The organism is Oribacterium sp. HCP28S3_H8, assembly GCF_052064775.1.
Taxonomy (GTDB): domain Bacteria; phylum Bacillota; class Clostridia; order Lachnospirales; family Lachnospiraceae; genus Oribacterium.
In genome coordinates this window covers 230687-288357 of sequence record NZ_JBQHUZ010000003.1, presented here as the reverse complement: position 1 = coordinate 288357, position 57671 = coordinate 230687, and the positions used below count along the sequence as shown (strand labels likewise).

The following is a 57671-nucleotide window of genomic DNA, read 5'->3' as shown; positions in this document are numbered from 1 at the left end:
GGCGCATGCTGCCGGCTGTCCAGAGCTTGGCAGAAGCGCGCTGGACAGTCTCGAGCTTATGAATGTCGGTGTGCAGTTCCTGCGGGAGCATATGATTGAGCAGGCAAGGATCCATTATGCTATTGTGGATGCAGGAGGATATTCGCCTAATGTGGTACAGCCGACTGCCAAGGCAATTTACCTTGTGCGCGCGCCAAAGCAGCAGGATGCGGCAGAGCTCCTCGCAAGAGTGGACAACATTGCCAAAGGAGCGGCGCTTATGACTGATACCAAGGTGACTCGCCGCTTCATAAAATCCTGTGCCAATTTCGTTTCCAACCGGACTCTTGAGAAGCTTTTGTACCAGTCCATGCAGGAGGTGGGGGTCCCCACTTATACGGAGGAAGAGTACGCGCTTGCGGCGAAATATACAGCGACTGCGCCGGCAGGTTCAGACCGTGGTTATGATGAGCTTGTTTCGGATATGCTGATTCCCGGGGATATCAAGTTTATGAAGGCGCATAAAAAGGACCGGCTCTGGGACTTTATCGTGCCCTATGAGGAAATCCATATTGTGAAGGCAACAGGTGGCTCTACGGATGTCGGGGATGTGAGCTTCCAGTGCCCGACCGCGCAGATCACCTGCATGACACTGGCACCCTTGACGCCGGGACACAGCTGGCAGATCGTATCACAGGGGAAGTCCACGACGGCGCATAAGGGCATGCGATTTGCAGGTAAGAGCATGGCGCTTGCGGTGATGAAGCTGATGGAGAGTCCGGATACACTCAAGACCGCAAGAGCTGAATTTGATGAGGTGATGGCGGATCAGAAGTATATCCCGATTCCAAAGGACGCTCATCCGGTTGCCATGAGCAGCCTGTACTGAGGTAAGCCCGGCTTTTCCAGTGTAACAGGCGCAGTATAGCACAATGTGGCGATTGGCACAGTCTATTTTTCAGAAGGCTCCAGAGTGAACATCTCGAGGATGCCGCGCTGTGCTTCCCGGGTATAGTAGACATCGAGATACTCCTGTCCCTTCTGCCCGACCCGGGTGTCAAGCTCCAGACCGAAGTCCGCTCCGGCGGCAGTGACCTTGCGCTCGATAAAACGTCCATTATTGATCGTCCTCAGATACCCGAGGGCGATCATTTTGTTTTGTATGGTTGTCCCGAAAATCTTTTTTACATGCTGTGCATCCCGTAGTGTATTTAAGACTCTGGCAAGCTCTGCGACAAGATAGCGCTTCTGATACGGAAACGAAGCGGCTTCCTCCGGAGTAAGATAAAATTCGCATTGCGGACCCCTGGCAGGGAACTCTCTGCCGCCGGCCTTGACTGCATCCGCGACCAATCTTTCTGTGCCACCGGAGTTCTCCGCTGCCCGGAAGCGCTGGATCGCATCCAGAAACGATGCCCCATACCGCGCCGCCTTGGCATCCCCTACACCGGAAACATTCATAAAAGCGTCCATCGTGCAGGGCTCCTTGAGTGCCATGTCCACAAGGGTCCGGTCGGAGAATATAATAAACGGCGGACGACCTTCCTGTCGCGCCCAGTCTGTACGCACCGCTTTTAAAATCGTGAAAAGCTGCAGTTGGCGGGGATCCAGATCCTCCCGACTCGCACCGGCATGCGCATGCTTGGCACGCTGCCGGGCGGCTTCTCTGCGACGCTCCCGCGCACGTTCGCCGGAGCCCTCGACCGCCTCGTCCGTTTCTGCTTCTCCGAGACATACCGAACAGTTCCCACAGTCCTCGGGGGCATCTTCCCCAAAATAATTCAGAATATATTTCCTGAGACACTGCTGTGTCATACAGTACTTCCGCATCATTTCGAGCCGGTAGAGGTTCTGCCGATGCACAATCTGCCGGTCTTCCGGTGTCATGCCTTCTACAGGTGCGGCATGGTCAATGAGGTATCTTGCAAGGATCACATCCTGACCACTGTACAAAAGGATGCAGTCCGCAGGCTCTCCATCCCGCCCGGCACGTCCTGCCTCCTGATAGTAATTTTCAAGGCTTGCAGGCATATTGTAGTGGATCACAAAGCGGACACTGGATTTGTCGATCCCCATCCCAAAGGCATTGGTCGCGATGATGACAGGCACCCGGTCAAAAATGAAATCCTCCTGACTCTTAAGGCGCTCTGCATTGGAAAGTCCGGCGTGATAGCGCGCAGCACGGATTCCCGCATCCATTACATACTGATAGAGCTGATCCACAGCCTTTCTTGTGGCGCAGTAAATAATCCCGGACTCGTCCGGATGCTCCGAGAGGAAGTTAAGGACATAACCCCGCTTGTTGTGCTGCTTCTTAACAGCAAAATAGAGATTTTTCCGATCAAATCCCGTAATCAGCTTTTTGGGAGTCTCCAGATCGAGACTTGTCACAATGTCATACTGCACCCGTTCAGTGGCGGTTGCAGTGAATGCAGCCAGCACGGGGCGTTCCCTAAGCGTCCCTGCGAAATCGGCGATCCTCCGGTAGCTTGGGCGGAAATCTTGTCCCCACTGAGAGATGCAGTGCGCCTCATCCACCGCAATCAGGGAAATCTGCTGTGTGGCGGTGAAGCTCAGAAAATTGTCAGTCATAAGCCGTTCCGGTGCCACATAGATGATCTTGTAGCGCCCTTCTGAAGCATACAAAAGAGCCTTCCGCGTCTGGGATTCCGTAAGAGAACTATTGATAAATGCAGCGTGCACGCCGGACGCATTGAGCGCCTGCACCTGATCACGCATCAGAGATATAAGAGGTGAAATCACAAGAGTGATTCCGGGCAGAAGCAGCGCCGGTACCTGATAGCAGATGGATTTGCCGCCGCCCGTCGGGAGGACGCCAAGGACATCCCGTCCCCGAAGGATCGCGTCGATCAGTTCCTTCTGCCCGGGACGGAACTCGTCATAGCCAAAATACTGTTTTAAAACTTCATGCGGTTTATCTTTCTTTTCGTTATCCACGTTATCCAAATTTTCACCTGCGGACTAAGAGTGATGCAAAGAATCTGATGCTTCCTATCATACCGTAAAGTCCATGCGCATGCAAACCCTGCATTATTATCTCTGGCTTATATATATGTAAATTACATTAATTGGAATTTATATATAATTTCTGCTAACCTATGTGCGTAGTTGAGAAACAGATACAGATTTAAAAATTACTTATATCAGAAGATTCGCTAGGAGGTAAGCATGGATATCAATGCGTTAATGATGGATGACACCGATAACGTTGTTACCTGTGTCACGGAAGTCAAGGCAGGAGACAATGTGGTTTTTAAACAGGCTGGAGAAGTTAAGACGATCTGCGCGGAGGAAGATATCCCCTATTGCCATAAAATCGCGCTTACCGATCTTGCAGTCGGTGATGAGGTCTTCAAATACGGAGAGAGCCTTGGAAAGATGATCGAGGCAGTTGCCAAGGGACATCTTGTGAATGAAAACAACCTTAAGAGTGTCCCGAGAAACTATGATCAGGAGCTTGCCGGAGATGATTTTGTCATGAGCGCAAAGCAGTCCGCCGGAGATCCAAATCCAAAGAAGCGTACCTTCTGGGGATATAGAAGAGCCGAGGGACGCCCGGGAATCCGCAATCATATCCTGATCCTGCCGACATGTGCCTGCGGCAGCGAGAGCAGCAGAATCGTTGCAAGCCAGGTTCGTGGCGCGGTAAATATCGTATTTAATACCGGATGCTCCGATGTTGCTGCCAACACCGCCATGTCCCAGAAGGTGCTGACAGGGTTTGCCTGCAATCCCAATGTATATGGTGTTGTGATCATCGGACTTGGCTGTGAGACCGTTGGGCATGCACAGCTCGCCGAGAAGATCCGGAGCATGACCAGCAAGCCCGTTGCACACTTCGGCATCCAGGATGAGGGTGGTACGCTTAAAACCATCGAGAAGGCAGTGCGTGCCGCAAGAGATATGGCAGCGGAAGCAGGCATGCAGCAGAAAGAGGAGTTTGATATCTCCGAGCTTTTGTTAGGCATCGAATGCGGTGGTTCCGATGCAACCTCCGGTATTGCCAGCAATCCGGCAGTCGGAGAATTGTCAGATGCGCTGGTAGATCTTGGCGCAACAACCGTAATGTCCGAGTCCATCGAGTGGATCGGCGGAGAGCATGTACTTGCCAAAAGAGCAGCCAATAAGGAAATTCACGATCAGATCATTGAAGTCTGCCGTGCCTATGAGGCACATCTCAATGCGGCCGGGCAGGATTGCCGTGCCGGTCAGCCAACTCCGGGCAATAAAGCCGGTGGCCTCTCCACACTGGAAGAAAAGAGCCTTGGATGCATCCGTAAGGGCGGCACACGTCCGATCGTTGAGGTGCTGGAGCAGGCAGTGCGCCCGAGCAAAAAGGGAGCGGTTGTCATGGATACTGCCGGATATGATATTGCATCCGTTACCTCGATGGTAGCTGCCGGATGCCAGGCTGTGATCTTTACCACAGGTCGAGGAACACCGACCGGCAACGCCATTGCGCCGGTATTAAAGGTAACGGCAAACGGCAGAACCTATGCCAGGATGGAAGACAACATGGATGTGGATCTCTCAGGCATCATTGCCGGCACGATCAGCTACCAGGAGGAAGGTCATCGCCTGGTAGACAAGATCAATGCGATCTGCAATGGACAGTTAACCAAAGCAGAAGCCTATGGATTCTCGGATATTGCCGTGGATCATGTGTGCAGATACGTCTAAACCAATAAAAAATAAAAATTTAATAGACAAGAGACAGGTCCTGCGGCATGTGGCAGGGCCTGCAAAAGGGGGAAAACATGAGTACACAGTTGACGATTTGTCTCGTGATATCTTTACTTGCAGTGATTGGTTTTATCCATGGCAAGCTACCGCTTGGGACAGTAGGATGCGCAGCTATGCTGGCATACCTTTTTACAGGCTGTATTGATGAAAAAACCGCGCTTGGAACGATAGGAAACTCCAATATCGTGATGGTTTCCGGTATGTTTGTAATCTCTGCCGGACTAAGGAAAACGCAGTTTGTTCATCTCATTGGTAAGTCTGTAAAAGCCATCTCCAAGGGCAGCATGGCTAAGGTTATGCTAGGCTTTATCCTGGCATCGATCCTTGCGGCAACACTGACAGGCTCCGCGCTTGCTGCATTTGCCATTGTCATCCCAATTGTTAGTGCAACATGTGAGGAAATGAACATCAGCATCAGCCGTGCTGCATTCTGTGTAGGACTTGCCTGCATCGCTTCCTGCGGTATTGTACCGGTCGGCGGCACACTTGCCATGCTGGCGGAAATCAACGGATACATCGATGCCAATGAATACAGCCAGTATCAGCTCGCGCTTACAGACCTGTTTGTAGGACGCTGGCCGGTACTTGTAATGCTGACACTCTACAGCATGTTCCTTGGCTGGAAGATCGCACCGGAGAAACCGGTCATTGAAACCTCTGAATTTAGTCTCGGCAGTAAAGGACCGGCGGCACCTCTTGCACCGTTCCAGGAGAAATGCGGATATACTATTTTCTTTGGCGTAACTTTGTTGCTTGCTTTTTCCGGACCCATCAATAGCTTCTTTAAGAGCGTTGGCATCCCCGCGGTCTCTGCCTGGGAAATCGTTCTGCTTGGATGTCTCCTCCTGGTGCTTACCAAGGTTCTGTCCCCAAAGGAGTGCTTTGGCGCGGTAAACTGGGATATGGCATTTCTGATCATCGGCTGCTTATGTATGGGTGCTGCACTTAACAACACCGGTGCCGGTACGCTCATCGGTAATGCCATCGCATCGGTTGCAGGCAGAATGAGAAATAACTATATGATCGGTGCAATGTTCTTTATCATTCCGTTCCTACTTACACAGATCATGCAGAATCGAAGCGTTATGGCGATCTTCCAGCCGATCGCGATCCTTGCCTGCAAGAGCATGGGGGTAAGCTGTGTTGGTCCTTGCATCCTTGTAGCTGCTGCCTGCACAACCTCCTTTATGACACCGATGGCGACTGCCTGCATTCCCTATATCATGGAAGTCGGAGGATATGATGTTAAGTCACAGTTCGTACAGTCTCTCTTACCTGCGGTGCTCCTATCTGTTATCAATGTTTTCTATGTCATGACAGTTTTTCCACTTTAATAAAACGCTGCATATGTAAATATAACTGTTTTAAATGCCAGGCTGATGTGAGGAAGCGCATCAGCCTGACTACATATACACCGGATTTATTTATGTAAAAATCAGCTTCTTTTCATGCCGTTTGATATAAATATCGGCTTTACACATTAAAGCAGTACCTGTTATAAAATCAGTTTGCACAACTGTAAAGAAAATACAAAGGAAAGGATAAAATTATGGAAATCAAAAATATGCCGGAAGTAATGGCAGACATCGCTGTTGACTTACAGGATCCTAACAGAATGCTGATCAGCGGACTTTTCCGTGAAACCGCAAAGGATGGCAGCAGGGAGCGAGAGTTCCTGACCTATATTCCGGAAAACACGCATAACGGACAGCCGTGCATTGTTGTGGCGATGCCATCCGGCAGTAATCCAGGGGAGGTTCTGGAAAAGACCGGTTTAAAGGCTTTTGCAGACGAGAGGAAGTATCTCATTCATCTGGTACCGGCAGCAGACAATGGCTGGCGTCTGGACGGTAGAGATGCAATGTTCCTTAACACGGTCTATGTAGCTGTCAACAGCCGCCGCTATTATGTAGCTCTTCAGGATAATATGTTTCTGCTTGGTCTTGGCGACGGAGCAGATGCAGCACAGCAGGCAGCAAAAAACATGGCAAGTGAATGGAGCGGACTCATTACCATCGGGGATTTGACGCTTGATCTGAGAGAGGATCATTCCACTGCGATGCAGGAGCAGGATCAGGGAAGTGGAGAGCTTAAAATCCAGGCAATGCGTGCCCAGCTTCCGGTATGGATGTTTGTTTCGGAACTGTCCGGTGCCAATGCAGGTACCGCCGAGTACTGGCGCGGAGAAAACAAGAATCTTCCGGAGCCCCTATCCGGACAAGGCGTGGATTATATCTGGATGCCATCCCCTGTCAGAGCACAGAGCGAAATCAATGAAGAGCATATTGCCGAGGTACGTGTGACCACAGGTACGACCGAGTGCATTCGCCAGACTCTGGAAACAGCGTGGTCCTACATTGGTCTTGCCAGACGCCACAGAGGCATTGGTAAGAAATTCCTGAGATACAATAAGGATCCGCTTGCGCTCGGGGCGACATTGCATACCCTTGAGGTGAATGGGATGATGCGCAAGTGGTACGAGTATGTACCGGAGACCTGCACCCCGGATCAGTCATGGCCGCTGGTTGTCGTAATGCATGGTCGTGGCGGTACTGCCGAAACCTTTTTTGAGATAAGCTGCATGTCTGTTGTCGCAAGAGAACGCCGCTTTATCGCGGTATTTCCGGAGGCAGGCATTTACCAGCAGTTCCAGGGCGGCTTGAGAAACATTCTCCTCTGGAGCGGTGAATATCAGGGAAAGCCCATTGATGATATCCAGTTTATCCGCGCAATGGTGGATGATGTCCGGGCAAGGAATCAAGTGGATAACGGACGCATTTATGCCTGCGGTCAGTCCAGCGGCGGCATGATGACGGATCTCCTCAATAACTGTGCAAGTGATCTTTTTACGGCGACAGCCAGCTGGTCGGCACTGCGGGCGCCGAAGCGCATGAATGCAGAATTTCCGGAGACAAAGGACCCATGCCCAACTATGTATATCTTTGGAGAGCTGGATCCGTTGAATGCTTCTAAAACGCCTGATCCGGAATTTCCGTTTAATCTTACCGCGGAAATGAAAGAGCAGGTGCTTGGCAAGATGAAGCGTTATGGCTTAAAGCTTGAGGATGTGCAGATCTGGGATGATTATCCAATTCACTGGGCAGCCTTCCCCAATGCGCAGGGTGTGCCTATGCTCGTCATCGGTATGGTGCATAACATGGCGCATGCCAATTATCCGGAGGAAAGCGGCATCAGCTACGACCAGTATCTGTGCGGTTTCCATAAGGACGCAGATGGAGCTCTCTACTGGAGAGGCAAAAAGGTGATTGTACCGGAGCTGTAAATTATAGCAGCAAAGCGGCAGGAGGATAGTTCTGATTACAGACTATCCTCCTGCCGCTGTTACGTGTAAGACATACGATGACATGCAGAGACTGCGATAGGGATGCTTGGGCGATTTTACCTGGAAATAATCTGTATCTTTAACGGATCTTTGGCTTTTATTAATCTGAAGAATCACAGGGATGCAGCTTTTGCTGCCGGAGCCCAATGCTGTGCAACTGCTGTTATGAAGCTGAAGATGTATAAGGATGCAGATCGCCTGAATATACTATCGGCATATCGTCTGTCTTTTAAAAACAGGGTGGCAGGAAAGCAGATTTAAGTGTAAAGTAGAGACAGGGTCATCCACCAGAATTTGCAGAAGCAGGTATGCTGAACTTGCATGTTTCGGATGGATCGCCAGAAGTATCATAAGGTTCATGTAATACATGAAAGATCACAGAAAGGAAACATTATGAGCGTTATTTCTACAGAAAAAGCACCGGCAGCTATCGGACCATATTCACAGGCCATTAAGGTTGGGAATTTTGTTTTTGCATCCGGCCAGATCCCGGTAGATCCGGCAACTGGTACGGTTCCAGAGGGAATCGCAGCACAGGCGGAGCAGAGCTGCAAAAATGTAAAGGCTATCATGGAGGCTGCAGGCACCGATCTTGAGCATGTGGTTAAGACCACCTGCTTCCTTGCAGATATCAAGGATTTTGCAGCATTCAATGAGGTTTACGGCAAGTACTTCACCGGCAATCCTGCAAGAAGCTGCGTAGCTGTCAAGGACATCCCAAAGGGCGTACTCTGCGAGATCGAGGCTATTGCCGCGCTGTAATACAATTATCAAAAGACCTGGTAGGTCGACCAGGAAATAGCTAAATTCATAATTTTCGGTGACTCATCCGAAACTGGTAGACTAGAGCGCAAGGGATGAAACTGCCTCATTGAAATTCAAATTGATTGTGGGATAGGGACTGCTTTGCTTCTGGATTTATCCATATGGGCAACATCCAACTCAAATAGATAAAAGGGGCTGTTACGATTCCACTAAAAAGTGGAATTGCAACAGCCTCTTCTGAGTGGATGCTATTACCAATTCAATTTGCAACAGCCCTTGTCACATTAAAATTTAAATTCCCGAGAGATCATATCCGGCAAGTGCAGACCTCGACCTGAAATCAGCTTCATCCTTGATGCCAAATTCAGATGCTTTTCGGACCGCATCCGAAATCGGGAGCTGCCGTTCATGTGCAAGCTCAAACAGCATTAGAAGCCTACCTTCCAGTTTGCCTTCAGCTAATCCTTTGGCAGTACCTTCAGCTAATCCTTTGGCAGTACCTTCAGCTAATCCTTTGGCAGTGCCTTCGGCTAAACCTTTTTTCAGTCCGTTTTCATAGATTCCTTCACTGAGATTACACATTGTATTCACCCCTTTCGATATGTTCCCTAAAACAGGAAATGCATATTTTTCTTCAAGTGTCTGGCATTTTTCTGCCGCCGACAACAGATTTGAAATCAGTGTGGACAGCATTCCGATAAGATAGTTCTTGGAGTTGATGCTTTTTTCCGATAAGTTGATCATGACCACGTCAATCATAGTTTACCATAAAAGTCACTTCTAAATGTTAAACAATGATAAAACTATCCGTCACCGTTCGCCACGGTTCTGTCTGGAAATATAAAACAAATATGCACGGGGAATGCTGGCTCGCCGAGGGTGGTACCGGTGCGTTGCGGGGAGGAAATCATCCGAAACGGGTGGGTTAAATTTTCAGGTTTTTCTCTTACGGCTTGATGAATCCCCCTTGCACTCAGATCAGTAAGGACGTAGAATATCCGGCAGTCTGATAAGGAGGAATTTTTATTATGTCAGCACAAGATTATGTCAGCACCTATGCCGGACATTATTTCGATTTTTCAGAGGCTGTGCCTTTTTTTCTTATTTCACTTGCAGGGCTGTGTGTCGTAATCGGAATCATCCTGATTATGGCGCGTGTGCGTGCCGAATTTGACCGGAGTCATCCATCCGGCGGGCAGAATTTTGATGCCGATGAAGATAAGGGAATTTCCGCGGAATATGACCTTAATATAGATTCGGATTATTATGCTAAAGATCGGGAGAGAGCAGCGGCTGCAAAGATAGATCAGGATTACTATACGGAGCCCTATGAAGATGAGGACGATACAGTAAAATATCCGAAGCCGTCAAATTTAACCAGCCGAAACGACCGCGCAAACGCAGGAAGCATTCGCACGAGAAACACAGAGACAAGATCCCGTAGCCGCGGACGGGCTCCCCAGGACATAAGAGCGCTCCGTTTTATGGAAAGCTTTTTTGAAATGGCATTTGCAAGCACCTCGGTGCTTCTGCTGCTTGCTCTTTACTACATCATCAATGACCGGATCTCCGGTCCCGTGGCGTCTCTGTGGCGAAGCTACAAGGACTGGATGCTGATCGGCTTTCTGCTGCTCTCGATGATCGTGAACCGCATTTTTGATCGTGTCTTGGTTCATCTCCGCAATCTGGACTCGAAACAGCGCGGCTCCATGCGGCTCATAAGCTCGCTCTATGTCGTACTGATCCTTATGTACATCCGATTTATTTATGACGATCTCAACTATGAAAATCTCATTATTTATTTTGTTACCCTGATCATCGGTCGCTTCGTTTACTTTGATGTCACATGGGAAGGCTTCCGGGGCGATATCTCCGGCATCGCGCGGAATTTTCCGTTCCTCATGCTTATGGTCGCCTATTCCGGCTTTGTCATCTGGTACGGATTTCATTCTGGCTTCCTTTTAAAGGCGAATGGTGTCATCGTCAGTACGCTCATTGCCCACTTGTTTATGGACGTCGCGATTTTCCTGATCGACAAGACCCGTATCCTGAGACTCCTGTGCCGGTGAGGAGACAATAGAGAGCCTGGAGCCGGTATGCGAGATCGAGACCAAACTCCTGTGCAGGTGAGAGGAGAATCAGAACTCTGCCATGAGACCAATTCATCCGGAAGAGTGATGCAAGCTTTAATAGAGATGAGCTTAATTTGCATTTTGGTTTTATAAAATACGTCAAATTTTAACATTCTGTAGAAAATAAAAATGCATAGAAACATTAAATTAATAGTAAATTATTAAATTTTTAATTTCTATTGACAATAAAAATAAGAATCGTTATTATGTTGAATATTTCGTTTACTATTGCTTGCCATCATGGAGGATAAATACATGCATTTAAGTTTTAAAGCCGGGCGTTTTTTGCCTGCGGTGCTGAGCGTGGCACTTCTTCTGTCTACTGCCAGTGCCGGAGTCGGATATGCGGAGGGTTCTACTGCTACCGGTGAGGAGGTATCAAGGATCATTGCAGGTGATCTTACTGATGAATATAAGCTGAAGATTACCCGGGGATCGGAGGATTATACCATAGAGCTTTATTGTATGAACAATGACCTGCACTGGCCGGATGTTAATGATAAATATAAGGTCGGTTACCTGGACTTTTCAAAGTATCCTGGTCTTGAGGATAAGCTGATCAAGGCATTGTATGCCGGATATCCGTATAATGGCATGAAGCTATATAGCGATGCTACGACACCGATGGATGAGGAGACATATAATAGCTTCCTAGCGGTGCCGGAGGCATTTAAAAATGATACCGATTTGTACAATATTCTTGGTGATGAGACATATGCCTATGATGATTATAAAAATAACTCGGATCATATGGAAAGGCTCAACAAGCTGAACACCGAGGTATTTCACCTGCAGTTTACGGGAGGCACCACAAGTAGTAAGCTAAGCGCATCGGATATCACCAGTACTGCCTTTTATCTTGCAGCATTTACTATGGTTAATGCAAATGACAATGGTATGGACCCGGTAGATTACTGGAATCAGGTTATGCTTAAGGGAAATGACTGGAAAGAGGTTGCACATTCTGCCACGCAAAATGCGATTTGGATGATTCTTCAAAATGCACACGTTGAAAACAATAAAAAGGGCATACGATATGATAAGTTGGCACAGGATATTTATGATGCTGCTAACTCGGATAAACTGAAGTATTTAACCGTAAAGCCAACTAGGGATGATGTCACGGTGGCGCCGGAAGCTCAGAACATGACTTACGATGAAGAGCTTGGAAAGTGGATTGCGGGACCTTTCCGAATCACGGAAAATCTCACCATGTACGGCGGATATACAGTAGAAAGCGACAAGTTTACGGTAATAGTAAAGGATGCAAGCGGAAACTGGGAAAATGTGCCAAGCATTCCGGTAGATCAGAATTTCTACCTTGCATCAGAGGATGAGATCACTTCGACAGTTAAAGTAGAGTTCAAAAAGACGGTTGCCTGGATTGAAAAAAATGGTCTGAGGCAGTTTACCCCGGAGAGGGAGAATTCAGTAGCATATCAGCACATGATTGGCGCAATCATCCATAATACAACAATAAACAAATCCATCAAGGTAAAACCCGCTCCAGATGATCCATCGACACCATCGGATATCCCGTCGACACCGTCGAATATTCCGTCGACACCGTCGGTCATCCCATCAACGCCATCGGATCTCCCGTCGACGCCATCGGACATTCCATCGACGCCATCGGACATTCCATCGACACCATCGGACATTCCGTCAACGCCATCAGATATTCCCGTAACACCGGAAACACCAAATATTCCGAAGGAAACGCCGGATAATAGTGGTGATTCCGAAAACGGTTCTAGTGGCAGTTCAAGCGGAGGATCCGGCAGTGGCTCGGGTGGAGGATCCGGTTCATCCGGATCTACCGGTATACATTCTGTCTTTGGAGATTCGAGAAACACCACGACAGAAAGCAAGGCAGGGAGTACGACTGAAAGCGCTGCAGGCACTCCACCGGACGATAGTAATCCGGCAGAAACAATAGGTGGCTCCGTTCAAGGTATGAACCGTAATCGTCCCGGTCAACAAGGAGATGTGGATGGTGAGACAGCAGGCGCAAGCCGAAGCGTGCAGACCGGAGATCATGCGCATATGATTCTGTATCTTGCAGTTTCTCTGATCGCGTTGATCGGACTGCTTGGATGGAAGCGTAAGGCAGATAAGCAGGGATAATACAGTATTCTGCGGGGGTCTGCATTCGCAATAGATAAAATGATAAGAGGTGCATCTGATCATCGTAAACCGAGACAGATGCACTTCTTTTTTATATGAGCAAAAGGACTTTACCGGAATAGAAATTTTATCGCGTAAGTTAAAAACTACCACCTTAGAACAAATCCAAATGGCTTCTGAGCAATATAAACTTAAATTCCCGAGAGATCATATCCGGCAAGTGCAGACCTCGACCTGAAATCAGCTTCATCCTTGATGCCAAATTCAGAGGCTTTTCTGACCGCATCCGGAATTGGGAGCTGCCGTTCATGTGCAAGCTCAAACAGCATTAGAAGCTTACCTTCCAGTTTGCCTTCCGCTTTACCTTCCGCCTTACCTTCCGCCTTACCTTTGGCAGTGCCCTCAGCTAAACCAGCGGCTTTACCTTCCGCTAATCCTTCCAATTTACCCTTTTTCAGTCCGTTTTCATAGATTCCTTCACTGAGATTACACATTGTATTCACCCCTTCCGATATGTTCCCTAAAACAGGAAATGCATATTTTTCTTCAAGCGTCTGGCATTTTTCTGCCGCCGACAACTGATTTGAAATCAGTGTGGACAGCATTCCAATAAGATAGTTCTTGGAGTTGATGCTTTTTTCCGATAAGTTGATCATGACCACGTCAATCAGGTCATACCGCCCGTATCGTACAGGACGGTCGCTGCCGGAATACAGCACTTTTGGTTCGATACTGTACTCGATCATACAGTCAGAAATCATATTCTTATCACGGTCAGATTCCGGAGTTTCCATGCAGATCCATATCGAGTATGTCTTACAGACTCCATCATAGTTTTCCGGAGTGTACTCAACATCCATTTGCTGTGAGATCAGCCTGGATGCATACACAATTCCCCGGGTTGTAAGATCATATCCCGGATTCCACTGCTTCTGGGCTTCCAGATTAATATAAATCCTGGTATGTTCCCCGGAACGTGTGGCTGCAATAAAAACGATATCAAATTTTGCTTCGCCTTCATCCGGAAGCTTGCTTTCCGAATTGATTCCGGTAATTTTTCCGGGACGGATTTGTCGTCCGATCTCCGGAGTGCCTTCGATTGCGGCAATCGCTTCCTCCACAGTATAAGCCTGAAATTCTCTGACCGCATAGATAAGGATCCTTGCAAGAATTTCCTTATCGGCAAGCAGTTCCTTGACATAGGCATCATATTTTGCTTTAGCTTCTGTCACGGAAAGTGTGTGCTGTAAATGAGTTTCCATTTCGGGTCCTCTCCCTTCTAAGTAAGTATAATCAGAGAGAGCTTGATGCCGTCACTGATTATCAGGGCAGCATCTGCCCGATAAAAACATTATACCATAAAAGTCACTTCCAAATGTTAAACAATGATAAAACCATCAGGAAACTATCAGCCAATGTTTTGCCTGGAAATATAAAAACAAAATTTGCAGGGGGGGAGGATCATCCGATTTGGCAGAAAATGAACTTTTTCGGATGACTTATTTCCGGCACGACCTATGTTAAAATCATCCGATCCGATTGGACATCACCAATAGCACTTTCCCTGCAGGCCGCGGAGTGATATACTCGTGAAATTAAGATTCAAAATTCTTTGCGGTAATATCCTTTACCGGAGTATTTAAAACGAGGTAGAAAGTAGCATGGTAATTTCGTGGATGACGTATCTCATTGTATGCCCGATGGTGTTTCTTGCCGGCTTGATTGATGCGATCGGCGGCGGTGGAGGACTGATTTCCCTGCCGGCATATCTTTTTGCAGGACTTCCGGCGCATCATGCCATTGCGACCAACAAGCTTAGCTCCACTTGTGGCACTGCGGTGGCGACCATTCGCTTTATAAAAGAGGGACTCGTCAACTGGAAACTGGCGCTGCCTTCCATCCTTGCGGCGATTCTCGGCTCTAGCATCGGGGCGCATATGTCGCTGATTGTACCGGAACGGATCCTCGTCATGGTACTCGCCGGAGTACTCCCGGTATCTGCATTCATCGTATTAAACAAAAAGCTCTTTGGAACGATTGAGGATGAAACGGTCGTGCTGACTCCCAAAATCTATCTGACCGCAGTGATCGCGGCGCTGATTATCGGCTTTTATGACGGCTTTTATGGTCCCGGAACCGGAACATTTCTGATTATTGCATTTACCGTCTTTGCAAAACTCGGGATCAAAACCGCCAATGCACAGACCAAGGTCATCAACCTCACCACCAACATTACTTCGCTTACCATCTTTATCCTTAACGGGCAGACCCTCTTTCAGCTCGGCATCCCGGCGGCACTTTGCAATATGCTGGGAAATTATATCGGTGCAGGACTTGTAATGAAAAATGGTGCCAAAATTGTGCGCCCAAGTATTATAATTGTATTGGTTTTACTCGCAATTAAGGTCGGTACAGATTATTTCGCTTAGAGACAGCCGTAGCCTGCGAGATGAAATCCATTCGGGTAAGGTAACAGCAGAAGTAACATATCATATGAATGCTTTTAGTTCATAAGACACAGATGATGAAGAAGGAGGAAACACCATGGCAAAATTGTATTATCAGGGACACGCCAGCATTCGCATTACAACCAACAGCGGCGTAGTAATTTACTATGACCCGTATGCAGGTGACGGTTATGAGCTTCCGGCGGATCTTATCCTCGTAACGCACCAGCACCAAGACCATAACAAGATTGAGCTTCCGGCGAGGGCAGCGGACTGCGTTGTTTATCAGAACACAGACGCGCTGAAGGACGGGATCTATCAGAAAACCACAATTCACGGTGTCGAAATTGAGGCGACCGAGGCATACAATAAAAACCACCCACGGGAGAGCTGTGTCGGATATCTGCTCCGGGTGGATGGTGTACTTCTGTATCTCGCAGGCGATACCAGCATGACCGACCAGATGCGTTCGGGAGATCTCGCGGCAAGACACATTGACTACGCGTTTCTGCCGATTGACGGTCAGTATAACATGGATGTGAATGAAGCCATCGCGTGTGCTGATCTCATTAAGGCGCGGCATACCGTCCCCATGCATATGACATTTGATGGAATTTTTGACCGGAAGATTGCGGAGAAGCTCAGGGTTCCGGGACAGCTCATCATTGCTGCGGGGGAAGAGATCGACCTTTCTGCTCCATCAACCTGCGCGTAAGCTTCTGCACTTCAAAAAATTTATCAACCTTCCGGCTCATTTCCTTGAAATCAATTGAGAACTCCGGGTTGATGACCGGGACAGCGACCGTTTCGTCAAAGCTATGGATCCGGGGAAGCTGCGCATTGGAGAAATCATACACCGCAAGCTGTTTATGCTCCGGGTCCAGGATCCAGTACTGCTGCACCCCGGAGGAGGCGTACTTCGGCAGCTTAAGATACAGATCCCGCTCCCGGTCCGCAGGATCATTGGCGAGCATTTCCACCACCATCTCCGGGGCACCGTAGACGAATGTTCCATTCGCAAGCTTCTCCGGATCCTTGACGATTGCGATGTCCGGCACGATCAGTGTCGCCTCGTCCCGATCCAGCTGGACGCCGACAAATTCAAAGGCGCGGATTTCCGGTTGATGCTCTTTAAGATAATTGCGGATGCAGAAATAAAACTCCCGGAGCCAGGTGGCGTAAAGCGGGAAATAGAGCTTCATCGGATAAATGTTTCCGTCAATGAGCTCGGTGCGGTCTTTCCGCTCCTGATTGTCTTTAATTGTATAAGGGCCAAGCTGTGGCATAGATCTACCTCTTTTCTGCAAACTTTTCCGTTGATGTGGTCTCCCGGGACTAACGCTGTGCGCATTTCCGGAAACCATATGTATGCATGTATTGTATCATCAAATCCAAGGAGCGCCAATTGCTGATGGAATTTTCGTTTTATGCGCAGAGCAGATGGGGAGATGGTCTTTGTCATGCTGGGAGACTTGGTCGCTTTTTCGCTTCATGCGCAGAGCAGTTGCGGATAAAGCCTTTATTATGCCAGAGACCTGGGAGATTTTTTATTGCATGCGCGGAACGGACGCGTACTAAGTCGGTGAGGGGACGGATTGGCGTGCAACAATGATGGTATTTTCCATAATTGGGCAGTTTTCGGCCTATAGAAAAATAAGCGTAAAACGTACCCGAATTTTTGTGGATTCGCTTGGCAAATTGTCCCTATTACGGATGGTGATAAGGAGCGTTTCGGCATATAATGAAAAAATTTTCAAACGTACCCGAAAATGAAGTGGTCATTCGGGTACGTTTGAAATAAAATTTTGATATAGACCGAAAGGACAGGCAGAACAGCTTCCTGCAGTACAGTTTTGGCAGAAGATTCGGGTATGAATTTGCATCAAAGGTCCTATAGGTCGAATGTCTCAGTCCGCATATTTTGCCAAAGCACTCCAAAGCACTAAGTTAACTTCCATTTACCTTGGATTTGACTTAGAAGGCGAATGTATGTGAATGTAAAAAATATCAATGCCAGTTATTCTACAGATGATCAGTCAAATGACATAGAAGAGGCTGGAGCCGGTGAACAGTATCTACTGCAGGAGAACATTCACTGGACATACATCGTCTTCTTGCGTAATGGGTGTACTACGGTTAAAATAAAAAAGTGAATTATGGAGAGGAGATGGGCGGAAAACATGACAGAAAAAACTCACAACAAGCGGAAAGTCATTGTCATGGACTTTTCCGGCATTTATAAAGAGGAGAGCTTTGATGTGGCAGAGCAGACCGTCGAGGTACTGGACTGTTCCGACATTAAGGGTACGGATGGCTTCTGTGATGAGGAGGCCGAGGAGAAGCTCCGGACGTTGCTGAAAGAATATGATGCGACCGGAGTGCATTTTATTGATAACGGCAACTACCATTATCTTACGACACTCTGGACAGAAAAAATCCATGAGGACTTTAATCTCATTATCTATGACCATCACATGGATCTGAGACGACCGCAGTTTGACCGGATGCTTAGCTGCGGCTCCTGGATCCGTGAGGAAATGGTCTTTAATCCGCATGTCCGCGGGATTATTGTGATCGGACCTTCGGGGGAGCAGAAGGCGGGCATCAATGCGGAGCTCATGAGTCTTGGAGAGGAATATCTCCCTGAGGAAATGAAGCAAAACATCAGTGGCAGAAAGGCAGCTGCGCTTAAAAACGGCATCCCGCAGGATCCACTCATGAAGGTAGGTCTGTACTGCTTCACTGACGAGGATGTGCAGTCCGGTAGAGCGAGGAGTCATATCTCCTCGATCTTAAGGATGATGCACCTGCCGATTTACATTTCCGTAGATAAGGATGTGCTGAACCAGAAGGAGCTTAATACCAACTGGGATCAGGGCACGATGTCGGAGGCAGAGTTTTTTAAGGAGATACGGCATCTGGTGAATGCTCCTGAGCTCAGGATCATCGGTATGGATGTATGCGGGGAACCGCCGTTTAAAGGGGTCGATACGAGTCATGAGGATGAGATCGACATCCGCGCGAGCGATGAATTTAATCAGAAACTGATAGATCTTTACTATACTAAAAATTAAAAAGAAAATAGAAAACGAGGATACGAGATGAAGCAGAAACTTGCAAATTACATTTCCGAAACACTGGTAAAGCATGGAATCACGCAGAACTTCTCCGTGACTGGCGGTGGAGCCATGCATTTAAATGATGCATTTGGACATCAGGAAGGTATGTACACCCTTTACCAGCATCATGAGCAGGCGTGCGCCATGGCTGCCGAGAGCTATGCCAGAATCTATAACCGTCCGGCGCTGGTATGTGTCACCTCTGGTCCCGGCGGAACCAATGCCATCACCGGTGTTGTAGGCGCATGGCTTGACTCTATCCCGATGATCGTCATTTCCGGACAGGTACGCTATGACAATACCGCCCGCTGGTCCGGCGTCGGCATCCGTTCCATGGGAGATCAGGAGTTTGACATCACAAAGTCCATCGCCTGTATGACCAAGTACTGCGAAATGCTGATTGACCCGTATCGTGTCCGTTTTGTAATCGAGAAATGCCTTTACCTCTCCCAGACCGGACGTCCGGGTCCATGCTGGATCGACATCCCGGTCAACATTCAGGGAACCTATATCGAGACGGACGACCTTGTCGGATTTGATCCGGAGGACTATGAAAACGGCGGCACCGGCTGGGCTAAGTATCAAGATGGTCAGAACCGGCACCCGGAAACCGCCGAGGAGCTGCAGGATTCAGATTTAAGCTATGAGGATCCGGCGAGAAATATCCTCACCGAGGCAGATGTCCGGGAGGACAAAAAGACCATGCTCGAGTCTTTCCGCATGATGGAAAATCCGCATGTGATTCCGGCGGATTCTGACCCGACCTTTAACGGAAACGGTCCGAGAGAGGAACTTCCGGAGCAGAATCTTGAGCAGCTCGAGCAGGCAGCAGGGGAGATTCTGGACAAAATTCAGGCATCCGAGCGCCCGATTTTCTATACGGGAAACGGCATCCGGATTGCCGGCGCAGAGAAGCTTTTCCTGGAGGTCGCGCATAGACTTGAGATTCCGGTGGTAGTAGGCTGGAATGGTCCCGACGTGATTCCGACCGCGGACCCGCTGTATGCAGGACGCCCGGGAGGACGTGGAGACCGTCCCGGAAACCTTGCCGTGCAGAACGCAGACCTCATTCTGTCCATCGGATCCCGTCTCAACATCCGTCAGGTTGGCTATAACTTCAAGACCTGGGCGAGAGATGCCTATGTGATTGTCGATGACATTGACTCCGAGGAGCTCAGGAAGCCGTCTGTCCATGCCGATATGCGGATCCATGCCGATGCTGCCAACCTTTTAAAGGCAATCTTAAATGTGCTGAACCGGAGAGGCATTGACACAGCGTTTAACGGCGGTAAGGGTATGCTGCGCAAGGATGCCATAGAGATCGCAGATCAGAAGGGCTTTGCAGCAGCTAAGGAGCTTGCCGGGAAGCTCAGTGCCGGTACAAGCGAGCGGATCAGCTGGCTTGAAACCTGCCAGTTCTATAACACAGTATATCCGACGGTTCTCCCGGAGTACCTTGCACCGAGCAAGTCCGAGGACGAGTATGCCAATGTCTATGCTGTGGTACAGGTTCTCTCTGAGCTTTCCAAGCCGGGACAGATTACGGTGGTAGGAAATGGAAGCCCCTGCGTTGCAGGCGGACAGGCGTATATCATTAAGGACGGCGCCCGCTTTATCTCCCAGGATGCCATCGCCTCCATGGGCTATGGACTTCCGGCAGCGATCGGTGTCTGCGCGGCGGTGCATGGCGTGGACAGCATCGACACACTGGAAAAGGCAAAAAGGGACGTCTACTGGACAGGCTTTGACGAGGAGTATCCGGATTATAAGGCACATGACATCCTTCTTATGACAGGCGACGGTTCGATCCAGATGAATCTGCAGGAGCTGCAGACCATTATTACGCACAAGATGCCGATCAAGATTTTCCTTATCAATAATGGAGGCTACCACTCGATCCGCCAGACACAGAACAGCTTCTTTGGAAAGCCGCTTGTTGGAATCGGCATTGATTCCGGAACCGTGGATGTACCGGATCTTACCTTCCCGGACTTTGAGAAGCTCTCGGCAGCCTATGGCTATCCGTACATCCGCGTGTCTCACAATGAGGACTTAAGAGATGCATTTGAGCGGACACTTGCGGTTTCCGGTCCTGCCATCTGCGAGATCATGGTGACACTGACGCAGGAGTTCCTGCCGAAATCCGCTGCCAAGAAGCTGCCGGACGGCTCTCTCGTCAGCCCGCCACTCGAGGATCTTGCGCCATTCCTTCCAGATGAGGAGATGGATAAGGTTATGCTGGTAAAGAGAGTGAAGTAATAGCGGAGTAAGGATGAATATATTGATTTCCGGTGTCACCAGCTTCCTTGGAATGTACACCGCGGAAAAGCTGCTCGGGGAGGGACATACCGTGGTCGGGATTGTCCGCCCGGGCAGTACACATGAGAGCAAACTGCAGCGGGAGGAGCTTGCAGGGCTCAGAATTGCACATTTTGATTTTGACATGCTTCCGGAGGAGGATACCGCCGTTTATCACCGTGCGGCAGAGCTTGTGCAGCCGGGGCAGTTTGATGTATGGATCCATTTTGCATGGGACGGAGAGGGATCTCTCGGGAGGTCCAATGCAGAAATTCAGAAACGAAACATTGCGAATGCAAAAAAGGCATACCGGATCGCGGAAGCGCTGGGCTGCCGTAAATTTCTGTTTGCGGGCAGCCAGGCGGAGTACGGACGCGGCAGCCATCAGGCACCAGCGCCTGTAAGTGAGTATGGTAAGGCAAAGCTTGCATTCGGACGCTGGGCAACCGATGAAAGCCTGTTAAATGAGGTGCTGTCGGATACGCCGGGAGAGGTCATGCAGGCACTGCACCTTAGAATATACTCGGTGTACGGCTATGGAGATCACGAAACAAGCCTTGTCAACAGCCTGATCCGTTCCGTACTGAAACGGGAGGAAATTTCACTCGGACCTTGCACGCAACGGTGGAATTATATGGAGGTGAAGGACTGCGCACGCGCGATTTCCTTACTCGCCAATTCCAGTCACGCGCGGACCGGCGAATACGATATCGCGGGAGATGAAACCAAGCCGCTTCGGAGCTTTGTCGAGGACATTGTGGATATCTGCGAGCAGATTCCGGATCTTAAGGGTAAAAAAACGACGTACAATAAGCATCTCCTGCATTTCGGCACCCGAGCCAACAATACCGAGGGGGTAGCAGACATGTCTCCGGACCTGTGCCTTCTTAAGGCGATCGGATTCCGTGAGACCATTACGTTTGCAAAAGGCATCCGGAAGCTTGCGGAGAAGCTGCGGCTGGACCTCCTGGAGGCTGCAAAGACGGATCCGGCGCATGCAAAGGCAGCGAAGGATACCGATGCAGATGCATGTACAGGAGATTTTGACCGTGCCCCTGAGAGCCTTACGTTCAAGAAGAAAGGAAACGACAGGATGAGCTTAGAAAAGTACGAGGAGAAGCATGCGACATGTGGAGCTGTGCAAGACAGTGAAACGCGGAGGATACCAAAGCTTCGCCCTGCCGCGCGCTGCATTGCCTGCGGGAGCTGTCTCCAGCCGCTGATGACACTTGACAATATGCCGGCAAGTGCGCAGGACATCCCGGACAAGAGCGAGCTGTCCAAGGATCATCCGATTTCGCTTACCCTTTGCCAGTGCGGGCAGTGCGGACTTGTACAGTTTGATACAGAGCCGGTGCACTATTATAAAGATGTGATCCGGGCGGGCGGTGGCAGCAGTACCATGCGTGCACTTCGGCGGGAGGAGTATCAGCGCCTGCTTGATACTATGAAGCTGAAAGGACTTACGGGTCGGAATATCATCGAGGTCGGCTGCGGAAGAGGCGAGTTTTTAAGCTTTTTCCGGGAATATAAAGACGAGCTTCTTAAGGAGCAGAACAATCTGATGGAGGAGATTCGACTTACCGGCATTGAACATAAGCCGGAGCTTGTGGCACTTGCCCGGCAGGCGGGACTCGAGGTCTATGAGGGATTTGCCGAGGGAGACGAGACATTCCCCAATGCACCGTTTGACGCCTTTGTACAGTTTAATTTCCTGGAGCATCAGCCGCACCCCAAAGACATGCTGCATTGCATATGGGAGAATCTTAAACCGGGCGCGATTGGACTTGTGACCGTGCCAAGCTTTGAGTACATCCTCCAGTATGATGGCTATTATGAGCTGCTTCGAGATCATATCGCATATTATACCAAGGACACGCTCCGGAGACTGTTTGAGAGCGCCGGCTTCCGCACGATCTCCGAGCGGACAGTAAACAGGGATACGCTGGAAATCATTGTAGAGAAGCTTACAGAGGTTCCCAAAGAAGCGGAGCCCTATACCGGCGGCTTTACTGATGTGTCCGCACTCATGGAAAACTATGAAACGCTCCGCCGGGATATCACAAAATATCTGGATCAGCTGGACGCGGCAGGCAGGACACTTGCCATCTGGGGAGCAAGCCACCAGGGCTTTACCCTCGCGGCAACCACAGGACTCGGAGGCCGGGTACGCTACATCATCGACTCTGCCAAATTTAAGCAGGGACGATTTGCACCCGCTTCGCATATCCCGATCTACGCGCCGGAGCATTTCCTGGATGAGCCGGTGGATGAGATCCTGATCGTAGCACCCGGATACACTGATGAAATCGCCGGTATCATTCGGGACAAGTTTGGCAGAGACATCCGGATCCTGGTGCTGAAATCAGAAAAAATTACGGATTACGAGACCAGGGTATGAGAGCAAGGTCCAGACGGAAAAATGAGGAAAATGGGAAATGAAAGCATTCGTTTTAAAAAAACACGGCGAGGTAGGATATGTTGAGAAGCCACTTCCGATCCTGCGGGATGCGCACGGCGTGATCCTGAAGCCAGTGCTGGTGAGTCCGTGTACAAGTGATGTTCATACCGTATGGCAGGGCTCGCCTAAAAAGCCGGATCTTACACTCGGACATGAGTGCATCGCCGAGATCGTGGAGACCGGCTCCGAGGTGCGAGACTTCCATCCGGGAGAGATTGTTGCGGTTCCGGCGATTACGCCCGACTGGAGCCAGCCGGATGTTGCGGTGAACTATGCGCACGCAGGGCATAACTTCTCCGCACACATGCTTGGAAAGTCCATTGACGGAGCATTTCAGGAGCGCTTTTATCTTCCCTATGCTGATCAGAACCTCGCCCATATCCCGGCAGGCATGGACCTTGACGATGCGCTTATGTGCGTGGACGTTGTCCAGACCGGCTTTACCGCCGCAGAGGAGGCGCATGTGCATGCAGGTGACACGGTGGTTGTCATGGGGATCGGGGCGATCGGACTTGCTGCCATTATGGGGGCAAAGCTTATGGGCGCGCGGACCATCTACGCGGTGGGAAGCCGTCCGGATAACGTAAAAATTGCGGAGTCCATGCGTGACGAGAGCTGTCTTGTCGAGGTGCTGAATTATAAAACGCTGCGCAGCTCCCTGCCGGAGGGGATGCATCCCCTGGCCAATTCCACCAACTCCCCGGTCGTAAACTATGTGCTTCACCGCACAGGAACCCGTGGCGCGGACAAGGTGCTGATCTGCGGAGGCAATGACTATACGCTTGCAGAGGCCGTGGATATGGTGAAATACGGGACAGGTGTTGTGTCCAATGTCATGTATTTCGGAGCAGACCCGGAACGCGAGGATCGGGAACTTCGGAATCTCGAGGATCCACGGAATCGAGAGGAGAACAGGAGAAATACAGAGATTGACGGACTGCTCCTTCCGAAGTTCTCCATGGGACGCGGTATGGCAGGGAAGACCTTGAAATTTTCTCTTTCCAAGGGCGGCCGGCAGAACCTGGAACGTGTATTAAGATTGATCCGGGAGCATGACCTTCATCCGGGGATTTTTATTACAGAACACTATACAGGGCTTGATAAAGCCAAACAGGCACTCTATGACATGAAGGACCGGAAAGCCATCAAGATTTCAGTTGAGATTTAAGATGAGATTTCAGATATAAATATGTGATTATTATATCCAAATCCACCTGCATCCGGATTCTAATACCCATATCCGGGAATAAGCTTGCAATGACCGGGCTTCGGACAGAGAAGTCTGATTTTAACACCCATGTCCGGGGATGAGGCATGCGGGGCTGTATCTCTGCTTGCGTTCGCGTGCGTCCGAGAGTAGAATGAGATGGTAAAATCAGAAAGAAAGCAGGATAGTTGCTTTGAAAACAATCAGTATCGTAGTACCTTGCTATAACGAAGAGGAAAATGTGGTGCCGCTTGCCAATGCGCTCCGCGAGATGTTCCTCACAAAGCTTCCGTCATATCAGTACGAGATTCTCTATATCGACAATGATTCCACGGACCATACCCGGGAGCGGATCCGGGGACTCTGCAGTACGGACCCCGGCATTAAGGCGATCTTTAATGCCAAAAACTTCGGACAGTTTAACAGCCCTTATTATGCCATGCTGCAAACCACCGGAGATGCCACCATCCTGATGGCGGCGGACTTCCAGGATCCGGTGGAGATGATCCCGCAGTTTGTCGCTGCCTGGGAGGAGGGCTACAAGATCGCCATCGGCGTAAAGGAGCATTCGGACGAGTCCAGGCTTATGTACTGGCTCCGGGGCGTTTACTATAAGCTCATCAAAAAAATGTCCTCTGTGGATCAGATTTCCCAGTTTACAGGCTTCGGGCTCTATGACCGTGCATTTATTGATGTCATGCGGGAGCTGCATGATCCGACCCCGTTCCTGCGTGGCATCGTGGCAGAGCTTGGCTTCCATCGGAAGGAGATCCCCTATACACAGCCGAAGCGGAGAGCCGGAATCACACACAACAATCTGTATACACTCTATGACGCGGCTATGCTTGGCTTTACAAGCTACACAAAGGTCGGACTCCGCCTTGCTGTGTTTTTTGGAGGAATCTGCTCCGCACTCAGTATGCTGGTTGGTGTGCTTTATCTCATCATGAAGCTGATCTGGTGGAACCGTTTCCCGGCAGGCATGGCACCGATGCTGATCGGCATGCTTTTCCTGGGCTCGATCCAGATTTTCTTTATAGGACTTCTGGGCGAATATATCCTCTCGATTAACCAGCGGGTCATGAAGCGTCCGCTCGTTGTGGAGGAGGAGCGCATTAATTTTGCAGTAGCACCGAAAGGCAGCGGTGTGCAGGATCAGGATCACAGCAGTCAGGCGGAAGTGGCGGAAACAGACATTCTCCACCGGGACCAGACAGAGTGATATAACCGGTTTATGGTAAGGGATTGATTTACCAGCCAGCTTATTGACAAATCGGAGAAACCGATATAAAAACAGAACAGCAATGGCATCAGCGGAACTTGCGGCAAACGTGGTTCCGCTTCTTTTTTGGGAGAGGATATGAGGACCAGAATCGATATCGCAGTTGGGAGAGAAGGCAAGCTGACCCTGGAGGGTTGGACATTTGGCAAGGACCCGGAGACGGAAGTAAAGTACACGGTGCTTGACGAGAAAGGCAGAGAAGTGCCGGGCAGTACCTATGCCTCTGTCCGGAGAGACGAGGTAGTCAAGGCGTATTTCCCGGAGCGGTACAAATCAGCAAATCCCGTCGTAAGGGAGCTCGGCTTTGACATTAACGCCCCCTATGAGCGCGGCAGGACCTATTACCTCCTGATTGAGGTGGACGGAAAGAGCCGGAGATTTAAGTTTAACGATAAAATCCTTGAGAGCTTTAATTCGCATGCCCACAAAACCCGGGAGAAGCTTCTTGCCCTCTTAAACTGGGAGACCGTGGAGGTTTCCTGGGAATATCTTAAAGAGCACGGCTTCGGGGCACTGTGGAAAAAAGGCATTCACAAGATCCAGGGGATTCAGGAGGACTATGAGTACTCCGAATGGTGGAAAGCCACAAAAACCACGGACGAGGAGCTTGCACGGCAGCGCGAGACTGCAGGAGACTTTGCTGTTAAGCCTAAGTTCTCCATCGTGATTCCGGTTTACAAGACGCCGGAACGCTTTTTACGGCGTATGCTCGAGTCCATCCAGCAGCAGACATATGGCAATTTTGAAGTCTGCCTTGTTGATGCGACAGAGTACCAGGGACTTAAATGGATGCGCGAGGACGGCAAGAGGCCAAAGGATGTCCTGACAGAGTTTGCTGCGGCGGATCCACGCTTTATCTGGAAGCCGCTGAACCGGAATCTCGGCATTTCAGAAAATACCAATGCCGCGATCCGCATGGCAGACGGCGATTATATTGTGCTCGCAGACCATGATGACGAGCTTACGCCGGATGCCTTATACGAATGTACCAAGGCCATAAACGAGCACCCGGGGCTTAAGGTGATTTACTCCGATGAGGATAAGATTGATTTTGAATCCGCGTATCTTTTTGAACCGCACTTCAAGACCGACTATAACCCGGATCTCTTACGCTCCGTAAACTATATCTGCCATCTTTTTGTGGCAGAGCGGAAGCTTATGGATGAGATCGCGGAGATCAATCAAGAGGGCGAGAAGATCTATGAGCGGAGTACTTACGACGGAGCACAGGACTATGACCTGATCCTCCGCTGCTGCGAACGTGCCGATGCGATTTCACGCGAGGAAGTAAAGGCGCATGGTTTAAGCAAAGAGGACCAGCAGAGGCTGAAGGACGGAGTCTTTACCTCCACCAACATCTACCATGTGCGGAAGGTGCTGTACCACTGGCGTTCGCATCAGCTCTCTACCGCAAGTAACCCGGAAGCAAAGCTCTATGCCTTTGATGCCGGCAAAAAAGCAATTTATGACCATTGCAAGAGAGTCGGACTTCCGATCAGGACGGTGGAGGACGGCATCACCTATGGAATCTACCATACCATTTACGATAACGAAAATCCGTTAATTTCCGTTATCATTCCCAATAAAGACCATACCGAGGACCTCGACAAAGCGATCCGCTCGCTACTTAAGGGTAATTATCAGAACCTTGAGTTCATTGTCGTGGAAAACAACTCGACGAAGCCGGAGACCTGGGAATATTATGACAAAATCCAGAAGGAGCTCCCTTGTGTCAAGGTTGTGAAGTGGGCAGAGGGCTTTAACTTCTCCGCTATCAATAATTTCGGTGTACAGTATGCCAAGGGAGACTATTATCTTTTCTTAAACAACGATATTGAGATGATCGCGCCCGATTCCATTTCTGAGATGATCGGCTATGTACAGCGTGAGGATGTCGGGGTCTGCGGCGCACGCCTCCTGTATCCGGACGGCACGATCCAGCACGCCGGCGTGGTCATGGGCTTCGGCGGCATGGCGGGACACTGCTTCATAGGCATTCACAATGACGAAAATACCTATATGCACCGTGCCAAATGCATCCAGGACTACTCCGCCGTGACAGCCGCCTGCATGCTGGTCCGCAAGGATGTGTTTACGGAGGTGCATGGCTTTACCGAGGAGTATGCTGTCGCCTTTAATGACATTGACTTCTGCATGAAGGTCCGTGCCGCCAATAAAAAGGTGGTCTACAATCCGTATGCAGAGTTCTATCACTATGAGTCCAAGTCGCGTGGCGCGGAAGACACCCCGGAGAAGGTAAAACGCTTTAACGCGGAGACAGAGCGGCTGGCGCGGAACTGGACCCGTATCATAAAAGAGGGGGATCCATACTACCACCCTGCGCTGACGCTCAGGAAATCCAATTTCGTTCTCCGGGATTTAAGCAAGGAAAAGGTCGGAGAGCCATTCCCGCTTCTAAATCTTAAGGGCATCACCTGGGACTAGCAGAGCGCTCACAATTCACCCGGGTAAATTTTAAGAATTTCCTAAAATCAACGTCCTTTATCTTTACGTTTAAGTAGTGTATAATTGCAAACTATGATAAAGGACAACCAGAGACAATTTAATCGGTTCCATGTGGTCCTCGACGTGCTGATCCTGATCGCCTCCTGGACCCTCTCATGGCTCGTCATGATCCGAACACGAGATCTGCCGGCGGGCGTCGGAGTACTCCCGCCGCAGATTTACTTTGCGGCGCTGCTTCCCATGGTGCCGCTGTATCTCCTTCTGTACTGGTGCTTTAAGCTCTATCAGCCCAAACGCACCATGACCAAACGGAAAGAGTTCGGACATATTTTCCAGGCGAATGTCGTCGGCCTCCTGGCTGTCACATCCGTCTTATTTGCGTTCCGCCGGTCCGGATATTTTGCACACTTCAGTACCAGGATGCTGTACATGTTCTTTGTAACCAATACCCTGGCGCTGACACTGGAGCGCTTTGCCATCCGATACCTCCTCTCGGATTTACGGAAACGGGGCTTTAACCAGAAGCATATCATCCTTGTCGGCTTCTCTGATGTATCGGACCAGTTTATAGATGCCTGCCGGAGAAACCCGGACTGGGGCTATCACATCTATGGCATCGTGGACGACCTTGCAAGCACCGGTGTGGAATACAAGGGCATCAAGGTTATCGGTAAAATTTCAGACCTCGGGAAGCTCCTTGCCACCAATCAGTTTGACGAAATCGCCATCACCCTGCCGCTTGCGGCATATGAGAAGCTCGCCGGGATCGTGGCGGTCTGTGAGAAGTCCGGCGTACATACCAAGTTTATCCCGGATTACTCCAATATCATCCATTCCAAGCCTGCTACAGAGGATATGGACGGACTGCCGGTCATTAATATAAGAAATGTCCCGCTGACGGACCCGGTCAAGGCGATGGCAAAGCGAACTGTGGACATCATCGGCGCGCTCGTCGGCATTATCCTCTTTTCACCGATCATGCTGGTGGTCGCGATCCTTATAAAGCTTTCCGGACCGGGACCGATTATCTTTAAGCAGGAGAGAGTCGGACTTCACAATAAGCCCTTTATGATGTATAAATTCCGTTCCATGGTGCAGCAGGCGCCGGAAGCAGAGAAAAAAGGCTGGACTACACCGCATGACCCAAGAGTCACCAAGGTCGGCCGCTTTATTCGTAAAACCTCCATTGATGAGGTACCCCAGTTTTTTAATGTATTAAAGGGAGACATGTCTCTTGTCGGTCCAAGACCGGAACGCACCCAGTTTGTGGAGATGTTTAAGGAGGAGATCCCCCGCTATATGATTAAGCACCAGGTTCGCCCGGGCATGACCGGATGGGCACAGGTCAACGGACTCCGGGGCGATACCTCGATCCATGAGAGGGTCAAGTATGACATCTGGTATATTGAAAACTGGACAATGGGGCTTGACATCCGGATACTGTTTATGACAGTATTTAAAGGATTTGTCAATAAAAACGCTTACTAGGCTTACCGAGATGACAGGCTTATAGCTTATAGATAAGAATCTGAGGGATAGATATGGCATTGGATAACGGAAAAGGTGCCCGCAGACCGCATTCGCAGCAGGAATACGATGCGGAAAAAAAGGCACTCGAGGATAAAATTGTAAACGACAGCGGCATGGAGCAGAAAATCTATAAAAATGCTGTCCATGAGGGAGACCGTAACGGGCAGAGAGGAAACGATGCCCGGGATCCGCACGACCGGGAGGACACAGACCGGGGACGGGAGATGAGTGCAGACGGATCCAGTCAGGACGCAGGTTCTGTCAGGGCACCTCGACCGGCGATTAAAACCATGAATTCTGCGGAGCAGTCAGAGGATGAGATTGCCTTTGAACGGCGCATGCAGCGCAATAAAAAGAAGTCGCATCGGGTCCGCCTTGCTGCGATGATTATCGTTGAGGCCTTAACGCTTGCCTGCATCTTTGCGTACAGCTTTGTGCACCGCTATCTATCAATGACACAGGATGTAAGCTTTGATATCAGCAAGGTTAAAAACGACAACATTGACATCTCCAAAAAACAGACCATGGAGGGCTACTGGACAGTCGCTGTGTTTGGCGTGGATTCCCGGAACGGCGCTGTCGGCAAGGGTACCAATGCCGATGTACAGCTTATTGTCAATGTCGATATGGGGACCGGTGACATTAAGATGGTTTCCGTTTATCGTGACACCTATTTAAATCTCGGTGCAGGTACCCGCTTTGCCAAGATCAACGAGGCCTATGCAGTCGGCGGTCCGGAGCAGGCGGTTGCGGCATTGAATAAAAACCTTGATCTCGATATCGAGAATTACATGACCTTTAACTGGAAGGCGGTAGCGGACGGCATTAATATGCTGGGCGGTGTCGATGTCAATATCACTCATGCCGAGTTTTATTATATGAATGCCTACATCCATGAGACCTGTATCAAGACCGGGATCAGTGACAAAAACCCGGCGGCAGAGTATATCTCCAAGGAGGGCTACCAGCATCTGGACGGGATCCAGGCAGTGGCGTATGCACGTCTCCGCTATATGGACTCCGACTTTGAGCGTACCAAGCGGCAGCGGGAGATCATCACGCAGTGCCTTGCCAAGGCTAAAAACGCGGATCTTGCCACACTGACGCGGATCATTGATACGGTACTTCCGCAGGTAGCGTTTAACATTGACACCTCGGACATCATCGAGCTTGCCAAGGGTGTTGCAAGATATAACATAAAGGATACACAGGGATTTCCACAGAAGCTTAGTACCCAGATGATGGGCAAGAAGGGCGACTGCGTCATCCCGCAGACACTTGCCTCCAATGTCACAGACCTGCACGCATTCCTTTTTGGCGATGAAAATTATGACCCGTCAGATGCGGTTAAGAAGTACAGTCAGAAGATCGCGGATGATTCCGGAACCTATAAAAACGGAGGAGGCGACTTGGACAAATCTGACAGCAGCTCCGGCAAGTCCTCGACCAAGCAGGAGACCATCTCCAACCGCGAGCAGGAGGACTACGACCTTGAGACTGAGACCGATGCCAGCGGCAAGGTTACAACCAAAAAGAGCAAGAAGTCTACATCCAGCTATGAGACAGATGCGGACGGAAATATTATCCTGTATTATGATGATAATGGTAAGCCTGTCTATGAAACCAACGCAAGCGGCAATAAGGTAAAGGAAACCACAAAGTCGGCTAAGACAACGGATGCTGACGGCGACATCATCGAAGGTACGGACAAAAACGGAGATAAGATAAAGGAAACGACCTCCAAATCCAATGCCAACGGAAATGAAGCCATTGAGGAGACAGACACAGACGGAAATATCGTCTCCAAGGGCGAGAAGGAAACGACCAAGGCAGATAAAACCACAAAGGAAACCAAAGCTTCAGAGAGCACCGGCGCCACGATCAGCGAGTCACCGATCAACAGTAAAACACCAGGCTCTACCAAGGCTTCCGGCAAATCCGATATTGTGGAGGCTCCGAATGACGCAACCGGTAAATCTGACATCATCGAGGGAGGTCCGTCTGGAAACAGCAGCCCGGGTGCAGGCTCAGGTAATACCGCACCTGGCGGTTCCGGAGATGTCGTCGAGGCAAATGATGCAGGAGCCGGACCAGGGTAAGGAAGATATAAGGGAAGCTCAGTGGAGACTCCCATTGACTAAAACTTTAAGCTGATCATAGTGATCGCCAGATCTCTGCCGGTAACAGAGCGCTATGATCCGGGAGGCGGGTACAGGTTACCCGCCTCTTTTTAAAACTTGAATTTTGAAATTGGTATTTTGAAGCTTGCGTTTTTTTAAGACAATATTTATGCTGTTTTAAAGGCGTGTTTAAATACTATTAAGATGCTGAAACAAAATCAGAACAAAATCAGATCAAAATCAGAATTTGAAATAAGGATGAATGCACATGGAAACAACTGTTAAATCAACGAAACCCAAAGCAGATGACGGGCTTGGAAATGGGACACCCTTTCAGAACTTCGCAAGTCATATCATGGATATCTATGTGCTTGTGATGCTCTGCGTTTTTCCGCTTTACACGCATGATGGATATTACGATATCTTAAAAAGCCGCTTTGACTTTTTCTGGAGAGCCACCTGCATCACAGCAGCAATCCTGTTGATTGCCGGAGTATTTTATTTTATCTCTGGTAGAAAAGGAACGCATAAAATGGAAAAGGGCGGAATCCTGCAGCAGCTTAACCCTGCAAGTCTCTGGAAAAAACTGTCCGTACCGGATCGTTTCCTGCTTCTGCTGATTTTTATTTACTTTATTTCCTTTGCATTGTCCGGATATCCGTATGAGACCTGGTGGGGGAACCTGGGCAGATATCAGGGCCTATTAAACATGCTTATGATCGGGCTTCTGTATTTTATGATTACCAGGTTTTATCACTATAAAGCCCGTCATATCAAAGCATTTCAGATGATCGGTCTCCTTATGTGTCTCTGGGGAATCACCGATTTCTTTAAGATGGACATTTTTGGCTTTTTTTCAGATGTCACAGACGTAAGCTATATGGAGCGTTTTGCTTCCAGCATCGGAAATATCAACATGTATACGACAGCAACCGCTATGCTGCTAGCATTGTCCACGACACTATTTATCCTGGAAAAGAGTAAGATTCGCTTGGCAGTAGACTTTGTATGCATGGTTGCGGCGGCGTTTGCCTCAATCATGGGACTAAGTGATAACTTTATGCTGTCTATCGTCGCTCTATATGGCGCACTGCCGTTTTTTACATGGAGATCCGGGCGTGAGCTTTTAAAATATTTTATTTCTGTGACAGTGTTGATTGCGGCAGCTAAGGTCTCCGCGATTTTATCAATGACAGAAGGAATTACGACCATTGCCAATATTTACAACATGGGGCTTATCATGAAGCTTGGAACGTATCCATGGTTCTCACTTGTGCTCATGGGATGCATTGTCATTACTCTCGGAATCGCAATCGCCATGACACTGCGGAAGCTCTGGGATGCACCGCTGCCCAAGTGGATACGAAAGATCTGGGCAGGTTTATGCATCGTTGCCTTTAGCATTGTAATCTTTGCATTTTTTGATGCGAATGTTGCCGGTCATCAGGCAAGTTGGGAAAAGCTGGGACTCTCTAACGCAATAGTATTTAATGATGCATGGGGTACGGGTAGAGGACTCAACTGGCGCATGGCTATGGACTATTTTGTGCACAGGATGCCGCTGCTAAAGAAGCTGTTCGGCTATGGTCCGGACAGCTACTATATGATCGCCATGGATAATTTTTTTGATAAAATGGCAGCTGCAGGCTATGGCATGTTTGACGCAGCCCACAATGAGTATCTGAATTACCTTATCACGGTCGGTATCGCAGGACTTGTAGTGTATTTACTGTTTATGATCTCGATGATCTGTGCAATGGTACGATTCCTGCGCCAAAATACCGGGGATATCGAGGAAAGAGAACTTGCGCCTGAAATCATTTATGTCACAGCCGCCATCATGGTTATCATCACGTATATGGCACAGGCGTTTATAAATATCGCAGTAGCTATCGTAGCACCGTTGCTGTATATCATGTTCAGTATCGGGATGGCTGTGAGCCAGAAAAAGAGATAGATCATGACAGGATAAGAATTCTGGAGGATAAATGCCAAATCGGCATTGGACAATTGTTTATGAAAAAGTCTACAAAGGGACTTGATTTTTACTGCTAATCGGCTATAATTCAAGGTAATTCTTATGGATTTCTTAATTTTGTCCTTAAGAATTACGTAATAATTTGTCCGGACTTTGTTATGTACAATTGGTGCCGGGCAGGTTATTATATAACACGTAGCGAAGCGATATATTTGTTCCGTACATCCACTGTATATGATTCAGAGCAAAACATCAAAAAAGCTTGAATATTATGACGGTGGAGAGTATAATCGCAACGTAACTTGGATTTTTAAGAAATCCATGAATCAAAAAAGGAGTGCATTTATTATGAGAAAGCAGACAAAATTAGTTGCAGCTCTTTCTGCAACAGCTTTACTCGCTCTCGGAGCTTCGGCTGTAGTTTTCGCTGCAGGCTGGGATAACTCCACAGGAGCATGGCAGTACCTTGATAATGAGGGAAATGCTATTACTGATGCTTGGCGTAAGTCCGGCGATTACTGGTTCTATCTTGATGATGATGGAAACATGGCAACCGATGAGCTGATCCAGGATGATGATGATTATTACTATGTAAACGCTGATGGCGCTATGGTAACAAATCAGTGGGTTGCTCTTGATGCTGATGATTCCAGCAGCGACAACGGCGATGCTGAGTACAGATGGTTCTACTTTGGATCTGATGGTAAGGCTTACAGAGATAAGGGCAGCAATTCTGAACTGACTGTTTCTGACCTTAAGACCATTAATGGTAAGAAGTATGCATTTGATGCTGACGGCAAGATGCTTTACGGCTTCGTAGATGCTGATGGCCTTTCCATCTACACTGCAGATGATGAGGACTGGACTGACGCTGAGTACTATTTCGGCGGATGGAATGATGGTTCTGCTCAGACTGGTTGGGTACAGCTTACTGTAAATACTGATGGTATTTCTACAGATGATGATGACGATAAGGATGATAACGATACTTACTGGTTCTATATGAACAGCAACGGTAAGATCCAGAAGAATAAGAAGAAGACCATCAACGGTGCTACTTACTACTTCGATACTTATGGCCGTATGATTGATGACTGGTCTACAGCTTCTAAGGATTACACTGGTGAAGTTTCTACATCATCTGATGTTGTTTATACTAACGGTGATGGTGCTACTCGTAAGAACCAGTGGATCTGGGCTGTTCCAGATAAGAACTACGATGAAGGCGATTATAACGATGATGAGTACTCATGGTGGTGGGCTCAGTCTTCTGGAAAGCTGTTTACTGACGGCGTAAAGAAGGTTAAGGGCAAGACCTACGCATTTGATGGCAAGGGTCGTATGCTTACCGGTGTTGTTGTATATGATAAAGATAATTCTGAGACAAAGTACTCCATGAAGCAGAAGGGCGGCTACGATGGAGACGACTGGACAGATCTTGAGGGTGATGACTTCGCTAAGAAGGATCTGAGCGGCAAGAAGGTTTACTACTTCTCCAATGATGAGGAGCATGATGGATCTCGCAAGACCGGCTATCAGAATGTAGAGTTCGATGATGACACTTATCAGATGTACTTCAAGTCCAATGGTGAGGCTGAGAAGGGATACGTATCCAAGATCAAGAAGTACTGCGCTAATGGTGTTGTACTGAAGGCTGATTCAGATACTTCTAACTATGGTGTAGTTGAGGATGCTGATGGTAAGCATGATTCAACCGGCAATACTGTTCTTTACTATGGCGACGATCTTGACGCTACAAAGATCAAGAACGGCGATTATGTTCTTATTAATACTGCTGGTACTATCCAGAAGAATGCTAAGAACAAGAAGGACAGCAATGATGTTTACTACTACACTAACAAAGATGGTGTTGTAACTTATGCTGGTGACAAGCTCTTTACTGGTAAGAAGAATGATTCTGATTACACTGAAGTAGGTGCTGTTGTAGCTGGTAGCGACACTGTTTACTATGTAGAGAAGTAATCTTAGTGATTGCCTTTTAAAAGGGAGAGGGAAGTGATTCCCGCTCCCTTTTTTTAAATTCTAAATCATGAAAAAAATACAATTAATTATTATACTGGCTGTATTTACAAGCCTTTCCGTGACAGCATGCAAGCCGAAATACAATACTGCAATGCAGGATCCTGTTTCTGTTACGATCGCGGCAGATCAGGTAATAAATATTGATTTTGATCAGATCTCGGACGATGTTATTGAGAATCTTTCTGATGACGCACAGACCTATGCATTTGTAAAGGATCTGCAAATCTCCGGCACCAATGATCCAAAGCAGGTCAACATCACAGTAGAGATCATGGATGATGTATCTGATGATGCAATCAAACTGTTCATGTCGGATGTGCTGACACAGATTTCACAGGAAGCTTGTGTTCAGGATAGCCGATATACAGAGCCATCAGCAGATGGTTTAGGAAGCTTCTATGATTCGTATGCAATCCATTATGAAATTAAACAAGGAGATGCAGACTACGAAAATCAGACCATATCTGCTGGTGAGAGCATTCCGTTTGGAACGGTTGTTTCGGAATAACAACGTTTATTAGTAAAAGCTGTGCATTTAAGGTGATCACTTATTTGATTTAAGATTTAAATGCATAGCTTTTTTTATTATCAAATTTGATTTTTTGGAACGCATTATTTTTTATTTGCGCTTGATTTTGCATATTAATTATATCGTTCATTAAGTTATTCGTAATTTCTATTTGATTGGATTGTAAGCCTTCATCCGATCTGCTATACTTGAAACATTCTTTTGAGATATAAATCCTCTGCCATTGAGCTTAATTGAAAATAATATAGCATTTAGGAAGCACTATTTCATGTTTTGACGGCAGAGATCGGGAGGTTTGATTTTGAATACAAAGGGACAGTACAGGAGGCTGATCAGAGCCTTTTTCTGTGGCGTCTTGCTTTTGATACATGGAGTTCTTTTTTGGAAGGTATGGACGGATTTTTATAGTAATGGAATGGATATACAGTTCTACCGCAGAGGACACTGGCTGTTTTTAGGGATGTATCTTTTTGGACTCTTTTCCTTAGTCCAAATTTATGGTGGCTGGAAGGTCGGATATCTACGAGTCTTTAATGTGATTTTTTCTCAGGCAATAGGTATTTTTGTGATAAACATTATCACCTATCTCGCGATTGTGCTATTAACCAAGAGCATTCCCAATGCATTGTATTTGCTGCTGATGACGGCAACACAGATTTTAGTTACCATTCCCTGGGCACTGATCAGTAATCGGATTTATCTCACTGCATATCCACCTCGTCGTGTTCTGATGATTTACGGGGACCGGCCGGCTATGAGCCTGATGCGCAAAATTACTTCACGTACAGACCGCTTTACAGTTGCCGGTAAGATTCCCATTCACCGTGGTATCGAGATGATAGAGAAGCAGATACCAAAGTATGAGGGTGTAGTCATCTGTGATATCGAGAGCCATGAAAGAAATCAGATTTTAAAGTACTGCTATGAAAAGAACGTCCGCGCCTACGTTTTGCCAAAAATAAGTGATATCATTATCCGAAGCTGTGAAAGCCAGCATATGTTTGATACCCCGATGCTTATGGCCAGAAATGAGGGGCTTACGATTGAGGGTAAGGCTGCTAAACGGTTTGAGGATATTGTACTGGCGTTGTTGCTGCTGATAATATTTTCCCCATTTATGTTGCTGATTGCGATTGCCATTAAGCTGGAGGATGGAGGAAGTATCATATACAGGCAGGAAAGACTTACAATAGATCGTAGGCATTTTTATGTCTATAAATTCCGTAGCATGCAGGAAAATGCGGAGCATGATGGCAAGGCGCGTCTTGCTGCGGCTCACGATTGCCGTATTACAAAGGTCGGCAAAGTTATCCGGTCGATACGGTTTGATGAACTGCCTCAGTTTGTTAATATATTAAAAGGCGATATGAGCGTTGTCGGTCCTCGCCCTGAAAGACCAGAGATTGCCAAGGAATATGAAAATAAGATTCCGGAATTTGCCTATCGCTTAAAGGTCAAGGCTGGACTCACGGGATATGCACAGGTTTATGGGAAATATAATACAACTGCGTACGACAAGCTGAAGCTGGATCTTATGTACATCCAGAACTATAGTATTGCCCTGGATCTGGAAATTATATTAAAAACGATCCAGACGATGTTTACCCGGGAGAGTACCGAGGGTATGGAAGAGGGCGAAGACATAGCGTTGGGACCTTGAATAATCAATGTCTTAATAGATGCTGATAGAGGAAGCGCCTGAGTGTCCCGGGCATAAGGTCTGCTGCCAGACGCATGCATAGTGTTGTATGATATTGGATCCGTGTAATGTAACCTTGGGAAAGCATGAGAGTGTAAAGCTTTTTAGCGGATTGAAAATGCTTTAAGCCTCCACGGCGCTGGTACATTTTTGTACCTGCCCGCATAAGAAGCAGTGGTTCCTGAATGTTGTAAGCCTGGACATCTATGCTTAACATCCGGATCCAAAGTGCATAATCCTCAAAATAAGGGAAATCTAAAGAATAGGAACCGGCATTGAGTACCATCGATTTCCGATACATTACGCATGGGTGATTGAAGGGGCTTCTTTTGGCTGCAAATGCTTTGATTTCCTCTTGATACTCTGGAACAGTGCGCGTTCTCCCGGGATTACGTGGATCAGCTGCAAACTCCGTGACAAAACCACTAACGATGGCAAGCTCCGGGTGACTTGCAAAGCATTGTAATTGACGGGCACAACGATCCGGGAGAGAAAGGTCATCCGAGTCCATGCGTGCGACAAGATCGCATTGGCAGTATGATAGACCTGCATTCAGCGCCGGACCAAGCCCCAGGTTTTCTTTGAGACGCACAACTTTAAATGCATTTGCGTGTTTTGTAAAATCAGAAATGACCTGCTCCAGTTCAGGATTTAACGGACCATCACAAACCAGAACAAAGTCATGAAATGGAACGGTTTGATCAAGCATGCTTTGGATTGAAGCCCGTAAATAGGATGGATTTTCCTTATTATAGACTGACATTAATACAGAGTATGATTCCATCCTTTATTTCTCCTTCTAATATTTTTCGAGATAAGAATTTTAGATAAGAAAACGATTGCCGATATACATTTGTTTATGATAGGCATGTCTCCCGAACATTTAGCTTAGGGTACATGTCTATCACAATCAGAAACCTAAGTTCATCATAGCATTGAGAAAAACAATTGTCTATCAAGGGCGAATCTAAATGCTCATCTTGACAGAATTACAATCAGAAACGTTAATGTAACTGATGATCATGATTATGTAATAGAAGATACTATGGAAAAACTGTTGACGATTGTAGTCCCTGCATATAATGCAGAGCGATATATAAAAAAGAATCTGGATTCCATGGTCCTGCCGGGGGAAGATATGTCATGTCTTGAAATCCTTGTGGTGGATGATGGAGGGACAGACCGTACAGCAGAAATCACAGAGGATTATGTTAGACGATATCCCGGCAGTGTTTCTTTCCATCATAAACAAAATGGAGGTCACGGGTCCGTAATCAATTATGGAATTCAGCATGCCACTGGTAAATATTTCAAGGTGGTGGATGGAGACGACTGGCTGAATCCGGAGGAATTTCCTGCTTTTCTAAAGCTTTTAGAGGGGCATGATGAGGATGTGATCGCATCTGACTTTCTGTGCCTGGAGGATACAACATGGCGCGTGCTGCGGGAGATGCATGCAGCACTGGATCCCGGGAAATATGGGCACAGTGGTAAGATTTCAGAAGGCTTTGTAGATCAGGTTATCAAGATGCATAGTCTGACGATCCGTACGTCCATCTTAAAGAACATGCCGGATCGGATGGATGAGCACTGTTTTTATGTAGATCAGGAATATGTCACATATCCGATGCTTCTGGCAGATACGGTTTATTACGACTGTAGAAATTTATATATGTACCGCCTTGGCAGGTCGGGGCAGAGCATGGATATCAGATCCATGCAGAAAAACCGGGAACAGCATATGAGAGTGTTGCAAAGCCTTGTGGATTTTTACAAAAGACTTCCGGCATTGCCTGCACCGAAACGTCATTATATTGCCCGCTGTGTGGCGCAGATTGTAGAAAACCAGTTTCAGATTGATATCAGCCTTGGAAATCATCCAGAGACGCGTAAAAAACTGAAAACATGGGATCAAAAGCTTCTGAAGGATTGCCCGGAAATCTATCACAGCACAGAGCGAAAAAGCATTACGATGCTGCGTGCTACGGATTATATGCTGTTACCAATAGGATGGTTTGCTCTTGGTATGAAAAAAGGATTTACGTGAAAGAAATTGTAGAAGTGATAGAGGTGTATCAGACAATCGGCAGGATAACATGATTAACTATTGAGTGAATGATTGAAATGAATTTTTACCATCAAGACATAAATGACAAGAGCATATTAGTAATATGAGCAATCAAAACACCTCATTAAATGGTATGAACCTATGAACACATTATTACAAACAATCCTTTTTCCAAATCCGGAAACCTGCAGCGCCGAGGACTGTTATTTCCGGAGAGCAGGCGCAGAACAAGTATATAATACCTACTTCAATATTTTTTCATTAAAAAAATGGCGATGGTATACGGATCTTAAAAGCATCGCTTTGCACATAAAAATAGAAGGCAGTGCGCGTATACGGTTGTGGGCCTATACTGCGCAGAAGGAGCAGAGATTGCTTTCTGAAATTCTTATTTCCGAAACAGGCCTTATCAAAACAGTTAATACAGAAACAGCTTTCCCTGGAACGAATGTTTCAGAGCCGGTTATTTCAGAGACAGAGAAAGCAAAATCAGAAGTGCTTGATCCTGGCGCATCTAAGACTTGCACGATCCCATTTCCATATGACAAGCAGGATGAATTTTTATGGTTTTCCTTTGAGAGCCTGTCCGCAGGATCCCACATACTCTCTGCAGGTTATGTCACGCAGGATATACCAAAATATCGACCGATGGTTGCAATCGATATTTGTACGTTCCATCGGGAGGAGTATGTTTACCGGAACATGGAGGTACTGGAACGCAGTATCTTGTGCAACCCTGAAAATCCGTACCGAAGCAATCTCCTGGTTTATATTGTAGATAACGGGCAAACCCTTGAGCCGGCAAATATCGCGTCAGATTGTATTCACATTATACCTAATCGAAATGTCGGTGGTTCTGGTGGCTTTACACGGGGGATACTGGAAATTCTGAAAGACCGGGAGCAGAAGCACATTACACATATGATCTTTATGGATGATGATGCGGTGATTGAACCAGATGCATTGATCCGAACGATCGCGTTGCTTTCCTTTATTAAGGATCAGTACAGGGATGCCTGCATAGGCGGTGCGATGCATCGGATTGACCAACCCTATATCCAGCACGAGTCCGGTGCAGTTTGGAATGGTGTCACATCTGTCCGGAACCATGAAGGAGTAGATCTTCGGAATTTTGATGAAATTGTCGAGAACGAAAACATTCTCCCGACAAGCTATGCGGGATGGTGGTATGCCTGCTATCCGCTGACGGTAGTTCGGGCAGATAACCTCCCGCTTCCGATGTTTATCCATTGTGATGACATGGAATACGGCATCCGGAACCGGAAAAACGGATTTATCTTTTTGAATGGTATCTGTGTCTGGCATAATTCGTTTGAGCACCGGAGGACATCTGCGCTTTCCTATTATGATGTAAGGAACATTACGATTATGAATGCGCTCATCTATCCGGATGGAAATGAAAGGGCATGGATTAAAAATCTCTGGAAAAGAGTCATCGGAGATCTACTTCGTTTCCGATATCGGGATGTCTACATCAAGTGCCTTGGAATTTCGGATTTCCTGAGAGGTCCGGAATATCTTAAAGCGATGGATCCTGTGGAGAAGCTCCGGGAAGTAAATGCGATGGGATATAAGTTTAAACCGGTAGCAGAGCTTACGGACGACCCGGAGACGCTGCGGGAAATCCGGGAGTATGGTTTTCCAGAGGAGGTTAAGACCAGCGATCGGCAGAAAACGCATATACACGCATATCCGATGGGAATTCACCCTTCTTTTACACTGTTTCTACAGAAAAGCATACTTTTGTTTGAGCCCTCGGAAAATTATGGTATGATAGTACAGCATAGCATTGCAGAAATGTGGAAATGCCTGATCGCTTTTTACAGGACATTACGGAAACTTAAGCATAGATATGCAGAGGTTCGGCAGGCATATCGCAAGGCGTACAACGCGATGAGCTCTAAGGAGTTTTGGGTAAAATTTTTAAGTTATAAACTTGATGTAGCAGGAGAAACGCATGAATCAGAATGATCACGGGTACATGACACAGTATAATGATGAGATCGAGATTGATCTTAAGGATTTGATGTTTACCATTTTTAAAAAGTGGAGGTCAGTCATACTCTTTGGCTTACTCATCGGATGCCTGGCAGGCGGATATAAATTTATTAGTGGTGTTTCCGCACTCCGTGATTCCGTAAGCCGGCAGGCGGATGCGGATGATTATGATCTGGCGCTTCAGGAATATACGGCGTCTAAGGATTTCTATAAAATTCAGATCAAGGATTTAAATGACGAGATAGATCGGTATAATGACTATTGCAAGCAATCCATACTCATGAATATAGATCCGTATAAAGTATATAAAAATGAGTCAACCTTTTATATCAATACCGGCTATGAGGTAATGCCTAATGTTTTAAATCCATCCATTGATCCGACGCTTGCTGTAATGGATGCATATGCTTCGGCTGTAAATAGTGGAAATATATATGATGAGATACAGAAAAAAATAGGCAGAGATGTTGATGCACGCTATATCAAGGAGCTGGTTCATGTTGATGAGAATTATAGTTCCGGGATATTAACGGTTACTACCATCGGTGACTCGCAGGAGCTTGCAGATGATATTATGAAGTATCTTGTCGAGGTGTTGAACAACAGTACGTCGGATATATCCACTAAAGTACATACGCATACAATTACCCAGGTTTCAGAAAACTCGTATAATACGGTAGATAAAAATATCTATACTGACTTTACTGAAAACCAGGACATTGCCGATACTTCATCTGTAAATGACTATATCCAGAATATCAAAACACAGATCGCATCCATTAAAGAGGCGAGTGATAAACTGGAAGCGCCGGTGGATAACACAATCAGTCGGCACAGTGTATTAAAAAATGCAGTGAAATTCGCTTTGATTGGTATCATCGGAGGTGTTTTTGTCCTGGCGTTTATCTATGCAATTTGTTATGTGATCAATGGTAAAATTACCACTGAGGAACAGATAGAGAGCCGTTTACATGTTAATGTATTGGGAGCTGCCAGAAAACTTGTCAAGCGGAGATCTTTATCTCATATGGATGAGCTGCTCATGAAACTTGAAGGTACGGACCATGAGGTGCTGGTAACCGGCCCGGAGTATACCGCAATGCAGGAAAAAGAAGTAAGGCATCTATATGATATTTCCGCAGCCAATATTACGGCGCTTTTACATGCATCACCTGAGATCAGGACACTTGCTCTTATCGGTACGATATCAGATGATAAGATTGCGGATTTGCTCCATGGGATTGATGCGCAGCTTGCGCAATATACTGTAAAAGCAGCGGGAAATGTCATTAAAAATGCGCACGCAATAAAAACTTTACAGGATGCAGATGCGGCAGTCATTGTAGAACAAAAGGATATTTCCAGATATGATAATATGCAGAGGGAAATTGCGATGGTTAACAGTCTTGGCAAAAAACTTGTTGGCGTAATTGTTATGTAATTGAATCAAACGGCAGTAGCTGACTTTATACGAAACAACATTCGTAAAAGTCAGCTATTGTGTTATCATACCGGGAATTAAAAAGAAGGAAATTAGATCATTGCATCTAAAAAAATGTGATCTATGGAAAAGTTAATGGGAAATCGTTTAAGGCTAATGAATAAAAATAAAATATTTGATGTATGTAATTGGAGCATTGAATGGATTTTGTTCTTTTATCTTTTTAATATTACGTTAACTATAACTACATTTCATTTTCCTTATTTAAAGGTTTTCCAATACGCTTTATTTTTAGCGATGACCATAGTCGTAGGAATTAAGATGCTGCTATTATGGCCCTGGCATCGTAATGCATGGTTCGGTGCAGTGCTGGCAATGGTCTATCTGCTGGTCTTTTACTCAGATCGGTATGGCTTTTTGCTCTTTCTTGGGATCACGACATTGGGGTGCATCGATATTGATTTTGACAGGCTGATTAAAATATATCTGTTGAGCGTCGGCATGGTTACAATTGTTGTGATCATATCCAGCCTTGGGGGAGCAATTACCAATCTGGTTTATCTTAAAGATAATTATGTCCGCAGCAGTTGGGGAATCTATTATCCTACAGACCTTGCATCGCTGGTTCTTTTTTTATTGATGTTTCTGTATGTGATCTGGAAAAAACTGCCAGCATGGTGCGCACTTTGCCTGGCTGTTCTTTCCTTATATATATCATGGTACGTGGCGCATAGTCAGACAAGCACGTATTGCAGTGTACTTTTTTTTATTGCGATCTGCTTTAATAGTATTGATCAAAGGTTTTTGTCAGGACATAAATGTTTAAAATGGATTTCTGATACGGTACATTTCCTTTATGTTATCATGTTTCCTGTATCAGCCGTAGGAATGATGACGCTTACCTACGCGTTACAAAAAAATTATGGCTTTGCGTACCGGATCAATGAATTATTGTCCAATCGTGTACAGCTTGCATCTGATGCGGTTACACAGCATGGACTGCATCCGTTTGGCGTACCATTTGAAATGATTGGTGCAGGCTCCAGTGTATATTCCGCGCTGAACTATAATTTTATTGATAGCACTTACATGCTGATCCTTGTGCGATACGGCTGGGTACTGCTGATTTGTATTTGTGTACTCTGGTGCTGGATGACGCAAAAGGCGATCAAGTGCGGCAATTACAGGCTTGCGGCAGTTATGGCAATCATTGCCTTTCATTCTATTTCCGAGCATCATTTTATGGAGGTTCATTACAATATTCTGCTGATTATGCCCTTTGCTCATATGCATGTGTATAAGGCCAAAGCAGCAGAAATCACGGACGCTCAGACTGAGGACAGGGCCTGTAGCAATACGGCTTCTGCCGGTATACGCAAGATGCTGCCAAAATTTGCCGCCCTGCTTCCGCTGATCGTGATGGGCCTTGTTTTTCGGACCGCTCTTGACTGGATGCGCACCTTGGTGCAGGCAGTGCATCTGACCGGAGACGGGAAACGTGAAGCAGTGGTATTCGCGTTCGTCCTCATGATGCTCATGACACTGGCGGCGCTTATGTGGTGCTGTTATCATGCTGCGCTCAAAAAATGCGCAAACAACGAGGCTGGTGCTGTAAAAGATCTTGATTTAAAACTAAAGGGGATCCCGGTTATCGTTGTTTCCGTGGTACTGATATATACGATTACGATTGCAGCCGCCAATTACGTGATTCATCAGGCAGAGCTGCAGCAGCAGGACCTGCTTGCAGAGGACGCTGAGTCAATTGAAGCTATTTTGAAAGCAAAAACAGGAAATTTGTATGTAACGGACTTCCCGGAAGTTTATCACCGCAGATTTCCCGGGATCCATAGATCGGTCTTTAGCGGTGAGGAACTTGCGCATGGTCAGAATACAACGGTGGTTATGGCACGGGATTTTGATTCCAAAGTATTTAGTAAGACCGGATTTCTATATACTCCCATTTCAGATAAACATGCAATATATACCAATGACAGAGGGGTAATTACTGCGCTGCAAAATGAGGGATATCATTTCACCGGATATTGCCCTGCGGTTTATCCGGTGGATCTTGCGGAACAGGCCAGATTAAATCAGCTGCCTGAGACAGCGGCAGGTTCCATTATGCTGGATGGGGCGCAGCATTCCATGCTTCATGGCCCGTACGTTAATCTTTATGAAGGCGCTTACACTGTTACATATGACCTGTCGATTTCCGATCCGGATCAAGCATATACGGACGACTATGAGGTGGCGCTGCTGAGAGTAACTGCGTATAATGGAGAAATACAGTGTGCTGAAGTCCCGGTAAGCCGCAGTCAGTTTGATGCCAATGGTCATTATACAGCGACGATTGATTTCTGGTCAGGAGGATATCAGGATATCGAGTTCCTTGCTATTGCGGATTCGGGACGGACACTTAGGATTAACAGTATCTCATATACACGTAAGGTAGATTTGGATACGCATATTTTCCTAAATAAATATCGCCAGAAGGTAAGAGAAGAGTATTATGATCTGGATGGCAATAAAACAATGACCTCGGATGGATATGCCGCGTGTGAATACGAATATGATCATAATGGCAATATTAATGTAATACGTTATTATGATAAGGATAATCAGCTTGTCATAAATGCAAGCGGATACGCAGAAATTCACCGTACATTTAATAAGCGGCACCAGGTCATCCGGGATGAATATTTCGGTACGGATCATAAGCCCATTCGGAATCTGGATGGTATTGCTGCAATTGACCGTCAATATGATGATAACGGGAATGTCATTGATGAGAAATACTATGATACGGATGGCCAACCGGTAAATAATATCAACGGCTTTGCACATATTGTCAGGAAATACGATGCCAATCATCAGGTGATTTCTGAAACGCATTATGATGTTGCCGGGCAGATTGTTGCATGAAATCTTTTAAAAGAGGATGGATAGATGAAGCGAAAGAAACTGGAGTTAACGATCACAACAATACTATATTTGTTATCTGCCTTTTTGAGCAGTGTTCTGGCTATCGGATTACTTAAAAATGCTGCAAAGCTTACAAAGGAGTTTCTCGCAGGAAATACCTGGGTGAGCGCAATTTTTCCGGTCATGGCTGCCGAGATGATCGCCATGATTCTTGCGCTTTATGATGGCAGATATGCCTTTGAACGTCTACCGGCATATAAATACGCGATTAAATCCCTCAAAGCGACCATTTATTTTTCCGGCATCTGGGCAGTGATTTTGTTGATTGAAAAAAATGATATTACCGCTTCCCGGCATTACTTTGTATTGACAATCTTGTTTCATTTTATTATTTTGGCGGTTCTGCTTGGACTTATGCAGCGGTTTATTATGAACCATTTTTATCAGACGACGGCGGCATCTCTGGTGGGTGTGGTCACGACCAGCGGTAGAGCAGCAGTAATTACAGATCTTTTAAAAAAGGACTGGTCGCGCCGGCTGGTTGGATTAATGCTGATCAATGAAACAAAAGATTCCGTGATGGAGGGCGTAGAGCCACGCGAGATTGATCATGTGCCTGTTGTGGCAGATGCCAGTTCACTGGTGGAATGGGTGCGCAGTAGTGCAATGGATGAAATTTTTATCATTGTGCCTGATAATGAAAATCCATTGATCACAGAAGCGGTGGAAAACTTTATACAAATGGGCATTTCTGTGCATCTCAACCTTTCCAGTATTGAGCATCTCGAGCATCGGATTGCCCGGAAGACAAAAAAGTATGTGCCAAAGACCACGTGCCGGCTGGCATATCTGGGATCTATCCCGATGATGATCATGGAGCAGCCGATGATCAAGCTGCGGTGGCTGGCCGCAAAACGAATTATGGATATTCTGGGAGGTCTTGTCGGGTCGCTGATTGCCATGATACTGTTTGTTTTTATTGGCATAGCGATCAAGCTGGATTCTCCCGGGCCGGTTATATTTGCACAGGAGCGTGTCGGTAAAAATGGCCGGAAGTTTAAAATGTATAAGTTCCGGTCCATGTATCAGGACGCTGAAGCCCGCAAGGCAGAACTTATGAAACAAAATGAGATGCACGGCCTTATGTTTAAGATCAAGGATGATCCGAGAATCACCCGGGTGGGCAAATTCATCCGTAAAACCAGTCTTGATGAATTTCCGCAGTTCTTTAATGTACTGAAGGGAGATATGTCTTTAGTAGGGACACGCCCGCCTACGGTCGGAGAATTCAAAGAGTATTCCAATTACCACAAACGGCGTCTCAGCATGAAGCCGGGAATCACAGGGATGTGGCAGGTCAGCGGAAGATCCGACATCAAAGACTTTGAAGAAATTGTACGTCTGGATTGCGAGTATATTGACAATTGGAACCTCTGGCTTGATATCAAGATATTATTTAAAACAGTTGCGATCGTATTTACCCACAAGGGAGCAGACTAGGTTCTGGTATTGGTAAAAAGCCGCATATCCCAGGTGTTTGGCCGATCAACGGTGTAAAGGCTTTGTTGATATTGCAAAGGGGATAAAAGATAATTATGAGACTGCAAAGCTTAATGATGCCGGACAGCGCGATCTGTTCTGAACCATCACTTTATTATCATAAGAACGATCAGTGGGTGGATGTAAATGGATATTTTAACCTTTTTGAAATAGAAAAACGGAAGGTTTACACGGAACTGACATCGCTGAGCCTGCAGCTTTACGTAAAGGGCTACCAGTCTGTGCGTCTGATGCATGACAAAGAGGTTCTCTCGGAGAGTATACTGGATTCTGAAAGCTTAAAAGAGTATGACTTGGAATATCCTTACGCAAGCTATGATCATGGAGTCTTCTGGTTTTCACTTAAAGAGGACCCGGGAGTATCGGATGAGGAACGGACATTAAGCGGATGGTTTGAAGGAAACGCTTCGTCCGTACGTCCGGTCAATCTGGCAGTGGATATCTGCACATTCAAAAGAGAAAAATATATTATTCAGAACCTGCAGCGGATGATCCGCTTTTTAGAGGCAGGAACAGAAGCGGCGGGCCATGTTTATGTCTTTGTTGTAGATAATGGAAATACCTTGCTGGAACGGGATGATGTAAAATCGATTCTTCAAAGTGCAGAAGGCAGAATCTCCATCTTACCTAATGCGAATGTTGGAGGAGCAGGTGGGTTTACGCGAGGCATGCTGGCGGCAATCGATCAAAAAGAGACCTTTCATCTAAGCCATATTGTGCTGATGGATGATGATACGGTTTATGATCTGGATCTATTGGTAAGGCTCTATGGCTTTCTGTCCATGGTCAAGGATGAGTGGAAGGATATTATCGTTGGGGGGACTTTGTTAAGAGAAGATTATCCAACCATCATGCAGGTTGGTATGCAGTGGTATCAGGACTTTCAGATTCATCTGGACCATCAGTTCTATGATCTCTCAAAGTTTGAGAACTGCCTTGCAGAGTTTATGCATGCGGCAAAGTCATCCCACAAAATGACGTATCCGGGTTGGTGGTGCTGTTGCTATTCCATGGGAGTTGTGCGCAAAGATAACCTGCCCTTACCGGTATTTATTCATCAGGATGATATTTCCTATGGACTGCGAAATACCGATAAAGGTATGGTCTTACTGAACGGCGTGAGTGTCTGGCATAATGGCGCGGATGTCACATTCGCAGGATCCAACAGATATTATGATCTCCGGAACATGTTGATTACGGAAGCGTTATTTGAACCGGAAAAATCATCTTTTCAGGTACTCACCAGAATCTGGGGTTCGCTTACCTCGATGCTGATATCCTATCGATACGCCGAGGCGTTTTTAGTATATCAAGGGCTTAAGGATTTTTGCCGCGGGCCGGAGTGGCTTATGCACGTTGATGCTGAGAGGCTGAATCAAAAGGTACGCGGGTTTGTAGGGAAGCAGTTTCCACTGCGGCCGTATCAGGAACTTGATGAAACGTATGAAGCAAATAAGGGAGAGATTGCGGAGGCTATGGAGAGCTTTAATCTTGATAAGATCATGCGGAAAAAAGCTTCCCGTCCATTCCGTTTCGGTAATCTTATTAAGCTGATTAGCTTTAATGGCTGGCTGCTGCCGGGGGATCAAAAAGTCGTAAGTGTTGCTGCCACGGATGACGCCTTTAAGTGTTTCCGGCATAAAAAAGTCGTGCTTTATGAACCAACAAGTGGAAAAGCATGCGTTGCTGGTAAGGATTACCGGAAGATGGTGATGTTTATCGGAATCTATTTAAAATCGGCAGGGCTGATTTTGGGTAAGTATAGGAAAACTGCAAAGAGATTCCGAGAGGCGGCTCCCGAGTTAAGTTCCGACAAAATGTGGAGACAGTATCTGGGGCTGACAGAAAAGGAAATGAAGAAATAATGTAAGGAATGTTTGGAATGAAGGGCGGATCACTTAAAGTTAATTTCATAATGAATATGATGCTTACGATGTCATCATACATTTTCTTTCCTCTGATTACCTTCCCGTATATTTCGAGAATCCTGTTACCGGCGGGGATGGGGAAGATTTCGTTTGCGACTTCATTCATTTCCTATTTTGTAATGGTTTCAGAATTAGGCATTCCAACGTATGGAATCAGGGCATGCGCCCGGGTACGAGATGACAAGGAAGAACTGACAAGAGTGGTACATGAATTGTTGATGATCAATCTTTTTATGTGCGTGCTTTCATATGTTGCTCTAGGGATTGCGCTAAAATACATTCCCAGGCTGCAAGGCGACAGAGAGCTCTATGTAATCATCAGCTTTACGATCGTTTTAAATGCGATCGGCATGGAATGGCTCTATAAAGCCCTCGAACAATATACCTACATCACCATACGCTCGGTGATTTTTAAATTGATAGCCATCCTCGCAATGTTTCTGCTGATTCATAAGCAGCAGGACTATGTCATTTATGGAGCTATATCGATTTTTGCCGGATCCGCTTCCAATATTTTAAATTTCATTAATGTACGTAAGTATATCTCCATGAAGTGGATGGGGAAGTACTGCTTAAAAAGGCATTTTAAACCTGTCCTTACTTTTTTTGCCATCGCCTGTGCCGGTACAATATACACAAGTCTTGATAATGTGATGCTTGGTTTTATGACGATGGATACGGAAGTTGGCTATTACAATGTTGCCATTAAAATCAAGTCTATTTTGGCGTCTCTTGTTACTTCACTTGGGAGTGTTCTTTTGCCCAGAGCCTCCTATTATGTTGAAAATGGCATGATGGACGATCTTAAAAAGATTACAGGTAAAGCACTGAATTTTGTTTTTTTGATGGCTTCGCCACTGGTTGTGTATTTCATGGCTTTTGCAAAGGAAAGTATTTTCTTTCTTTCGGGAAGCGCCTATGAGAGTGCTGTCATGCCTCTTATCATCATCATGCCGACGGTGCTGTTTATTGGTATCACTAACCTTCTGGGTATACAAATGCTGGTGCCATTGGGGAGAGAAAATATTTTGCTGTATTCTGTCATTACTGGTGCAGTCCTGGATTTTATTATTAATGCCATATGTATACCGAGATTTGCTTCTGCCGGAGCGTCGATCGGAACGCTGGTTGCGGAATTTGCCGTGCTGGTGGTACAGTACAGGTGTTTAAAACAAGAAATCCGAAAGGCGCTGATTAGCGTTCATTATCAACGGATATGTGCCGCGATTATGGCAGGGCTACTGCTTAGCGTGTGGACCAAATACCTGCGAGTACATACCTTTGTCATCTTGGTGATTTCAGCGGTTCTGTTTTTTGCTGGATATGCGATGTTCCTGCTATTTACAAAAGAGCCGCTGGTGGTCGAAATTAAAAATGATGTTACCCGGAAAATGAGAGAGTGGATGTGACATAAAACGGACTGGTGGTTTGTGCATTCTTATGGTAAACGTCAAATTATACGCCTTGCGGTGCGCTATTATTTTTTGAGAAACTTGAAAATTCCAGTAGATTATTCAGGCTTTTAGGAAGGGGCAATGAGCAGATGACCAATTCTGAAAATTCAGATGTACTGATGCATGAGGCCGGCGAAGAATTTCATATACCTAAAATTGTTTTGGAAGAACTGCGGGAGCTGGGGCAGAAATATGAAGTCAAAAGCATTCTCCTATTTGGCTCTCGTGCTCGTGGACAAGAACTTCCAAAGAGTGATATTGATCTTGCGGTTTGCGGATGTCGGAATTTTTATGATCTTGCATATGACATTGATAATCATACCAGCACGTTGCTTTCTTTTGACATTATTAATATGGATGATGAGATTTCCGAGAAGCTTAAGCAGGAGATCGCAAGAGATGGGGTTCTGATCTATGGAGAAATTTAAAAATTTTAAAAATAATTTGCAAGTACTAAGGACATCGGAAGGTGAGGATCTGGGGAACACGTTTATTGTCAGTGGAATCATCGATAAGTTTATGATTCAGTTTGAACTGTCCTGGAAACTTCTAAAGGAACTACTGAAATACGAGGGGAGTGTTGAGGCGGCTTCAGGTTCGCCGAGACAGATTATCAAAACTGCATATCAATACTATGATTTTCTGACGGAGTCGGTCTGGTTGGAAATGCTGGAGGAACGTAATAAGACCGCACATATCTATGATGAAAACGCGGCAGTCCAGTTGGTTGAAAAAATCATCAGTAAATATATTCCGGAATTTAACAAGCTGGAGGAAAAGCTTCTGGAACGTTATGGAGATAGTCTGGAAAACTTATAAGTGAAGGTAATGGGCACTCTCTTCTCTATACTGCATAATTGCTTTCCCTAAGAAAAAGCAGATCTGGTGCTCATGTAGGCGGCGCAGAAAACAGATAGTATTTTGTAATCGCGATGGGGTGAGAGTTATGACTAAACAATTCAAGGAAAGTATGATTCCCGGGAGAGCTATGCGGGATATATTACGCTTTGCAGAGGCTGCGTCTGTAAAAAAGCTTGTTCTGTTTGGATCAAGAGCAAGAGGAACCAACACGGCTCGGAGTGATATTGATCTTGCGGTTTATGGTGGAGATTTTGACCGGTTTTATGATGACATACAGGAAAAAACCTGGAGTCTTTTGTCTTTTGATCTGATTGATATGGATCAGATGGTTTCGGATGATCTGCGTAAGGAGATTCAGAAAGACGGAGTGACGATATATGAAAAAGATTGAGAACTATTGTAGATGTTATCTGTCAAGACAGGATTTCTGCAGGATGAGAATGTCTGGCTTCTTATGTTGAAGAAACGGAATCAGTCTACGCATATATATAATGAAGAAGATGCAGATGAACTGATGATTTTGCTAAAGGATAGCTTTTTATCGGCCTTTAAAGACCTGGAGAAATTTCTGTTAAAGAAGCAGCAGGAGATTGAGAAAGATTCAACGGTATGATGTCGTAACTGATGACGAACGAATGACTTACGGAATATTTGCTTAGGTGATTTACTATGGATATAGAGGATATCAGGCGTATTGCTGCTGTTGTTGAATGTGGCAGCATTAATAAGGCAGCAGAACAGCTTCATATAGCGCAGCCTGCGTTATCTCGTACAATACGCAAGGTTGAAGCGGAATATCATATTTCTATATTTGACAGAAGTAAGGGGAAGCAGTCTGAAGTCACAGAAGCTGGAGAGCTATATCTCAATATGGCCAAGGAGATACTGCTCGTGCATAATGCATTCCTTGCACAGCTTGAGCGACGTCGCCAGAGAGATGAGAAGAGAATTTTGTTTGGATTGGCACCTCAGCAGGCGATTGCAATTTCCAGCAAAATGTTGCAATGGTTTTATAAAAACGGTGCAGGATATATGATAGACATTCGTTCTGCCTCCAGCAGAAGGCTGCATGAAGATGTGATGCGGGGAGAAATAGATGTTGCGTGCCTTAGTGTTACACGTTTTAAGCAGGGACTCCATTATGAAAAAAGCTCCAGGGCTTATACCAGTATTTATCTATCAAAACAAAGTGCGCTTCTCTCAAAAACATATCAGGTTTCTGAATACAATATTCCGGTGGTTTGCATGAAAGATCTGATCCAGGAGCCGGTCATTGCCAATCGTGAGGGATCGGCAAGTTATAACAATATCCGTTTACTATGTGAAAAATTTAATTGTGATGTAACGATGATTCTCGAGGATAACATGTACCAGCGCATGCATCTTGCTGATGAGGGAGAAGGAAACTATGTTTTTACTGCTACGGGAAGCGATCTGATATATTCCTGTGCGGATTCAGGCAGGTTTGTGCGCCTGGATCCCAAAGATGACATTGAGCAGTGGAAATATCTGGTATGCAGAAATGGATTTGAAAAGACAGAGGGGTATGAAGCATTAAGAAACTGTCTGGCTCAGTGTATCTGGACGATTATGTGAGTTGGATAAAGCGGTGCAATGCGACTTACTAGTTATACCAAAACGGCATAAGTGCAAGTAATATATCTATTAGCCAACCCCATTCATGACATCTAAAATAGACATAGAGTCTATAAAAGCCTGAGACATTGCATTTCGTGTCTCAGGAACAGTGTATGATCGGGAGGTAAGAAATGACTACGCAAATGTATTTATGTCTGGGGCTGTTTGTCTTTTTGATCGGCGGTTATGTTCTGGCAAAACGGCTTCACACTACCAATGGTGTGGTTGCACTATGCGCAATTATACTGACATCTTTTTCTGGCTTGGTAGAACCAAAGGCAGTTCTTGCTCATTTTTCCAATGCCAATGTGCTGCTGATTACAGGCATGTTTGTGGTGGCAGCTGGTTTTAACCGTACGCAGGCGGTGTCAAAGCTGTCACATTTGATCCTTAAAATTGCCGGGGGAAAATTTACAAATATGCTGGCAGGGTATTTGCTTGTTACCTTTGTGCTTTGCAACTTGATCCCTAGTCCTGTAGCAGTGTTTACCATCATGGCGCCTCTTCTCGCAGCATCTTGTGAGGCAGCCGGGGTCAGTCCTTCCAAGGCCATGTTTTCATTAGGTATTGTAGCTGTGGGTACATGCGGAGTTTTACCACTTGGAACTGGTGCTACTATGTTTGCACAGCAAAATGCATACCTTGAGAGCTATGGTTATACAGAGTATTCCATGTCTTTGCTGGATCCTTTTAAAGGCAGGATTTTATCAGCTATTGTGATCATAATTTATGCAATAATGATTGCTCCGAGATTTGCTCCTGCTAGTCCGACAATACCCTTAGAGATGGGCGGTGGCAAGGCACAATCGGCTAAAGAGCCGCTTCCTCCATTGCAGGAGTTTCTCGGATATTTTCTATTTGCAATCACCACACTTGGACTTGTTTTTTCCAAGCAGCTTGGAGTAGCAAACTGGCAGATCGCCATGACTGGTGCTGCGCTGGAAGTCGTTACCGGAGTTCTGAAACCTAAAGAAGCGACGGCATCTGTCCCCTTTATGATCATCCTTATGCTTGTAGCAGCATTGAGTGTTGGTGGAGCTATGGTTAACTGCGGACTTGGAGATGTCATCGGAAATGCGGTAGCGATTTCTCTTGGCGATACTAAAAATAGCTATATTATTGGAGCTGCTTTCTTTGTAATACCATTTATTTTGACACAATTCATGCAAAATCAGAGCGTCATGAATATTTTTGTTCCTATTGTAGTGCTGACCTGCAAATCTTTGGGCTGTAATCCGGTCGGACCACTGGTTCTTTTGAATGCAGCATGCCTTACAGCGTTCCTCACTCCCAGCGCTACTTCGACCGTACCGTTGATGATGGGAGCCGGAGGCTATGATCAGGGCGATCTGCTGAAGATGGGATGGCTGCCTTCGCTGATCATTTGTGTGATTTCAGTTGTATGTACCATGACGTTTATACCGGCATTTTGAGATATTGTCGTGTTAAAGTAAAAGAAGAGAGGATTTAAATTATGAAAATGAGCCATGTTGTAGATAGAGAGAAAATGAAGACCAAGGAATGGGATGATAATGAGCTTCTTTTACGGCTTCGCTGGAATGGAGTAAATTTCTACGAATTTGTGCTTCCTAACGGTAAAACCATTGTAATGGATCCGTATTTCGATGATCCCAATGATCCGCATAATGAATATAAGTATACTCCCACAGATAAATCCGCAGGAGAATGGGTTCATGGAGCGGATGTGATCGTGCTGACACATGGACATTTTGACCATACAGGAGATTTGCATTCGGTACTGGAGCATTATCCGGAGGCGCACATCATTATCCCTGAGCATACGATTCCCTCTGTAATTGTGGATCAGAACATAGATTATTTTTCTCATTATTTTACAGAAGCCGGGGCACATGACAGATTTGATTTTCCAGGGTTCACCATGGAAACTTGTCGTTCAAACCATAATGTCGGCAGAGCGGTTTCACCGCTAAATGGTGCAGGCGGCAGCTTATATAAGGATAGTAATGGCAAGGTAGATTTTTATCAGCTCTACAAGTGGATCTATGAAAGGGAACTGATAAATCTTAAAATTACTACAGATGAGGGTTTTCAGATCTTGCTGTGGAATTCGGAAATGCAGCCGGACGGTATGGGTTTTGAAACACGTGCATATTTTTATAGAGATGCAAAGCCGGATTTGTTTATGTATCAGACAGCAGGCCGAAGCTTTGGCGGTGATCGACGTCACCCGAATTGTGAACCGATGGGCAAGTGGATCGCTTCTGTAAAGGCAAAATCGGCGCTTCCGGAGCATCAGCAGCATTTCTCGTATGATGAATTGGACAAAATGGCAGAAAAATTTAGTGAAATCTGCAATGCGGAACAGCAGTCGACTTCGTTTTTGACACCGGAAAGCGGAGTCTGGTATGGATATAGTAAAAATGCAGAGGGAGAGATCGAGATCAGTCGGATCCTGCATGAAATGAAGGGATAATTGTAAATTTTAATGAGCGGTGATATCATGCAAAAAAGAACTTGCGCCGTTTAGAAAAATGTGATACTTTAGTCGGGTTACATTTTTCTATACGGTATTATTGGAAACGCACACTCCTGTCAGTGATAACGAACAACACGTTGATCTTGAGAGGAGTTTTTTTTATGGCCCAAAACAATATGTTTCCACGAAATCTGCTTGAGAATGTTATTTTTACGATCATCATGGCGTTTCTTATGGTATATGCGATGATCTGCTACAATATTGCGATCAATATCGGCGGGATGAAGGATGCAATTTTTATGATGGCGCTGGGTGAACTGCGGATTATGTGGCCTGCCGCGATCCTTTTGGAATTGTTTGTCATGGAGCGACCGGTGATGGCACTGACAAGTCGCGTTGCAACGCAGGAGATGCCATTCTTTTTTGTACTTCTGATCCGATGCGCACTTACCGTCTGTCTTATGTGCCCGGCGATGAGTCTCATTGCGACGCTGCTGTTCAAGGATTATGCTGAGACAGGACTCATTAGTGTCTGGCTGCAGACTAGCATTATTAATTTTCCTATGGCTTTAATCTGGCAGATCTTTTTTGCAGGGCCAGCGGGCAGGCATATTTTCGCACTCCTGTTCCGGCGAGCTTAATTGGTTCTGACGTGCTTAATGCCGCGTGTGGTTTTGCTGTAGAACTCAAGCCCGGTATAGAAGGTATAGAAGCTTGTGCTTTCTTGCAATAGTGCATCGTCAATTTGATTTAAAAATTCATCCGATTGATTTGAAAACTCATCCGAAACAAAGAATAGTATTTTGTTTCGGATGAGTTTCTATATTGCTGCAATGCTGCCTTAGCGCCTGCATCGCTGGGCTGCCGGCATCACTGGCATCACTGACATCACTAGCATTGCGGCTTTTCCAGGCATTGTCTCACCAATCCTGAGTTGTATTTCGCCTGCTTGTTTTGTACAATGGAGTACATAAAAGCTTATGAAATGCAAGCTTATAAGATGCAAGCTTATGAAATAGAAGCTTGATTTCAG

At 46.5% G+C, this 57671-nt stretch carries 41 protein-coding genes and 2 pseudogenes (1 of these 43 cut by a window edge); 38 read left to right on the top strand and 5 right to left on the bottom strand.

Annotation, left to right across the window (positions count from 1 at the left end):
• Nucleotides 1-868 carry the 3' portion of an amidohydrolase gene (locus ACTNEN_RS05420; protein WP_441205024.1) on the top strand. The gene continues 581 nt to the left of window position 1, outside the view, so the window shows 868 of its 1449 coding nt (coding positions 582-1449); its start codon lies off the left edge, out of view; it ends in the stop codon at nucleotides 866-868.
• A 62-nt stretch (nucleotides 869-930) separates the two neighbouring features.
• Here the strand turns inward: ACTNEN_RS05420 and ACTNEN_RS05415 are convergent, their stop codons facing one another.
• Nucleotides 931-2937 (bottom strand): RecQ family ATP-dependent DNA helicase, encoded by a 2007-nt coding sequence (locus ACTNEN_RS05415; RefSeq protein WP_441205084.1) that lies wholly within the window; start codon nucleotides 2935-2937, stop codon nucleotides 931-933.
• A gap of 231 nt (nucleotides 2938-3168) precedes the next feature.
• Between ACTNEN_RS05415 and ACTNEN_RS05410 the strand changes: the two genes are divergently transcribed.
• The 4 genes from ACTNEN_RS05410 to ACTNEN_RS05395 all read left to right on the top strand — a co-directional run bounded on the left by ACTNEN_RS05410 (nucleotide 3169) and on the right by ACTNEN_RS05395 (nucleotide 8848).
• Nucleotides 3169-4680 (top strand): UxaA family hydrolase, encoded by a 1512-nt coding sequence (locus ACTNEN_RS05410; RefSeq protein WP_441205023.1) that lies wholly within the window; start codon nucleotides 3169-3171, stop codon nucleotides 4678-4680.
• A gap of 77 nt (nucleotides 4681-4757) precedes the next feature.
• Nucleotides 4758-6077, top strand: a complete 1320-nt coding sequence (locus tag ACTNEN_RS05405; protein WP_441205022.1) for an SLC13 family permease — start codon at nucleotides 4758-4760, stop codon at nucleotides 6075-6077.
• A gap of 215 nt (nucleotides 6078-6292) precedes the next feature.
• Nucleotides 6293-8026 carry an alpha/beta hydrolase family esterase gene (locus ACTNEN_RS05400; protein ID WP_441205021.1) on the top strand — a complete coding sequence of 578 codons (1734 nt, stop codon included), beginning with the start codon at nucleotides 6293-6295 and terminating at the stop codon, nucleotides 8024-8026.
• A 453-nt stretch (nucleotides 8027-8479) separates the two neighbouring features.
• Nucleotides 8480-8848: a RidA family protein gene (locus ACTNEN_RS05395; protein ID WP_441205020.1), complete on the top strand. Its 369-nt coding sequence runs from the start codon at nucleotides 8480-8482 to the stop codon at nucleotides 8846-8848.
• Between the two features lie 294 nt (nucleotides 8849-9142).
• On the opposite strand, the gene ACTNEN_RS05390 is transcribed toward ACTNEN_RS05395, so the two are convergent.
• Entirely contained in the window at nucleotides 9143-9544 is a 402-nt protein-coding gene (locus ACTNEN_RS05390) for a hypothetical protein (RefSeq protein ID WP_441205019.1), read from the bottom strand.
• Nucleotides 9545-9879: 335 nt separating this feature from the next.
• Here ACTNEN_RS05390 and ACTNEN_RS05385 point away from each other — a divergent pair, with 335 nt between their 5' ends.
• Both ACTNEN_RS05385 and ACTNEN_RS05380 read left to right on the top strand, forming a co-directional pair.
• Nucleotides 9880-10920 carry a hypothetical protein gene (locus ACTNEN_RS05385; protein WP_441205018.1) on the top strand — a complete coding sequence of 347 codons (1041 nt, stop codon included), beginning with the start codon at nucleotides 9880-9882 and terminating at the stop codon, nucleotides 10918-10920.
• A 318-nt stretch (nucleotides 10921-11238) separates the two neighbouring features.
• Nucleotides 11239-13110 (top strand): hypothetical protein, encoded by a 1872-nt coding sequence (locus ACTNEN_RS05380; protein ID WP_441205017.1) that lies wholly within the window; start codon nucleotides 11239-11241, stop codon nucleotides 13108-13110.
• A 191-nt stretch (nucleotides 13111-13301) separates the two neighbouring features.
• On the opposite strand, the gene ACTNEN_RS05375 is transcribed toward ACTNEN_RS05380, so the two are convergent.
• Nucleotides 13302-14372 carry a hypothetical protein gene (locus ACTNEN_RS05375; protein ID WP_441205016.1) on the bottom strand — a complete coding sequence of 357 codons (1071 nt, stop codon included), beginning with the start codon at nucleotides 14370-14372 and terminating at the stop codon, nucleotides 13302-13304.
• A 399-nt stretch (nucleotides 14373-14771) separates the two neighbouring features.
• On the opposite strand from ACTNEN_RS05375, the gene ACTNEN_RS05370 reads away from it, so the two are divergent.
• Together ACTNEN_RS05370 and ACTNEN_RS05365 are read left to right on the top strand one after the other, a co-directional pair.
• On the top strand, nucleotides 14772-15539 hold the full coding sequence (locus ACTNEN_RS05370; RefSeq protein ID WP_441205015.1) for a sulfite exporter TauE/SafE family protein: 768 nt from the start codon (nucleotides 14772-14774) through the stop codon (nucleotides 15537-15539).
• Between the two features lie 115 nt (nucleotides 15540-15654).
• On the top strand, nucleotides 15655-16272 hold the full coding sequence (locus ACTNEN_RS05365) for an MBL fold metallo-hydrolase (RefSeq protein WP_441205014.1): 618 nt from the start codon (nucleotides 15655-15657) through the stop codon (nucleotides 16270-16272).
• Here the strand turns inward: ACTNEN_RS05365 and ACTNEN_RS05360 are convergent.
• Complete coding sequence (locus ACTNEN_RS05360) at nucleotides 16220-16843, bottom strand: Uma2 family endonuclease (protein WP_441205013.1); 624 nt, start codon at nucleotides 16841-16843, stop codon at nucleotides 16220-16222. The two genes, ACTNEN_RS05365 and ACTNEN_RS05360, sit on opposite strands and share 53 nt — an antisense overlap.
• A gap of 894 nt (nucleotides 16844-17737) precedes the next feature.
• Here ACTNEN_RS05360 and ACTNEN_RS05355 point away from each other — a divergent pair.
• The 13 genes and pseudogenes from ACTNEN_RS05355 to ACTNEN_RS05295 all read left to right on the top strand — a co-directional run bounded on the left by ACTNEN_RS05355 (nucleotide 17738) and on the right by ACTNEN_RS05295 (nucleotide 38250).
• Nucleotides 17738-18631 (top strand): arginase family protein, encoded by an 894-nt coding sequence (locus ACTNEN_RS05355; RefSeq protein ID WP_441205012.1) that lies wholly within the window; start codon nucleotides 17738-17740, stop codon nucleotides 18629-18631.
• 27 nt (nucleotides 18632-18658) lie between these two features.
• Nucleotides 18659-20935 carry a thiamine pyrophosphate-binding protein gene (locus ACTNEN_RS05350; RefSeq protein ID WP_441205011.1) on the top strand — a complete coding sequence of 759 codons (2277 nt, stop codon included), beginning with the start codon at nucleotides 18659-18661 and terminating at the stop codon, nucleotides 20933-20935.
• Nucleotides 20936-20948: 13 nt separating this feature from the next.
• Nucleotides 20949-21902: pseudogene (locus ACTNEN_RS05345) on the top strand (NAD-dependent epimerase/dehydratase family protein); the annotation flags it as partial.
• Nucleotides 21903-22196: 294 nt separating this feature from the next.
• Nucleotides 22197-23375, top strand: coding sequence for a class I SAM-dependent methyltransferase (locus tag ACTNEN_RS05340; RefSeq protein ID WP_441205083.1), 1179 nt, complete (start codon nucleotides 22197-22199; stop codon nucleotides 23373-23375).
• Between the two features lie 37 nt (nucleotides 23376-23412).
• On the top strand, nucleotides 23413-24603 hold the full coding sequence (locus ACTNEN_RS05335; RefSeq protein WP_441205010.1) for an alcohol dehydrogenase catalytic domain-containing protein: 1191 nt from the start codon (nucleotides 23413-23415) through the stop codon (nucleotides 24601-24603).
• 232 nt (nucleotides 24604-24835) lie between these two features.
• Nucleotides 24836-25864 (top strand): glycosyltransferase family 2 protein, encoded by a 1029-nt coding sequence (locus ACTNEN_RS05330; RefSeq protein ID WP_441205009.1) that lies wholly within the window; start codon nucleotides 24836-24838, stop codon nucleotides 25862-25864.
• A gap of 138 nt (nucleotides 25865-26002) precedes the next feature.
• Nucleotides 26003-28369, top strand: coding sequence for a glycosyltransferase family 2 protein (locus ACTNEN_RS05325; protein WP_441205008.1), 2367 nt, complete (start codon nucleotides 26003-26005; stop codon nucleotides 28367-28369).
• Between the two features lie 93 nt (nucleotides 28370-28462).
• A complete protein-coding gene (locus ACTNEN_RS05320) occupies nucleotides 28463-29878 on the top strand; it encodes an undecaprenyl-phosphate glucose phosphotransferase (protein WP_441205007.1) in 1416 nt (471 codons plus the stop codon).
• A 53-nt stretch (nucleotides 29879-29931) separates the two neighbouring features.
• Nucleotides 29932-32019, top strand: coding sequence for an LCP family protein (locus ACTNEN_RS05315; RefSeq protein ID WP_441205006.1), 2088 nt, complete (start codon nucleotides 29932-29934; stop codon nucleotides 32017-32019).
• Nucleotides 32020-32308: 289 nt separating this feature from the next.
• Nucleotides 32309-33997, top strand: coding sequence for an O-antigen ligase family protein (locus ACTNEN_RS05310; protein ID WP_441205005.1), 1689 nt, complete (start codon nucleotides 32309-32311; stop codon nucleotides 33995-33997).
• 342 nt (nucleotides 33998-34339) lie between these two features.
• A complete protein-coding gene (locus tag ACTNEN_RS05305) occupies nucleotides 34340-36001 on the top strand; it encodes a hypothetical protein (RefSeq protein WP_441205082.1) in 1662 nt (553 codons plus the stop codon).
• A 118-nt stretch (nucleotides 36002-36119) separates the two neighbouring features.
• Complete coding sequence (locus ACTNEN_RS05300) at nucleotides 36120-36569, top strand: hypothetical protein (RefSeq protein WP_441205004.1); 450 nt, start codon at nucleotides 36120-36122, stop codon at nucleotides 36567-36569.
• A 322-nt stretch (nucleotides 36570-36891) separates the two neighbouring features.
• Nucleotides 36892-38250: a sugar transferase gene (locus ACTNEN_RS05295; protein WP_441205003.1), complete on the top strand. Its 1359-nt coding sequence runs from the start codon at nucleotides 36892-36894 to the stop codon at nucleotides 38248-38250.
• A gap of 4 nt (nucleotides 38251-38254) precedes the next feature.
• Here the strand turns inward: ACTNEN_RS05295 and ACTNEN_RS05290 are convergent, their stop codons facing one another.
• Nucleotides 38255-39073 (bottom strand): glycosyltransferase, encoded by an 819-nt coding sequence (locus ACTNEN_RS05290; protein WP_441205002.1) that lies wholly within the window; start codon nucleotides 39071-39073, stop codon nucleotides 38255-38257.
• Nucleotides 39074-39334: 261 nt separating this feature from the next.
• Here ACTNEN_RS05290 and ACTNEN_RS05285 point away from each other — a divergent pair, with 261 nt between their 5' ends.
• The 16 genes and pseudogenes from ACTNEN_RS05285 to ACTNEN_RS05210 all read left to right on the top strand — a co-directional run bounded on the left by ACTNEN_RS05285 (nucleotide 39335) and on the right by ACTNEN_RS05210 (nucleotide 57279).
• Nucleotides 39335-40336 (top strand): glycosyltransferase family 2 protein, encoded by a 1002-nt coding sequence (locus tag ACTNEN_RS05285; protein WP_441205001.1) that lies wholly within the window; start codon nucleotides 39335-39337, stop codon nucleotides 40334-40336.
• Between the two features lie 162 nt (nucleotides 40337-40498).
• Nucleotides 40499-40708 (top strand): annotated as a pseudogene (locus ACTNEN_RS05280) (hypothetical protein); the annotation flags it as partial.
• A gap of 21 nt (nucleotides 40709-40729) precedes the next feature.
• A complete protein-coding gene (locus ACTNEN_RS05275) occupies nucleotides 40730-42349 on the top strand; it encodes a glycosyltransferase family 2 protein (RefSeq protein WP_441205081.1) in 1620 nt (539 codons plus the stop codon).
• On the top strand, nucleotides 42336-43817 hold the full coding sequence (locus tag ACTNEN_RS05270) for a hypothetical protein (protein ID WP_441205000.1): 1482 nt from the start codon (nucleotides 42336-42338) through the stop codon (nucleotides 43815-43817). Before ACTNEN_RS05275 ends, ACTNEN_RS05270 begins: the two co-directional genes overlap by 14 nt.
• 321 nt (nucleotides 43818-44138) lie before the next feature.
• Complete coding sequence (locus tag ACTNEN_RS05265; protein ID WP_441204999.1) at nucleotides 44139-46739, top strand: hypothetical protein; 2601 nt, start codon at nucleotides 44139-44141, stop codon at nucleotides 46737-46739.
• A 24-nt stretch (nucleotides 46740-46763) separates the two neighbouring features.
• Complete coding sequence (locus ACTNEN_RS05260) at nucleotides 46764-48239, top strand: sugar transferase (RefSeq protein ID WP_441204998.1); 1476 nt, start codon at nucleotides 46764-46766, stop codon at nucleotides 48237-48239.
• Between the two features lie 95 nt (nucleotides 48240-48334).
• A complete protein-coding gene (locus ACTNEN_RS05255) occupies nucleotides 48335-50164 on the top strand; it encodes a glycosyltransferase (protein ID WP_441204997.1) in 1830 nt (609 codons plus the stop codon).
• 8 nt (nucleotides 50165-50172) lie between these two features.
• On the top strand, nucleotides 50173-51636 hold the full coding sequence (locus tag ACTNEN_RS05250) for a flippase (protein ID WP_441204996.1): 1464 nt from the start codon (nucleotides 50173-50175) through the stop codon (nucleotides 51634-51636).
• Nucleotides 51637-51770: 134 nt separating this feature from the next.
• A complete protein-coding gene (locus ACTNEN_RS05245) occupies nucleotides 51771-52109 on the top strand; it encodes a nucleotidyltransferase family protein (RefSeq protein ID WP_441204995.1) in 339 nt (112 codons plus the stop codon).
• Complete coding sequence (locus ACTNEN_RS05240; protein ID WP_441204994.1) at nucleotides 52096-52500, top strand: HI0074 family nucleotidyltransferase substrate-binding subunit; 405 nt, start codon at nucleotides 52096-52098, stop codon at nucleotides 52498-52500. The genes ACTNEN_RS05245 and ACTNEN_RS05240 overlap by 14 nt, the downstream gene beginning before the upstream one ends.
• A 127-nt stretch (nucleotides 52501-52627) precedes the next feature.
• Nucleotides 52628-52933, top strand: coding sequence for a nucleotidyltransferase family protein (locus tag ACTNEN_RS05235; protein WP_441204993.1), 306 nt, complete (start codon nucleotides 52628-52630; stop codon nucleotides 52931-52933).
• A 12-nt stretch (nucleotides 52934-52945) separates the two neighbouring features.
• Nucleotides 52946-53155 (top strand): nucleotidyltransferase substrate binding protein, encoded by a 210-nt coding sequence (locus ACTNEN_RS05230; protein WP_441204992.1) that lies wholly within the window; start codon nucleotides 52946-52948, stop codon nucleotides 53153-53155.
• A gap of 56 nt (nucleotides 53156-53211) precedes the next feature.
• Nucleotides 53212-54138, top strand: coding sequence for a LysR family transcriptional regulator (locus ACTNEN_RS05225; RefSeq protein WP_441204991.1), 927 nt, complete (start codon nucleotides 53212-53214; stop codon nucleotides 54136-54138).
• A 173-nt stretch (nucleotides 54139-54311) separates the two neighbouring features.
• Nucleotides 54312-55613 carry an SLC13 family permease gene (locus ACTNEN_RS05220; protein ID WP_441204990.1) on the top strand — a complete coding sequence of 434 codons (1302 nt, stop codon included), beginning with the start codon at nucleotides 54312-54314 and terminating at the stop codon, nucleotides 55611-55613.
• A 41-nt stretch (nucleotides 55614-55654) separates the two neighbouring features.
• Entirely contained in the window at nucleotides 55655-56635 is a 981-nt protein-coding gene (locus ACTNEN_RS05215; RefSeq protein ID WP_441204989.1) for an MBL fold metallo-hydrolase, read from the top strand.
• A gap of 164 nt (nucleotides 56636-56799) precedes the next feature.
• Nucleotides 56800-57279 (top strand): DUF2798 domain-containing protein, encoded by a 480-nt coding sequence (locus ACTNEN_RS05210; protein WP_441204988.1) that lies wholly within the window; start codon nucleotides 56800-56802, stop codon nucleotides 57277-57279.
• Nucleotides 57280-57671 lie beyond the last annotated feature (392 nt).

What these genes read in the sequence shown, in the direction of transcription:
- ACTNEN_RS05265 (WP_441204999.1), top strand. Translation starts at nt 44,139, where the DNA reads ATGCTGCTATTATGGCCCTGGCATCGTAATGCATGGTTCGGTGCAGTG.
- ACTNEN_RS05410 (WP_441205023.1), top strand. Translation starts at nt 3,169, where the DNA reads ATGGATATCAATGCGTTAATGATGGATGACACCGATAACGTTGTTACC.
- ACTNEN_RS05210 (WP_441204988.1), top strand. Translation starts at nt 56,800, where the DNA reads ATGGCCCAAAACAATATGTTTCCACGAAATCTGCTTGAGAATGTTATT.
- ACTNEN_RS05360 (WP_441205013.1), bottom strand. Translation starts at nt 16,843, where the DNA reads ATGCCACAGCTTGGCCCTTATACAATTAAAGACAATCAGGAGCGGAAA.
- ACTNEN_RS05305 (WP_441205082.1), top strand. Translation starts at nt 34,340, where the DNA reads ATGAATCAAAAAAGGAGTGCATTTATTATGAGAAAGCAGACAAAATTA.
- ACTNEN_RS05365 (WP_441205014.1), top strand. Translation starts at nt 15,655, where the DNA reads ATGGCAAAATTGTATTATCAGGGACACGCCAGCATTCGCATTACAACC.
- ACTNEN_RS05245 (WP_441204995.1), top strand. Translation starts at nt 51,771, where the DNA reads ATGACCAATTCTGAAAATTCAGATGTACTGATGCATGAGGCCGGCGAA.
- ACTNEN_RS05240 (WP_441204994.1), top strand. Translation starts at nt 52,096, where the DNA reads ATGGAGAAATTTAAAAATTTTAAAAATAATTTGCAAGTACTAAGGACA.
- ACTNEN_RS05395 (WP_441205020.1), top strand. Translation starts at nt 8,480, where the DNA reads ATGAGCGTTATTTCTACAGAAAAAGCACCGGCAGCTATCGGACCATAT.
- ACTNEN_RS05405 (WP_441205022.1), top strand. Translation starts at nt 4,758, where the DNA reads ATGAGTACACAGTTGACGATTTGTCTCGTGATATCTTTACTTGCAGTG.
- ACTNEN_RS05375 (WP_441205016.1), bottom strand. Translation starts at nt 14,372, where the DNA reads ATGGAAACTCATTTACAGCACACACTTTCCGTGACAGAAGCTAAAGCA.
- ACTNEN_RS05285 (WP_441205001.1), top strand. Translation starts at nt 39,335, where the DNA reads ATGGAAAAACTGTTGACGATTGTAGTCCCTGCATATAATGCAGAGCGA.
- ACTNEN_RS05290 (WP_441205002.1), bottom strand. Translation starts at nt 39,073, where the DNA reads ATGGAATCATACTCTGTATTAATGTCAGTCTATAATAAGGAAAATCCA.
- ACTNEN_RS05325 (WP_441205008.1), top strand. Translation starts at nt 26,003, where the DNA reads ATGAGGACCAGAATCGATATCGCAGTTGGGAGAGAAGGCAAGCTGACC.
- ACTNEN_RS05215 (WP_441204989.1), top strand. Translation starts at nt 55,655, where the DNA reads ATGAAAATGAGCCATGTTGTAGATAGAGAGAAAATGAAGACCAAGGAA.
- ACTNEN_RS05320 (WP_441205007.1), top strand. Translation starts at nt 28,463, where the DNA reads ATGATAAAGGACAACCAGAGACAATTTAATCGGTTCCATGTGGTCCTC.
- ACTNEN_RS05250 (WP_441204996.1), top strand. Translation starts at nt 50,173, where the DNA reads ATGTTTGGAATGAAGGGCGGATCACTTAAAGTTAATTTCATAATGAAT.
- ACTNEN_RS05315 (WP_441205006.1), top strand. Translation starts at nt 29,932, where the DNA reads ATGGCATTGGATAACGGAAAAGGTGCCCGCAGACCGCATTCGCAGCAG.
- ACTNEN_RS05335 (WP_441205010.1), top strand. Translation starts at nt 23,413, where the DNA reads ATGAAAGCATTCGTTTTAAAAAAACACGGCGAGGTAGGATATGTTGAG.
- ACTNEN_RS05390 (WP_441205019.1), bottom strand. Translation starts at nt 9,544, where the DNA reads ATGCTGTCCACACTGATTTCAAATCTGTTGTCGGCGGCAGAAAAATGC.
- ACTNEN_RS05255 (WP_441204997.1), top strand. Translation starts at nt 48,335, where the DNA reads ATGAGACTGCAAAGCTTAATGATGCCGGACAGCGCGATCTGTTCTGAA.
- ACTNEN_RS05270 (WP_441205000.1), top strand. Translation starts at nt 42,336, where the DNA reads ATGAATCAGAATGATCACGGGTACATGACACAGTATAATGATGAGATC.
- ACTNEN_RS05225 (WP_441204991.1), top strand. Translation starts at nt 53,212, where the DNA reads ATGGATATAGAGGATATCAGGCGTATTGCTGCTGTTGTTGAATGTGGC.
- ACTNEN_RS05370 (WP_441205015.1), top strand. Translation starts at nt 14,772, where the DNA reads ATGGTAATTTCGTGGATGACGTATCTCATTGTATGCCCGATGGTGTTT.
- ACTNEN_RS05220 (WP_441204990.1), top strand. Translation starts at nt 54,312, where the DNA reads ATGACTACGCAAATGTATTTATGTCTGGGGCTGTTTGTCTTTTTGATC.
- ACTNEN_RS05385 (WP_441205018.1), top strand. Translation starts at nt 9,880, where the DNA reads ATGTCAGCACAAGATTATGTCAGCACCTATGCCGGACATTATTTCGAT.
- ACTNEN_RS05260 (WP_441204998.1), top strand. Translation starts at nt 46,764, where the DNA reads ATGAAGCGAAAGAAACTGGAGTTAACGATCACAACAATACTATATTTG.
- ACTNEN_RS05310 (WP_441205005.1), top strand. Translation starts at nt 32,309, where the DNA reads ATGGAAACAACTGTTAAATCAACGAAACCCAAAGCAGATGACGGGCTT.
- ACTNEN_RS05400 (WP_441205021.1), top strand. Translation starts at nt 6,293, where the DNA reads ATGGAAATCAAAAATATGCCGGAAGTAATGGCAGACATCGCTGTTGAC.
- ACTNEN_RS05355 (WP_441205012.1), top strand. Translation starts at nt 17,738, where the DNA reads ATGACAGAAAAAACTCACAACAAGCGGAAAGTCATTGTCATGGACTTT.
- ACTNEN_RS05350 (WP_441205011.1), top strand. Translation starts at nt 18,659, where the DNA reads ATGAAGCAGAAACTTGCAAATTACATTTCCGAAACACTGGTAAAGCAT.
- ACTNEN_RS05380 (WP_441205017.1), top strand. Translation starts at nt 11,239, where the DNA reads ATGCATTTAAGTTTTAAAGCCGGGCGTTTTTTGCCTGCGGTGCTGAGC.
- ACTNEN_RS05230 (WP_441204992.1), top strand. Translation starts at nt 52,946, where the DNA reads ATGTTATCTGTCAAGACAGGATTTCTGCAGGATGAGAATGTCTGGCTT.
- ACTNEN_RS05340 (WP_441205083.1), top strand. Translation starts at nt 22,197, where the DNA reads ATGACACTTGACAATATGCCGGCAAGTGCGCAGGACATCCCGGACAAG.
- ACTNEN_RS05235 (WP_441204993.1), top strand. Translation starts at nt 52,628, where the DNA reads ATGACTAAACAATTCAAGGAAAGTATGATTCCCGGGAGAGCTATGCGG.